The 56,227-nt window shown below is 66.9% G+C and carries 56 protein-coding genes and 3 tRNA genes (2 of these 59 running past the window's edge); 21 read left to right on the top strand and 38 right to left on the bottom strand.

Features of this window, described 5'->3' with window-relative positions; genetic code table 11:
• Positions 1–402 carry the beginning of an SHOCT domain-containing protein gene (locus tag AC1DY7_RS01680; protein ID WP_477491902.1) on the bottom strand. It extends 429 nt beyond the left edge of the window, so 402 of the gene's 831 nt are visible here — the first part of the coding sequence; the start codon lies at positions 400–402; its stop codon lies off the left edge, out of view.
• A 213-nt stretch (positions 403–615) separates the two neighbouring features.
• Here AC1DY7_RS01680 and AC1DY7_RS01675 point away from each other — a divergent pair, with 213 nt between their 5' ends.
• Positions 616–2,853: a sensor histidine kinase gene (locus AC1DY7_RS01675; protein WP_477491901.1), complete on the top strand. Its 2,238-nt coding sequence runs from the start codon at positions 616–618 to the stop codon at positions 2,851–2,853.
• Positions 2,854–2,997: 144 nt separating this feature from the next.
• Entirely contained in the window at positions 2,998–3,552 is a 555-nt protein-coding gene (locus tag AC1DY7_RS01670) for a response regulator (protein ID WP_477491900.1), read from the top strand.
• Between the two features lie 30 nt (positions 3,553–3,582).
• Here AC1DY7_RS01670 and tuf read toward each other — a convergent pair whose 3' ends face one another.
• The 7 genes from tuf to AC1DY7_RS01635 form a co-directional block, all read right to left on the bottom strand.
• Positions 3,583–4,773 (bottom strand): elongation factor Tu, encoded by a 1,191-nt coding sequence (tuf, locus tag AC1DY7_RS01665; protein WP_477491899.1) that lies wholly within the window; start codon positions 4,771–4,773, stop codon positions 3,583–3,585.
• A gap of 97 nt (positions 4,774–4,870) precedes the next feature.
• Positions 4,871–6,973: an elongation factor G gene (gene fusA / locus AC1DY7_RS01660; RefSeq protein WP_477491898.1), complete on the bottom strand. Its 2,103-nt coding sequence runs from the start codon at positions 6,971–6,973 to the stop codon at positions 4,871–4,873.
• 82 nt (positions 6,974–7,055) lie between these two features.
• On the bottom strand, positions 7,056–7,526 hold the full coding sequence (gene rpsG, locus AC1DY7_RS01655) for a 30S ribosomal protein S7 (RefSeq protein ID WP_477491897.1): 471 nt from the start codon (positions 7,524–7,526) through the stop codon (positions 7,056–7,058).
• Entirely contained in the window at positions 7,526–7,900 is a 375-nt protein-coding gene (gene rpsL, locus AC1DY7_RS01650; RefSeq protein ID WP_066901499.1) for a 30S ribosomal protein S12, read from the bottom strand. The genes rpsG and rpsL overlap by 1 nt, the downstream gene beginning before the upstream one ends.
• Before the next feature lie 318 nt (positions 7,901–8,218).
• Positions 8,219–8,785, bottom strand: a complete 567-nt coding sequence (locus AC1DY7_RS01645; protein ID WP_477491896.1) for a TetR/AcrR family transcriptional regulator — start codon at positions 8,783–8,785, stop codon at positions 8,219–8,221.
• Between the two features lie 64 nt (positions 8,786–8,849).
• Positions 8,850–9,374 carry a DUF3558 domain-containing protein gene (locus AC1DY7_RS01640; RefSeq protein ID WP_477491895.1) on the bottom strand — a complete coding sequence of 175 codons (525 nt, stop codon included), beginning with the start codon at positions 9,372–9,374 and terminating at the stop codon, positions 8,850–8,852.
• Position 9,375: 1 nt separating this feature from the next.
• Entirely contained in the window at positions 9,376–9,909 is a 534-nt protein-coding gene (locus AC1DY7_RS01635; protein ID WP_477491894.1) for a DUF3558 domain-containing protein, read from the bottom strand.
• 146 nt (positions 9,910–10,055) lie between these two features.
• Here AC1DY7_RS01635 and AC1DY7_RS01630 point away from each other — a divergent pair, with 146 nt between their 5' ends.
• From AC1DY7_RS01630 to AC1DY7_RS01620, 3 genes are read left to right on the top strand one after another with little or no spacing between them, the layout of a single operon-like run.
• Positions 10,056–10,403, top strand: coding sequence for a DUF3060 domain-containing protein (locus AC1DY7_RS01630; protein WP_477491957.1), 348 nt, complete (start codon positions 10,056–10,058; stop codon positions 10,401–10,403).
• Positions 10,404–10,407: 4 nt separating this feature from the next.
• Positions 10,408–11,076: a M15 family metallopeptidase gene (locus AC1DY7_RS01625; protein ID WP_477491893.1), complete on the top strand. Its 669-nt coding sequence runs from the start codon at positions 10,408–10,410 to the stop codon at positions 11,074–11,076.
• A gap of 31 nt (positions 11,077–11,107) precedes the next feature.
• Complete coding sequence (locus AC1DY7_RS01620) at positions 11,108–11,509, top strand: DUF3060 domain-containing protein (protein WP_477491892.1); 402 nt, start codon at positions 11,108–11,110, stop codon at positions 11,507–11,509.
• On the opposite strand, the gene AC1DY7_RS01615 is transcribed toward AC1DY7_RS01620, so the two are convergent.
• The 4 genes from AC1DY7_RS01615 to AC1DY7_RS01600 are packed head-to-tail and all read right to left on the bottom strand — an operon-like array spanning position 11,506 to position 15,533.
• Positions 11,506–12,282, bottom strand: coding sequence for a crotonase/enoyl-CoA hydratase family protein (locus tag AC1DY7_RS01615; RefSeq protein ID WP_477491891.1), 777 nt, complete (start codon positions 12,280–12,282; stop codon positions 11,506–11,508). The two genes, AC1DY7_RS01620 and AC1DY7_RS01615, sit on opposite strands and share 4 nt — an antisense overlap.
• Entirely contained in the window at positions 12,279–13,031 is a 753-nt protein-coding gene (locus AC1DY7_RS01610; protein ID WP_477491956.1) for a PaaX family transcriptional regulator C-terminal domain-containing protein, read from the bottom strand. The genes AC1DY7_RS01615 and AC1DY7_RS01610 overlap by 4 nt, the downstream gene beginning before the upstream one ends.
• Positions 12,988–13,914, bottom strand: coding sequence for a crotonase/enoyl-CoA hydratase family protein (locus tag AC1DY7_RS01605; RefSeq protein WP_477491890.1), 927 nt, complete (start codon positions 13,912–13,914; stop codon positions 12,988–12,990). Before AC1DY7_RS01605 ends, AC1DY7_RS01610 begins: the two co-directional genes overlap by 44 nt.
• On the bottom strand, positions 13,911–15,533 hold the full coding sequence (locus tag AC1DY7_RS01600) for an acyl-CoA dehydrogenase family protein (protein ID WP_477491889.1): 1,623 nt from the start codon (positions 15,531–15,533) through the stop codon (positions 13,911–13,913). Before AC1DY7_RS01600 ends, AC1DY7_RS01605 begins: the two co-directional genes overlap by 4 nt.
• Positions 15,534–15,578: 45 nt before the next feature.
• On the opposite strand from AC1DY7_RS01600, the gene AC1DY7_RS01595 reads away from it, so the two are divergent.
• Entirely contained in the window at positions 15,579–15,908 is a 330-nt protein-coding gene (locus AC1DY7_RS01595; RefSeq protein WP_477491888.1) for a cupin domain-containing protein, read from the top strand.
• Here the strand turns inward: AC1DY7_RS01595 and AC1DY7_RS01590 are convergent.
• The 7 genes from AC1DY7_RS01590 to AC1DY7_RS01560 all read right to left on the bottom strand — a co-directional run bounded on the left by AC1DY7_RS01590 (position 15,905) and on the right by AC1DY7_RS01560 (position 27,730).
• Positions 15,905–16,654, bottom strand: a complete 750-nt coding sequence (locus AC1DY7_RS01590; protein WP_477491887.1) for a deoxyribonuclease IV — start codon at positions 16,652–16,654, stop codon at positions 15,905–15,907. The two genes, AC1DY7_RS01595 and AC1DY7_RS01590, sit on opposite strands and share 4 nt — an antisense overlap.
• Before the next feature lie 156 nt (positions 16,655–16,810).
• Positions 16,811–20,773, bottom strand: a complete 3,963-nt coding sequence (locus AC1DY7_RS01585) for a DNA-directed RNA polymerase subunit beta' (RefSeq protein WP_477491886.1) — start codon at positions 20,771–20,773, stop codon at positions 16,811–16,813.
• 82 nt (positions 20,774–20,855) lie between these two features.
• Positions 20,856–24,356 (bottom strand): DNA-directed RNA polymerase subunit beta, encoded by a 3,501-nt coding sequence (rpoB, locus tag AC1DY7_RS01580; protein WP_477491885.1) that lies wholly within the window; start codon positions 24,354–24,356, stop codon positions 20,856–20,858.
• Between the two features lie 514 nt (positions 24,357–24,870).
• Positions 24,871–25,947 carry an ABC transporter ATP-binding protein gene (locus AC1DY7_RS01575; protein ID WP_477491884.1) on the bottom strand — a complete coding sequence of 359 codons (1,077 nt, stop codon included), beginning with the start codon at positions 25,945–25,947 and terminating at the stop codon, positions 24,871–24,873.
• Positions 25,948–26,116: 169 nt separating this feature from the next.
• On the bottom strand, positions 26,117–26,503 hold the full coding sequence (gene rplL / locus AC1DY7_RS01570; RefSeq protein WP_477491883.1) for a 50S ribosomal protein L7/L12: 387 nt from the start codon (positions 26,501–26,503) through the stop codon (positions 26,117–26,119).
• A gap of 38 nt (positions 26,504–26,541) precedes the next feature.
• Positions 26,542–27,081, bottom strand: coding sequence for a 50S ribosomal protein L10 (rplJ, locus tag AC1DY7_RS01565; RefSeq protein ID WP_477491882.1), 540 nt, complete (start codon positions 27,079–27,081; stop codon positions 26,542–26,544).
• A gap of 214 nt (positions 27,082–27,295) precedes the next feature.
• Positions 27,296–27,730: an anthrone oxygenase family protein gene (locus AC1DY7_RS01560; RefSeq protein ID WP_477491881.1), complete on the bottom strand. Its 435-nt coding sequence runs from the start codon at positions 27,728–27,730 to the stop codon at positions 27,296–27,298.
• 79 nt (positions 27,731–27,809) lie between these two features.
• Between AC1DY7_RS01560 and AC1DY7_RS01555 the strand changes: the two genes are divergently transcribed.
• Positions 27,810–28,220, top strand: a complete 411-nt coding sequence (locus AC1DY7_RS01555; protein ID WP_477491880.1) for a winged helix-turn-helix transcriptional regulator — start codon at positions 27,810–27,812, stop codon at positions 28,218–28,220.
• Here AC1DY7_RS01555 and AC1DY7_RS01550 read toward each other — a convergent pair.
• The 4 genes from AC1DY7_RS01550 to AC1DY7_RS01535 are packed head-to-tail and all read right to left on the bottom strand — an operon-like array spanning position 28,118 to position 34,652.
• Positions 28,118–29,023 (bottom strand): ROK family protein, encoded by a 906-nt coding sequence (locus AC1DY7_RS01550; RefSeq protein WP_477491879.1) that lies wholly within the window; start codon positions 29,021–29,023, stop codon positions 28,118–28,120. The genes AC1DY7_RS01555 and AC1DY7_RS01550 overlap by 103 nt on opposite strands.
• Positions 29,023–29,589 carry a DUF7158 domain-containing protein gene (locus AC1DY7_RS01545; RefSeq protein WP_477491878.1) on the bottom strand — a complete coding sequence of 189 codons (567 nt, stop codon included), beginning with the start codon at positions 29,587–29,589 and terminating at the stop codon, positions 29,023–29,025. The genes AC1DY7_RS01550 and AC1DY7_RS01545 overlap by 1 nt, the downstream gene beginning before the upstream one ends.
• Positions 29,586–33,692 (bottom strand): glycoside hydrolase family 38 N-terminal domain-containing protein, encoded by a 4,107-nt coding sequence (locus AC1DY7_RS01540; protein WP_477491877.1) that lies wholly within the window; start codon positions 33,690–33,692, stop codon positions 29,586–29,588. The genes AC1DY7_RS01545 and AC1DY7_RS01540 overlap by 4 nt, the downstream gene beginning before the upstream one ends.
• A gap of 9 nt (positions 33,693–33,701) precedes the next feature.
• Complete coding sequence (locus AC1DY7_RS01535) at positions 33,702–34,652, bottom strand: helix-turn-helix transcriptional regulator (RefSeq protein ID WP_477491876.1); 951 nt, start codon at positions 34,650–34,652, stop codon at positions 33,702–33,704.
• Positions 34,653–34,714: 62 nt separating this feature from the next.
• On the opposite strand from AC1DY7_RS01535, the gene AC1DY7_RS01530 reads away from it, so the two are divergent.
• The gene (locus tag AC1DY7_RS01530) at positions 34,715–35,230 is read left to right on the top strand and encodes a DinB family protein (RefSeq protein WP_477491875.1); all 516 of its coding nucleotides are present in this window, start codon (positions 34,715–34,717) and stop codon (positions 35,228–35,230) included.
• 1 nt (position 35,231) lies between these two features.
• Positions 35,232–35,825, top strand: a complete 594-nt coding sequence (locus AC1DY7_RS01525) for a DinB family protein (RefSeq protein WP_477491874.1) — start codon at positions 35,232–35,234, stop codon at positions 35,823–35,825.
• Between the two features lie 19 nt (positions 35,826–35,844).
• Here the strand turns inward: AC1DY7_RS01525 and AC1DY7_RS01520 are convergent, their stop codons facing one another.
• On the bottom strand, positions 35,845–36,420 hold the full coding sequence (locus AC1DY7_RS01520) for a TetR/AcrR family transcriptional regulator (protein WP_477491873.1): 576 nt from the start codon (positions 36,418–36,420) through the stop codon (positions 35,845–35,847).
• Between the two features lie 76 nt (positions 36,421–36,496).
• On the opposite strand from AC1DY7_RS01520, the gene AC1DY7_RS01515 reads away from it, so the two are divergent.
• From AC1DY7_RS01515 to AC1DY7_RS01485, 7 genes are all read left to right on the top strand, one after another.
• Positions 36,497–37,486: an oxygenase MpaB family protein gene (locus AC1DY7_RS01515; RefSeq protein ID WP_477491955.1), complete on the top strand. Its 990-nt coding sequence runs from the start codon at positions 36,497–36,499 to the stop codon at positions 37,484–37,486.
• Positions 37,487–37,538: 52 nt separating this feature from the next.
• Complete coding sequence (locus AC1DY7_RS01510) at positions 37,539–38,903, top strand: ABC1 kinase family protein (RefSeq protein ID WP_477491872.1); 1,365 nt, start codon at positions 37,539–37,541, stop codon at positions 38,901–38,903.
• Positions 38,900–39,796 (top strand): alpha/beta fold hydrolase, encoded by an 897-nt coding sequence (locus tag AC1DY7_RS01505; RefSeq protein ID WP_477491871.1) that lies wholly within the window; start codon positions 38,900–38,902, stop codon positions 39,794–39,796. Before AC1DY7_RS01510 ends, AC1DY7_RS01505 begins: the two co-directional genes overlap by 4 nt.
• A gap of 82 nt (positions 39,797–39,878) precedes the next feature.
• Positions 39,879–40,574: a YciI family protein gene (locus AC1DY7_RS01500; protein ID WP_477491870.1), complete on the top strand. Its 696-nt coding sequence runs from the start codon at positions 39,879–39,881 to the stop codon at positions 40,572–40,574.
• An 11-nt stretch (positions 40,575–40,585) separates the two neighbouring features.
• Complete coding sequence (locus AC1DY7_RS01495) at positions 40,586–41,785, top strand: RNA polymerase sigma factor (RefSeq protein ID WP_477491869.1); 1,200 nt, start codon at positions 40,586–40,588, stop codon at positions 41,783–41,785.
• 56 nt (positions 41,786–41,841) lie between these two features.
• Entirely contained in the window at positions 41,842–42,783 is a 942-nt protein-coding gene (locus AC1DY7_RS01490) for an endonuclease/exonuclease/phosphatase family protein (RefSeq protein ID WP_477491868.1), read from the top strand.
• Positions 42,784–43,055: 272 nt separating this feature from the next.
• Positions 43,056–44,204 (top strand): acyltransferase family protein, encoded by a 1,149-nt coding sequence (locus tag AC1DY7_RS01485; RefSeq protein ID WP_477491867.1) that lies wholly within the window; start codon positions 43,056–43,058, stop codon positions 44,202–44,204.
• Positions 44,205–44,217: 13 nt separating this feature from the next.
• Here the strand turns inward: AC1DY7_RS01485 and AC1DY7_RS01480 are convergent, their stop codons facing one another.
• A complete protein-coding gene (locus AC1DY7_RS01480) occupies positions 44,218–44,871 on the bottom strand; it encodes an SGNH/GDSL hydrolase family protein (RefSeq protein ID WP_477491866.1) in 654 nt (217 codons plus the stop codon).
• Positions 44,872–44,969: 98 nt separating this feature from the next.
• Here AC1DY7_RS01480 and AC1DY7_RS01475 point away from each other — a divergent pair, with 98 nt between their 5' ends.
• The gene (locus AC1DY7_RS01475; protein WP_477491865.1) at positions 44,970–45,956 is read left to right on the top strand and encodes an SGNH hydrolase domain-containing protein; all 987 of its coding nucleotides are present in this window, start codon (positions 44,970–44,972) and stop codon (positions 45,954–45,956) included.
• A 76-nt stretch (positions 45,957–46,032) separates the two neighbouring features.
• Here the strand turns inward: AC1DY7_RS01475 and rplA are convergent, their stop codons facing one another.
• The 13 genes from rplA to AC1DY7_RS01410 all read right to left on the bottom strand — a co-directional run bounded on the left by rplA (position 46,033) and on the right by AC1DY7_RS01410 (position 52,449).
• Entirely contained in the window at positions 46,033–46,746 is a 714-nt protein-coding gene (gene rplA, locus AC1DY7_RS01470) for a 50S ribosomal protein L1 (protein ID WP_477491864.1), read from the bottom strand.
• Between the two features lie 66 nt (positions 46,747–46,812).
• Positions 46,813–47,241 carry a 50S ribosomal protein L11 gene (rplK, locus tag AC1DY7_RS01465; RefSeq protein ID WP_083031865.1) on the bottom strand — a complete coding sequence of 143 codons (429 nt, stop codon included), beginning with the start codon at positions 47,239–47,241 and terminating at the stop codon, positions 46,813–46,815.
• Positions 47,242–47,310: 69 nt separating this feature from the next.
• Positions 47,311–48,150, bottom strand: coding sequence for a transcription termination/antitermination protein NusG (gene nusG, locus AC1DY7_RS01460; RefSeq protein WP_477491863.1), 840 nt, complete (start codon positions 48,148–48,150; stop codon positions 47,311–47,313).
• Positions 48,151–48,179: 29 nt separating this feature from the next.
• Entirely contained in the window at positions 48,180–48,632 is a 453-nt protein-coding gene (secE, locus tag AC1DY7_RS01455; protein WP_477491862.1) for a preprotein translocase subunit SecE, read from the bottom strand.
• A 67-nt stretch (positions 48,633–48,699) separates the two neighbouring features.
• A tRNA-Trp gene (locus AC1DY7_RS01450) sits at positions 48,700–48,772 on the bottom strand.
• Between the two features lie 121 nt (positions 48,773–48,893).
• Entirely contained in the window at positions 48,894–49,406 is a 513-nt protein-coding gene (gene hadC, locus AC1DY7_RS01445) for a (3R)-hydroxyacyl-ACP dehydratase subunit HadC (RefSeq protein WP_477491861.1), read from the bottom strand.
• 3 nt (positions 49,407–49,409) lie between these two features.
• Positions 49,410–49,838, bottom strand: coding sequence for a (3R)-hydroxyacyl-ACP dehydratase subunit HadB (gene hadB / locus AC1DY7_RS01440; protein ID WP_477491860.1), 429 nt, complete (start codon positions 49,836–49,838; stop codon positions 49,410–49,412).
• The gene (gene hadA, locus AC1DY7_RS01435; protein WP_477491859.1) at positions 49,825–50,301 is read right to left on the bottom strand and encodes a (3R)-hydroxyacyl-ACP dehydratase subunit HadA; all 477 of its coding nucleotides are present in this window, start codon (positions 50,299–50,301) and stop codon (positions 49,825–49,827) included. Before hadA ends, hadB begins: the two co-directional genes overlap by 14 nt.
• A 9-nt stretch (positions 50,302–50,310) precedes the next feature.
• Positions 50,311–50,478 (bottom strand): 50S ribosomal protein L33, encoded by a 168-nt coding sequence (rpmG, locus tag AC1DY7_RS01430; RefSeq protein ID WP_003881823.1) that lies wholly within the window; start codon positions 50,476–50,478, stop codon positions 50,311–50,313.
• Positions 50,479–50,502: 24 nt separating this feature from the next.
• Positions 50,503–50,576 (bottom strand) — tRNA-Met (locus AC1DY7_RS01425).
• Between the two features lie 39 nt (positions 50,577–50,615).
• Positions 50,616–50,688: transfer RNA gene (locus tag AC1DY7_RS01420), tRNA-Thr, on the bottom strand.
• 130 nt (positions 50,689–50,818) lie between these two features.
• Complete coding sequence (locus tag AC1DY7_RS01415) at positions 50,819–52,003, bottom strand: globin domain-containing protein (RefSeq protein ID WP_477491858.1); 1,185 nt, start codon at positions 52,001–52,003, stop codon at positions 50,819–50,821.
• Positions 52,000–52,449 carry an RrF2 family transcriptional regulator gene (locus AC1DY7_RS01410; RefSeq protein ID WP_477491857.1) on the bottom strand — a complete coding sequence of 150 codons (450 nt, stop codon included), beginning with the start codon at positions 52,447–52,449 and terminating at the stop codon, positions 52,000–52,002. Before AC1DY7_RS01410 ends, AC1DY7_RS01415 begins: the two co-directional genes overlap by 4 nt.
• A 127-nt stretch (positions 52,450–52,576) precedes the next feature.
• Here AC1DY7_RS01410 and AC1DY7_RS01405 point away from each other — a divergent pair, with 127 nt between their 5' ends.
• From AC1DY7_RS01405 to AC1DY7_RS01390, 4 genes are all read left to right on the top strand, one after another.
• On the top strand, positions 52,577–53,290 hold the full coding sequence (locus AC1DY7_RS01405) for an MBL fold metallo-hydrolase (protein ID WP_477491856.1): 714 nt from the start codon (positions 52,577–52,579) through the stop codon (positions 53,288–53,290).
• 103 nt (positions 53,291–53,393) lie between these two features.
• On the top strand, positions 53,394–54,491 hold the full coding sequence (locus tag AC1DY7_RS01400) for a DUF4352 domain-containing protein (protein ID WP_477491855.1): 1,098 nt from the start codon (positions 53,394–53,396) through the stop codon (positions 54,489–54,491).
• A gap of 220 nt (positions 54,492–54,711) precedes the next feature.
• A complete protein-coding gene (locus AC1DY7_RS01395; protein ID WP_477491854.1) occupies positions 54,712–55,587 on the top strand; it encodes a phospholipase effector Tle1 domain-containing protein in 876 nt (291 codons plus the stop codon).
• Positions 55,588–55,669: 82 nt separating this feature from the next.
• Positions 55,670–56,227 carry the 5' portion of a hypothetical protein gene (locus AC1DY7_RS01390; RefSeq protein WP_477491853.1) on the top strand. The gene runs 285 nt beyond the window's last position, so only the first 558 of its 843 coding nucleotides appear in the window; it begins with the start codon at positions 55,670–55,672; the stop codon falls past the right edge of the window.

Raw genomic sequence — 56,227 nt, 5'->3', positions numbered from 1 at the left:
GACCGCCTTGCGGGAGGTGAGCGTCCCCAGCCGCGTCACGCCGGCGATGACGCGGTCCTCGGCGGTGAACGGTGTGATGCCGGGTCCCGAGACGTGCAGGTTCAGTTTGACCAACGGTTGGTCGTTGATCCGGGTCCCGGTCTCGGACATCCCGGTGATCTGCGCCAGCGCGAGGACACCGGTGGCTTCCAGGGCCTGGGTGCGGGCCGCGGACTTCGCACCGAAGCTCGCCAGGGCCAACGCGATCAACACATCGGCGGCGGTCACCAGTAGACCTACCCAGAACATCCATTTCAGCAAAGAACTCTGGCCGGTGGCGAAGTACACCGCCAGGAAGATCGGTCCGACCAAACCTCCGCACAGCAGCACCATCAGCTGCGCCTTCACGTATCGCCACACCATGTGCCACGCTCCGTTCGACGTCGACTCGGTCAGACTAACGCCAACCAGCGCATTTCGGCGGCGTGCTCATCCATCTGGGCACTTCCGATCGACACAGTTATTTGCGCCTGCAACTAAATGTGTCCATGTCCGCCAATTGACCGATACTGCCATCGCGATTCGTGCCTAGAATTGCGTGTGCTTGAGCGCGACAAGGACATCCGGAGTGTCCATGTGTCAGAGCGACAGGTGATCCGCCGTGGCCAGGAACTGGCCACCATTCTGCTCAATACGGTCACCCTTGTCGCGGTTTCGAGCGCGCTTCTACTGCCCGGCACGCCCGAGCGCGCGGCCGGCACGATACTGCTCGCCGCACTGGGATGCTGGTCGATATTCCGGCTGTGCACCCGGTCCCGCGCGCTGCCCTACCAACTGGCCGATTTCTGTTGGGTCCTGATCGTCTGCGCGGCGACGCCGTGGTTCGACCCGAACCCCGCAAGCCTCTATATCTACTCGGTGCCGCAGGCGATCGCCGGCACCGCCGTCATCGCCTTCACCATGGCCCAGCCCCCGAAATTCAGCTTTCCCGCCGCCGCACTGATCACGTTCGCCTACGCAGCAGGCTGCGCACAGGTGGTCGGCTGGCGCGAGGCCGCCCAGGTGCCGATGTTGTTCTACATGCTGGGCATCGAATGGGCCATCGCCGCCGCACTGCTGGCGGCCGGGTTGGCCGTGGCCAGACAGGTGGACCAGGCTCGCACCGAGAACCACGATGCCGCGTTGCGCGACGCGATCGGCGCCGCGGTACGCAACTACGAACTCGAGCACCTGGCACTGGTGCACGACACCGCCGCATCCACGTTGTACCTGGTCGGCGAGGGCGCCGACATCTCATCGGATCGCGTTGCCGCACAGGCCCGTCGAGATCTGGAGCTGCTCACCGGTGGCCCCGCGGCGCTCGAACCGCTGCCGGACACCGATATCGTCGCCGCCCTGCGCCAGGAGATTGCGCACTTCCCGGTCGCGGTCACGCTGTCCGGACTGCCCGCCCTCGTCCTCACCGGGCACCGTGCGCGCACCGTGCTGGCCGCGGTCCGCGAAGCGCTCAACAACGCCGAACGGCACGCCGACGCGTCGCTCATCGAGATCACGGTGGAGCCCACCTCGATCACCGTCATCGACGACGGAAGCGGATTCGACGTGACCACCACGACCCTCGGCCACGGTGTCGCCGAGTCGATCGTCGCCCGGATGCGTCGCGCCGGTGGCAGCGCCACCGTGTTCTCGGCACCGGGCAGCGGCACCGAGGTCACGCTCTCGTGGGACCCGTCGGCCGGCGTCGTGCCGCCGAACCCGGTCGTCGAGGACATCGACCAGCTGACTGAGCGCGTGCTGGTCCAGTTCGGTCTCGGCATCATCGTCTTCGGCCTGGTCCAGCTCTTGGTATCGGTGCCGTACGCAGCCGCCCGCACCGACGTCCCGCTCGTTGCGCTCGGGCTCGGCACCATTGCCGCGCTGGTCATCATCGCCGGCATCCCCCGTGTGCTCGATCGCGGCCCCGACCTCACGGTGCCCGCGCTGGTGACGATGGCGGCCGTCATCGTCACCCAGATCCTGCTGCTGCCCACCGACATGGTGGGCGGACCTGCTCAGTGGACACTCACGGCGACGGGACTGTGCGTGCTGCCATTCGTGCTGCGCCGCCGGGTTCGCCACGCCGCCGCGGTGATGATCGCGTTCTGGCTCGGCGTTGCGATCGTCACCTTCGCCCGGCAACCCCACATGGCCATGGCGTTCGACCTGGCCCTCTACACCGCAGGCATCGCCATGGTGCAGATGTTCGCATTGGCCTTCCCGGAATTGCTGCGCAACGCCACCGTCGACGCGGCGACCGAGGCCAGGGAACGGTGGGCCATGGCCGACCGGCACCGCATCGCCGAGGCACTGCACGACGACTACGTCCGCCGCACCTCGAAGCTGATCCGGGGCGTGTTCCCGCTGCTGCAGACGTTGAGCACCGGCGTCATCGACGCCGAGACCCGGGAACGGTCCCGACTGGAATCACGCAGGTTGCGCCTATACATCTTCCAGTCCCGGACGTTCAGCCACCCACTGGTCGCCGAACTGCGTGCGGCCGTCGACCAGGCCGATCGCCGCGGGGTGATCGTCACCATCAACACCGACAACGACCTGCCCCCGCTCGACGAGCCCACCCGCCGTGAGGTCCTCGCGCCGCTGTTGGAGGCGCTGGCGCATGCTCACGACCAGGCCCGGATCGGATTGACGGTGGCGGGCGGCGAACTGATCGCCAGCATCGTCTGCGATGTCGCCGGAGTCGCCCGGATGCAGGCCTACAGCGCCCACCCGCAGGTCGAGGTCACTGTCCTGGGCGAGAAGGTATGGGTCAGCGTGCATCACCGACTGGGATCCGGGCCGGCGGCGGCAGGCACCCACCGGCACAGCATCGCGTGACCCGGGATACTATCTGCCCATACGTCAATATGGTTAGCCGACTTTCGTATTTCGGACAGCGCGGGCGTTGCCAAAGAGTAAAGTTCGTGACCGAAGAACTGTGAGGGCCCACATCGGTGATCTCATCTACCTCAGGCGAACTGCATGAATAAGGGCAAAGATCGGGGCTCGCAGAAACTCGGGGCCGCCATCCCTGTCGCGCTAATTGACGACCACGACGTTATTCACGCCGGAGTAAAGGCGTGGTTTGCCGAAGCCCAGCCGTCGATCGACCTCGTCGCCGATTACCCCGACCCGTCGTCCTTCCTGGCCGAGCACCCCCGCGGGAACGATTCGATCGAGGTCGTGCTCTTCGATCTGCAGTACGAGCGCTACCGCCCCGAGTTCGAGAGCCTCAACGAGGTGTGCGCGGCAGGGCATCGGGTCATCGTCTATTCGCACATGTCCACCGACGAGGTCATCCTCAGCAGCCTGGACGCCGGCGCAATGACCTTCCTGGCCAAGGGCGAGGACAAACAGCACCTCTTCGACGCGATCTACGCGGCCCACTCGAACACTCCGTATGTCGGGCCGCGGATGGCGAAGGCGCTGTTCAACGACCGCACCGTCGGGCGACCGGGACTGAGCACCCGGGAACGCGAGGTGCTGATCGCCTGGTTCCAGACGGAGAACAAGGAGTCGGCGCTCACCCGAAGGTGAGCGCCGCTGTTTTGGTGCTGAGGTGCTAGATCACTTGATGATCTTGGTGACACGGCCGGCGCCGACGGTACGTCCACCCTCACGGATGGCGAACCGCAGACCGTCGTCCATGGCGACCGGCTGGATCAGCTTGACGGAGATGTCGGTGTTGTCACCGGGCATCACCATCTCGGTGCCTTCGGGCAGGGTCACCACGCCGGTCACGTCCGTGGTACGGAAGTAGAACTGCGGGCGGTAGTTGTTGAAGAACGGCGTGTGGCGGCCGCCTTCGTCCTTGGACAGGATGTAGACGCTGCCCTCGAACTCCGTGTGCGGGGTCGTGGTGCCCGGCTTCACGATGACCTGGCCGCGCTCGACGTCCTCGCGCTTGATGCCACGAACCAGCAGACCGACGTTGTCGCCGGCCTGGCCCTGGTCCAGCAGCTTGCGGAACATCTCGACACCGGTGACCGTGGTCTTGGTGGTGCCGGGACGGATGCCGACGATCTCGACCTCTTCGTTGACGTTGATCACGCCACGCTCCACGCGACCGGTGACAACGGTGCCACGGCCGGTGATGGTGAAGACGTCCTCGACGGGCATCAGGAACGGCTTGTCGGTCTCACGAACCGGGTCCGGGATGGACTCGTCGACGGCCTCCATGAGCTTCTCGACGGACTCGACCCACTTCGGGTCACCCTCGAGGGCCTTGAGCGCGGACACCTGGATCACCGGGGCGTCCTCGTCGAAGTCCTGGGCGGCCAGCAGTTCGCGGACCTCGAGCTCGACGAGCTCCAGGAGCTCCTCGTCGTCGACCATGTCGGACTTGTTCAGCGCGACCAGGATGTAAGGCACACCAACCTGGCGGGCCAGCAGCACGTGCTCGCGGGTCTGCGGCATCGGGCCGTCGGTGGCGGCAACCACCAGGATGGCGCCGTCCATCTGCGCCGCACCGGTGATCATGTTCTTGATGTAGTCCGCGTGACCGGGGGCATCCACGTGGGCGTAGTGGCGCTTCTCGGTCTGGTACTCCACGTGGGAGATGTTGATCGTGATGCCACGAGCACGCTCTTCGGGCGCATTGTCGATCTGGTCGAATGCGCGCGACTCGTTCAAATCGGGGTACTTGTCATGCAGAACCTTGGTGATTGCTGCAGTCAGCGTGGTCTTGCCGTGGTCAACGTGACCAATGGTCCCGATGTTGACGTGCGGCTTCGTCCGCTCGAACTTCGCCTTCGCCACTGTGGTGTCCTCCTGGACTTATTGGTGCTTTTATGTAAAGCAGGTTTGTGTTGATCTGTTCAGTTGTGAGGTCCGCCGGGGCGGATCGAGCCAGTACTTACTGACCCGTCGCCTTCGCGATGATTTCCTTCGACACGTTCGCCGGAACCTCAGCGTACGAATCGAACACCATGGAGTAGTTGGCCCGGCCCTGGGTCTTCGACCGAAGGTCGCCGACATAGCCGAACATCTCCGACAGCGGAACCTGCGCCTTGACGACGCGCGCACCGCTGCGCTCCTCCATGGCCTGGATCTGACCACGGCGGGAGTTCAGGTCGCCGATCACATCGCCCATGTAGTCCTCGGGCGTGGTGACCTCGACGGCCATCACCGGTTCCAGGATGACGGGCTGCGCTTGCGCGGCAGCCTTCTTCAGGGCCTGGGAGCCGGCGATCTTGAAGGCCATTTCCGACGAGTCGACGTCGTGGTAGGCGCCGTCGAGCAGGATGAGCTTCAAGTTCACCAGCGGGTAGCCGGCCAGCACGCCGTACTGCATGGCGTCCTGCGCACCGGCATCCACCGACGGGATGTACTCACGCGGGATACGGCCACCGGTGACCTTGTTCTCGAACTCGTAGGTCGCGCCGTCCTCGCCGACGAACGGCTCGATCGCGACGAGAACCTTCGCGAACTGGCCGGAGCCACCGGTCTGCTTCTTGTGCGTGAACTCGACCTTGTCCACAGCGCGCTTGATGGTCTCCTTGTAGGCCACCTGCGGCTTGCCGACGTTGGCCTCGACCTTGAACTCGCGCTTCATCCGGTCGACCAGGATGTCGAGGTGCAGCTCGCCCATACCACCGATGATGGTCTGGCCGGTCTCGTGGTCCTGGTTGACCTTGAACGTCGGGTCTTCCTCGGCCAGCTTCTGAATGGCCAGGGACAGCTTCTCCTGGTCACTCTTGGTCTTGGGCTCGATGGCGACCTGGATGACCGGGTCCGGGAAGGTCATCGACTCCAGCACGATCTGGTTGTTCGGATCACTCAGGGTGTCACCGGTGGTGGTGTCCTTGAGGCCGATGACCGCGTAGATGTGCCCGGCGGATGCCGTCTCGACCGGGTTCTCCTTGTTGGAGTGCATCTGGAACAGCTTGCCCAGACGCTCCTTCTTGCCCTTGGTCGAGTTGATGACCTGTGCGCCGGAGTCGACCTTGCCCGAGTACACCCGGACGTAGGTCAGCTTGCCGAAGAACGGGTGCGTGGCGACCTTGAACGCCAAACCGGAGAACGGCTCATCCGCCGACGGCTTGCGCGAGATGATCTCGTCTTCCTTGCCCGGAGCGTGGCCCTCGGCGGCCGCGACGTCCAGCGGCGTCGGCAGGTAGTCGATCACGGCGTCGAGCATGGGCTGCACGCCCTTGTTCTTGAACGCGCTGCCGCACAGCACGGGGTAGCCCGCGCTGGTCACGGTCAGCTTGCGCAGACCGCGCTTGATCTCCTCGACCGACAGCTCTTCGCCGCCCAGGTACTTCTCCATGAGTTCGTCGTCGGTCTCGGCGACCGCCTCGATCATGGCGGTGCGGTACTCCTCGGCCTTCGCCTGCAGGTCGGCCGGGATGTCGACGACGTCGTACTTCTCGCCGAGCTTGGTCTCGCCGCGCCAGACCTTGGCCTTCATCTCGACCAGGTCGACGACGCCCTCGAAGTCACCTTCGGAGCCGATCGGCAGCTGGATCGGGACGACGTTCGCGCCCAGGCGATCCTTCATGGTCTGCACCGAGAAGTAGAAGTCGGCGCCCAGCTTGTCCATCTTGTTGACGAAACAGATGCGGGGGACGTCGTACTTGTCGGCCTGCCGCCAGACCTGCTCGGACTGCGGCTCGACACCTTCCTTGCCGTCGAAGACGGCAACGGCACCGTCGAGCACGCGAAGCGAGCGCTCCACCTCGACGGTGAAGTCGACGTGGCCGGGAGTGTCGATGATGTTGATCTGGTTGTCGTTCCAGAAACAGGTGGTGGCAGCGGAGGTGATGGTGATACCCCGCTCCTGCTCCTGCTCCATCCAGTCCATCGTGGCGGCGCCGTCGTGCACCTCACCGATCTTGTACGAGATACCGGTGTAGAAGAGGATGCGCTCGGTCGTCGTCGTCTTGCCGGCGTCGATGTGCGCCATGATGCCGATATTGCGGACCTTCGTGAGGTCGGTGAGCACGTCCTGTGCCACGGCTAGATTCCCACTCTTTCGCTTGCTTGGATGCTATTGGTATTGACACCGGCGCCGACGCAGCTCTGCGAAGGCGTCGAGGTCACCAGCGGTAGTGCGCGAAGGCCCGGTTCGCTTCGGCCATCTTGTGAGTGTCCTCGCGTCGCTTGACGGCGGCACCCAAGCCATTGCTGGCATCCAGAATCTCGTTGGCGAGACGCTCGATCATGGTCTTCTCGCGGCGAGCCTTCGAGAAGCTCACCAGCCAGCGCAGGGCCAGCGTGGTGGACCGCTCGGCGCGCACCTCGACGGGCACCTGGTAGGTGGCGCCACCGACGCGGCGGCTGCGCACCTCGAGGGAGGGCTTCACGTTGTCCATGGCGCGCTTGAGCGTCACGACCGGATCGGTGCCGGTCTTGTCGCGAGCCTGCTCGAGGGCACCGTAGACGATGCGCTCGGCCAGCGACTTCTTACCGTCGAGCAGCACCTTGTTGACCAGCTGGGTGACCAGCTGCGACCCGTAGACGGGATCGTTGACCAACGGACGCTTCGGCGCGGGGCCCTTGCGTGGCATTAGCTCTTCTCCTTCTTGGCGCCGTAACGGCTGCGTGCCTGCTTGCGGTTCTTGACACCCTGGGTGTCCAGCGAGCCGCGGATGATCTTGTAACGCACACCGGGGAGGTCCTTCACACGACCACCGCGCACCAGCACCATCGAGTGCTCCTGCAGGTTGTGGCCTTCACCCGGGATGTACGCGGTGACCTCGACCGCGCTGGTCAGCTTCACGCGAGCGACCTTGCGAAGTGCCGAGTTCGGCTTCTTCGGAGTGGTGGTGTACACGCGAGTGCACACGCCACGGCGCTGCGGGCTGCCCTTGAGGGCCGCGGTCTTGACCTTCGCGACCTTGTCGCGGCGACCCTTGCGGACCAGCTGGTTGATGGTTGGCATGTACCGGCTTTCTGTGTTTCTTCTATCTCGTTAAGTCTCTGTACTGCAGTTTTCGCCCTACCGCTTACCCCGCGATCGGGTGTGTCGCACCCACCAGAAACGCATCCGATCGATAGCATTCCGATGTCTGCACACATACGAATCCGCCCGGCGCACAGGCACGCCACCCGATTTGCGGCAGCATGCGGCCCTGTCGACCAGGCACGGGGATCCACAATACCAGGGGTCCCCGTGCGCAACCAAACCCGTGCTCGACGGCCTTATCGCAGGTCAGACGCCACGTTCACGGAAGGCGCCGATCGGGGGCCTGCGCGGGCGCTAGCGCTTCTGCATCCCCGCTGCCAGCCGGAGCACCATATCGGTGAACACCGCGTCGGTGTCGACATCGTCCATGACCCCGGTCATCTCCAGGAGGACGAAGCCGTGCAGGGCCGACCAGAACTCCAGCGCCGCATAGAACGCGTTCTCACCGTCGAGTCCGTAGGACGCGAGAGCGGCCAGCACGGGCTCCGCCGCGGCCCTGGTGGCCGCCGTGTATTCGGGGTCGTCGCCGCCCAACGGCATCCGCGTGAACGCCGAGTACCGACCGGGATGATGGTGGGCGTAGCTGCGGTAGGCACTGGCCATGGTGACCACCGCGTCCTCCCGGGTGCGGCCCTGCCCGACGTTGTTGAGCATCCCGATGATGTCGTCGATCACCCGCATCCGTACCGTCCGGCGCAGGTCATCGAGGCTTTGCACGTGGTTGTACAGCGACGGGCCCTTGGTGCCGAGCTGGGTGGCCAGCGCGTTGATGGTCAGCGCGTCCCAGCCGTCACGGTCCAGGAACACCAGCGCAGAGTTCACGATGGCATCGCGACTGAGTTTGGTCGCCCGCGCTGCCATGTTCGCTCGATCCCTCGTCACGTCGTGCTGCTGAACTCCCCGGCCGTCGGGGTAACGAAGGACTCTAGTTCACGCGGTCCTGACTGAGCTGCGCAAGCCGCTCGGTGATGCTGCACAGATCGGGCAGCATCGCCGGATTCATCGTCTGGATCGACCAGGTGATGACGTCGTCGCCCTTGGCGACGTAGATGCTGCAGGCGTTGGCGTCGAAGGCCTTGAACCCCCGGTTGCCGTCCACCGACAGTTCGGTCAGGGTGCGTCCGGCGTTCTGCTCCAGAGCGCGCTCGGTGTCCATGTCGCTGCCCCGGTACCACCAGGTCGAGATGCCCATGCCCGCACCGATCGTGCCGATCAGCGTGTTCTCCTGCCAGAAGCAGCCGGCGTCGCTCACCACCGCCTCACCGAACATGGCCTTGCCCGCGGCCGCGCTGATGTCCGCCTCCGTGATGCCGTTGCAGTCGGTGCCGCGGAAACCGGGGTGCACGCCGGCCGGCGGGGCCTGTGGGGTCTGCGCCGCCTGCTCCCCCGCTGCGCCGCACCCGGCGAGCAGCGCCACCCCCGCGCACGCCGCCAGCAGTGCCGCCCGCACGTCAGAGGTCCGATTTCAGGGTCGCCGACAGCAGGCTCTCCGCGTCCGGGCACGGATCCCCGCTGGTCTGATGCCGGTACTGCACCCACCAGCTCAGCACCCCACCGCCGCCCGCCGCGATCGCCGAGCAGGCCACCCCGACGCCGTCGCGCCGGGCCAGGAAGGCGTCGTGCCGTTCCACCACGGTGTCGGTGATCTGGGCGCCGCGTTCGGCAGCGAGTGCGCGCTCCCGGTCGAGGCTGCCTGCGTCGAACCAGGCGAACACCACGTCGACCACCGCACTTTTCCGATCCAGGACGTATTGGCAGACCGCGCCGCTGTAGGGGCGCACCACGTCGTCGGCATCGAGCGTCTGGGCGACCGTGCTGTCCTGCAACAGACCGCACCGGTTGTCGGCGTAGCCATAGCTGCGGTCGTCGGCCGGGCCGCCGGGGGTGGCCGACTGCGGGGCGCCGTCGACCGTCTGGGTGCATCCGGCCAGGAGGAGGGCTGCGGCGACCGCCGTCGTCACCGCTCGTGCGCCTGGTCCTCCCATCGAGCTCACGCTACCGAGCGGCATCGCCCGCGGCGACCCGTCCGGCCGAAGCGGGCAACCGGCTCTGCCAGAGCTCCGGGCAACGTAGTCTGCTAATCCAACGGAAGGTGGCGAACGTGACCCTGCAGCGAAGCCGACGGACTGCCATGGCATGCGCCCTGGTGGTTCCCGCAGTTCTTGCCCTGTGCGCTCCGCCCGCCGAGGCCAAGAATGGCGACACCCACATCACCGGCCAGGGCGTCGTGCAGACCCTGGACTGCAACAACGCGACACTCATCGTCAACGGCACCGGAAACACCATCAACGCCAAGGGCGCCTGCTGGGCTGTGACGTTGCAGGGATCCTCGAACATCGTCATCGCCGACAACGTCATCAACGACATCACCGTGTACGGCTACGACCAGACGGTGATCTACCACGACGGCGCCCCGGCCGTCATCGACCGCGGCCGCGAGCTCGGGATGGCCAACCGCATCAACCGCGCCCCCGCCTGATCTTGTGCGGCGGCTGCTCGGTCTGCTCGCGGTCTGCTGCGCGGCGGCGTGCGCTCCAGCCCCGCTGGAGGTGAGGCCGGTGTCCACGACCGCCGCGGTACCCCCGGTGTCGGACGCGGCCCGGGCGGTGGGATTCATCGACGTCCGGACAGTGGTCCCCGATGCCGTGATCGACCTGCGCTACGCGGGAGCGGACAACTTCGTCGGGGTGCCGCTGTATCCGGCCGGCGCACGCTGCCTGGTACACCAGTCACTGGCCGACGGCCTGGCCACCGCCGCGGCCCAGCTGCGCGCCGACGGACTGGTGCTGGTGTTCTGGGACTGCTACCGGCCCCACGATGTGCAGGTCCGCATGTTCGACGTCGTGTCCAACCCGGCGTGGGTGGCCCAACCGGGCCCGTACTCGAAGAGTCACGAGTCCGGCCGGTCGGTGGATGTGACGACCGCGGGTGCGGCCGGATTGACCGATATGGGAACGGGTTTCGACGACTTCAACGCCGTCGCACACGCCTACGCCACCGACGGCGTCAGCGCGGCCGCCCAGCAGAACCGGGCCCAGTTGCGCGCGGCGATGGTGGCGGGCGGCTTCGCCCCCTACGCGGGGGAATGGTGGCATTTCGACGCTGCCGGCGCGGGCGAGCGACGACCCATCATCAACGTGCCCGTCACCTAGTCTTGGTGGACCACCGATGGATCGAGGAGTCATGCGTCTACACATCATCGCGCCGCTGGTCGCGGTGACCTTCGCCGTCGGCGCGGTCGGCTGCGGCGCCGAGGACGGCGGCGGCAAGGCGCCCACAGCGACGGCGGGCACCTCCGGCGCCCAGGTGCAGATCGGCAACACCATCAACTACGGGTCGTTCGGCACCACCGCCGAAATCGACTGTGCCGACGGCAAAGCCCTCAACATCGGGGGTTCCAACAACACGTTGACCGTGAAGGGCACCTGTTCCAGTGTGAATGTCGGTGGCGCGGACAACAAGCTGACCTTCGACCACGTCGACAAATCGATCAGCGTGGTCGGCCTGAACAACACCGTCGTCTACAAAGACGGCGACCCCAAGGTCGACGATCTCGGCTCCGGCAACAAGGTCAGCAAGAGCTAATCGGCGCGGGCGCCGTGGCGCCCGGCGCCGTCGGCGAAACGCTGCGCCCCGGCCACCGACTCGGCCGCCACCTTCTGCAGGCTGCCGAACTCGAAATTGATTGCGGCCTGCTCTGATTCACCCCATTGGTGCAATGCGGACAGCCGGTCCGCACGCAGGCACAGCTGCGGAAGCGCCGCGAGCTCGGCGGCCAGTTCCTCGGCCGCCCGGCGGGCATCGCCCACCGGCACCACCCGATTCGCCAGGCCGATCGCCAGCGCCTCGGTGGCGTCGACGGACCTGCCGGTGAGGATGAGGTCCATGGCACGGCTCTGCCCGATCAACCGGGGCAACCGCACCGTGCCACCGTCGATCAGCGGAACGCCCCAGCGCCGGCAGAACACCCCGAACACGGCGTCCTGTTCGACGACGCGGAGGTCGGCCCACAACGCCAGTTCCAGCCCACCGGCCACGGCGTACCCACTGATCGCCGCGATCACGGGTTTGGACAGCACCATGCGGGTCGGGCCCATCGGCCCCGGCCCGGTCCGGTGCGTCTGATTCATCTCGGGTGTGCCGAACGCCTTGAGATCTGCTCCGGCGCAGAAGGTTCCGTTGTCACCGCAGAGCACCGCGACGGACGCCGAGTCGTCGCGGTCGAATTCGTCGAACGCCGCGTACAACTGCGCGGCGGTCGGGCCGTCGACGGCATTGCGCGCCTGCGGCCGGTTCATGATGACCGTCGTGACCGGCCCGTTGCGCTCGACCCGTACGCCGTCCTGCGGATCGGTCATGTCGCCTCCACCCTTTCGCGCATCGCCGCCAATTCGGCAGCGAAATCCTGATATGCCCGGCGCAACGCGTCCCCCGGCCAGTCGGCGGGAACCAGTTCCGCGGGCAGCACCGGGTCGGTGACCAGGTGCCGGACGATCCCCGCCGCGACCACGAACCGGGCCGGCACGTCATCGGCCGCCGCCATCTCGGCGAGCAGTGCGCGCCCGGTCTGCGCCCACGCCGGGAGATCCCAGAGCAGCGCGGCCAGACCGGCGGGATCGTCGTCCCGCGAACGCAGCACCCGCACCCGTTGCGCGGCGGGCACCGGCTGGGCCAGATTGTCCGGCCGCAACCACAGACCTTCGCGCAGTTCACCGAACCTGCTCTGCATCAAGGTGTTCCGCAGTTCCGCCCGGCTTCGCGCGTCGGCACCCACGGCGGTGATGACGAGGGTGATCCACTGCCCTTTCCACTTCCGCGCCTGGGGGGCCAGCGCATCGTCCTGCCGTCGTTGCCGGGCCAGCAGCCGTTCCGAGAGCCGGTACCCGTCGTCGGAGCGGACCAGATCCCCCGCGCCGACCATCCTGGTCAGGGCGACCCGCAGGGTGGGCTCCCGGATGTCGAAATCCGAAGTCAGATGGATCAATTCGGCGGCCGAGGCCCACGCGGGATGCGCACCCAGCAGCACGCTGAGCACCACCGATCGCGCGGTCAGGCGCAGCACCTCAGACCCCGGACGTCCGGCGGCCGTAGTCCCCCAGGGGCTCATCACGGTGACGCACCGCCTCACGGAATCCGTGCGCGGTCGCGTCAGCGACGAACGCATGGCCCTCCGGGGTGTGGCGGGCGATCCCATCGAACACCGTGCTGACCATCTGGCTGGTGGCCACCCCCTGCTGCAGCAGGGCGGTGTTGCAGGCCAGCTTCGCCATGATGAGCTGGTTCACCGGCATCGCCGCGATGCGCGCCACCAGGCGCTCGGTCCGCTCGTCGAGGTCCTCGGGCGCCGGGGCCTCGACCGCCAGGCCCCACTCGGCGGCCTGCGCACCGGTGAGGCAATCCCCGGTGAACAGAAGCCTTTTCGCGCGCTGGTCACCGAGGCGGTGCGCCCACAGACCCGCGGCGGGCACGCCCCAGACACGCATCGGCGGATAGCCGATCTTGGCGTCGGAGGCGGCGATCACCTGGTCGGCGTGCAGCGCGATATCGGTGCCCCCGGCAACGCAGTATCCGTGAATCTTCACGACCGTCGGCTTGTCGGCCCGCATGAGGCTGGAGAACCCGCGGACGAATCGGCTCATCATCTGATAGTCGATCATCGGGTCCCACGGCCGGTCCGGCAGATGGTTGACGGCCTGGGTCCGGCCGTCCAGCGTCGTCCCGTCATAGCGACCGGAGCCGCCCGCCGAGGAGGTGCCGTCGGCGTAGGCGGACAGGTCGAACCCGGCGCAGAACCCTTCGCCCCGACCGGACACCAGGATGACGTGCACGGCCGGGTCGAGGTCGGCCTGTTCGACGCACGCCGCGAGCTCCAGCGGGGTGTCCGCGACGATCGAGTTGCCCTTGTCCGGGCGGTTGAAGGTGATTCGGGCGACCCGGCCGGTGACCTCGTAGGTCATCGTTTTCAAGGACGTGGTGTTCAGATTGGTCACCCCTTCACCAGGGCCCGCTCGATGATCGGCGCCAGATCGAGGCCCGCGGGCAGGGTGCCGAACGCGCCGCCCCACTGCCGTTCCAGCCGGGTGGCCAGGAACGCCTCCGCGACCGCCGGGTGACCGTGGCGGACCAGCAGCGCACCCTGCAGCGCCAGGCTGATGTCCTCGGCGATCTTGCGGGCCCGGTATTCGATGTTCTCGAAATCGCCGAGCTGCGCCTTGAGACGGGCTACATGCGCGTCCAGCCGTGGCTCGGAACTCGTGGCCAGTTCGTCGAACAGCACCTCGACGCACTCGGGCCGGGTGGCCATGGCGCGCAACGTGTCCAGCGCGCTCACATTGCCCGAGCCCTCCCAGATGCCCATCAGCGGCGCCTCGCGGTACAGCCGTGGCATGCCGGACTCCTCGGCGTAGCCGTTGCCGCCGAAGCACTCCATGGCCTCGGCGGCGTGCGGCGTCGCACGCTTGCACACCCAGTACTTGCCTGCGGCCAAACCGATACGACGCAGAAGCGCTTCGCGCTCGTCGCCGCGCACCGCTTTGTCGGTGGCACCGGCCATCCGCATCGCCAGCATGGTGGCGGCCTCCGCCTCCACCGCCAGGTCGGCGAGCACGTTGCGCATCAGTGGCTGGTCGAGCAGGTACGCGCCGAACGCCTTTCGGTGCTGGGCGTGGTGCACGGCACGGGTCAGTCCCACGCGCATGCTGGTGGCGCTGCCCAGCGTGCAGTCCAGTCGGGTGAGGTTGACCATCTCGATGATCGTCTTGACGCCGCGGCCTTCCTCGCCGACGAGCCAGGCGGTGGCGTCGTCGTACTCGATCTCGCTGGAGGCGTTGGCGTGATTGCCGAGCTTGTCCTTGAGCCGCTGGATGTGCATCCGATTGCGGGTGCCGTCAGGGAGCACCCGGGGCAGGAAGAAACAGCTGAGCCCTGTTGGAGCCTGTGCCAGCACCAGGAACACGTCGCCCATCGGGGCCGAAGTGAACCACTTGTGGCCACGCAATGTGTAGCTGCCGTCGGCGTTCGGCGTGGCCTGCGTGGTGCCGGCGCGCACGTCGGAACCGCCCTGCTTCTCGGTCATCGACATACCGGCGGTCAGGCCGGCCTTGGTGGCGGGCACGCTCAGCTCGGGGTCGTACACCCGGCTGGCGAGCAGCGGCTCGTAGACCGCGGCGAGTTCGGGGTTGAACCGCAGCGCGGGGACCACGGCATACGTCATCGAGATGGGGCAGACGTGGCCGGGCTCGGGCGTCCACACCGACATCTTGGCCGCGCGTACCACGTGTGCACCGGGCCGGTCGTCGGCCCACGGGGCGCCGTGCAGGCCGTGCGTCACGGCGGCATTCATCAGTTCGTGGTAGGCCGGGTCGTATTCGACCTCGTCGATGCGGTGGCCGTAGCGGTCGTGGGTGTGCAGGATCGGCACGTTGCGGTCGGCCAGGTCGCCCCAGCGCTGGGCCTGGTGGCTGCCTCCGAGCGCACCCACCTCGTGTACTTCGTCGAGGCCCCACTCGCCGCCCTCGCGGATCAGCGCCTCGGCCAGGGCGGGGAAGGTGGCGGCGTTGTAGTTCTCCAGCGGCGGAACCTGGTTGGTCACGACATGGGTATCTCGCATGTTTCCACTGTTACATTTTTCCGACAACCGCACAAGATATGTAATATGGCTTTCGTGCAGCCCAATACCGTCGTCCGCGCCGCCGAACTGGAACTCACGCTGGAACCGACCGACGGATCTGCGCGCGCCGGAACCCGCCCCCTGATGGAGTTCGGTGGGCTTGAGGTCGGCATCTGGGAGATGACGCCGGGAGAGATGACCGACGTCGAGGCCGATGAGGTGTTCGTGGTGCTATCCGGTGCTGCGACAGTCGAATTCGCCGACGGCGCGACACCCCTGACCCTCGGCCCCGGCGATGTCGTCCGGTTGGCGGCGGGCACCGAGACGGTGTGGACCGTCACCGAGACCCTGCGCAAGGTCTATCTGGCGGGTTAGACGTTCTCGCGCAGGAAGGCGATGTCGTCCTTGCGACCCTCTTCGGAGGTCTCGCAGATGACGGGGGCGCCGGCCGCCTTCACGACGGCGGCCAGCAGTTGCGGATCGATCTGTCCGAGTCCGAAATTCGCGTGCCGGTCGGCACCCGAACCGGCCGCGTCACGCGAGTCGTTGCAGTGCACCAGGTCGATCCGTCCGGTGATGGACTGGATGCGCTCCACGGCGTCGACCAGGGCCTCCCCTGCCGCCCACGCGTGACACGTATCCAGGCAGAAGCCGATTCCCTTGTCGCCGATGTGATCCCACAACCGGGCGATGGTGTCGAAGTGACGGGCCATGGCATGGTCGCCGCCCGCGGTGTTCTCCAGGTACACCGGCACGTCGGTCTTGAGCGCGTCCAGCGCCTTGACCCAGCGCTCGAACCCGGCCTCCATGTCGTTGTCGTCGGCGTGCCCGCCGTGCACGATGACGGCGGTGGCGCCGATGGCCGAGGCGGCATCGCAGGTGTCCTGCAGGATCTTGCGCGACGGGATGCGCACCTTGTTGTTCGCCGAGGCGACGTTGATCAGGTACGGCGCGTGCACGTAGAGCGGCACCGCGGAGGCGCGCAGCGTCTCGGCGTCCTCCCGCGGCGCGGGTTTCTTCCAGCTCTGCGGATTGCCGAGGAAGAACTGCACCACGTCGGCGCCGTCAGCGGTCGCGGCGGCCAGGGGATCAACATTGTCGACATGGGAACCGATCAGCACGCCCGCCAGTCTAGGTGCAGGATCTGACACCGCCGGGCCGTGGTGGTTCGCCGGGTGGGAATCTGACGACGTTCCTGCGTAAATTCCGTCGCCAGATTCACACTCGGACAACGAAAAAGGCCCCCGCGCTGAGCGCGGGGGCCTTCTCGTCACGAACTAGCGGTAATCCGAGTATCCGTAATCGTCCAGCGGCACGGCAGCGCCGGTCGCCTGGCCGAAGTCCGGGCTGTAGTACTGATCCTCGTAGGACGGGATCGTGTACGCAGCAGCGCGGGCTTCTTCGGTCGGCTGAACCTGGATGTCACGGTAACGGGCAATACCCGTACCGGCCGGGATCAACTTACCGATGATCACGTTCTCCTTCAGACCCTGCAGCTTGTCGCTGCGGCAGTTGATCGCCGCATCGGTCAGCACGCGAGTGGTCTCCTGGAACGACGCCGCCGACAGCCACGAATCGGTGGCCAGCGACGCCTTGGTGATACCCATCAGCACCGGACGTCCGGCCGCGGGCTCGTTGCCCTCGGCGACGACCCGACGGTTCTCGACCTCGAACTCGGCACGCTCGGTCAGCGAGCCGGGCAGGAACTCCGTCGCACCCGAATCGATGATCGTCACGCGACGCAGCATCTGCCGGACGATGACCTCGATGTGCTTGTCGTGGATCGACACGCCCTGGGCCCGGTAGACCTCCTGGACTTCCTTGACCAGGTGGATCTGCACCTCGCGCGGGCCCTGCACACGCAGCACCTCGTGCGGATCGGCAGCACCCTCCATGAGCTGCTGGCCCACGGTGACATGGTCACCGTCGGTGAGCAGACGCTCGGAGCCGTCCTCGTGCTTGAACACCTTCAGGCGCTGGCGGCGGGTGAGCTTGTCGTAGACAACCTCTTCGCTGCCATCGTCGGGAACGATGGTGATCTTGTAGAACTTGTCGGTCTCTTCGAGACGGATGCGTCCGGCCACGTCCGCGATCGGGGCCTTGTTCTTCGGCACGCGGGCCTCGAACAGTTCCTGAACACGGGGCAGACCACCGACGATGTCGGCGCCACCGGTAACACCACCCTGGTGGAAGGTACGCATGGTCAGCTGAGTACCGGGCTCACCGATGGACTGCGCGGCGACGATACCGACGGCCTCGCCGATGTCGACGAGCTTGCCGGTGGCCATCGAGCGGCCGTAGCACATGGCACACACGCCGGTACCGGTGGTGCAGGTCAGCACGGAGCGGACCTTCACATCGGTGATGCCGGCAGCCAGCAGGGCGTCGATCGCCGGATCACCGAGGTCATGACCGCGGGCGACGACGACGTTGCCGTCGGCATCCACCGCGTCCGTGGCCAGGGTGCGGGCGTACGCAGACGTCTCGATGTGCTGATCGCGCACCATCGAACCGTCGGCCTGCTTCTCGGCGAGAGTGACGTTGATACCGCGTTCGGTCTCACAGTCGGTCTCACGCACGATGACGTCCTGTGACACGTCCACCAGACGACGGGTCAGGTAACCCGAGTCGGCGGTACGCAGCGCGGTGTCGGCCAGACCCTTACGGGCACCGTGGGTGTTGATGAAGTACTCCAGCACGGTCAGGCCCTCGCGGAACGAGGACTTGATCGGACGCGGGATGTACTCACCCTTCGGGTTGGTCACCAGACCCTTCATGCCCGCGAGCGTGCGGGTCTGGGTCAGGTTGCCCGTGGCACCGGACTTCACGATCGTGATGATCGGGTTGTCCTCGGGGTAGTACGCCTCCAGCGCCTTACCCACCTCTTCGGTGGCCTGCTGCCAGATCTTCACCAGCTCGCCGTTGCGCTCGTCGTGGTTGAGCTTGCCGCGCTGGTACTGCTTCTCGATCGAGTCGGCCTCGCCCTCGTAGCGCTCCAGGATCTCCTGCTTCTGCGGCGGAACCAGAACGTCGGCCATCGAGACGGTGACGCCCGAGCGGGTCGCCCAGTGGAAACCGGCGTCCTTGAGCTTGTCCACGGTCTGTGCGACGACGATCATCGGGTACCGCTCGGCGAGATCGTTGATGATCGACGCCTGCGCCTTCTTGAACATCTGCGCGTTGACGAAGGGATAGCCCTTCGGCAGCAGCTCGTTGAACAGCACGCGGCCCAGCGTGGTCTCGGCGGTCCAGGCATCGCCCGGCTTCCAGCCGCCCTCGACGGAGCCGAAAAGTTCGGCCTCGACGGCGGCCGGCGGACGCTGCTGCGTCAGCCGGATCTTGACCTTGGCCCGCACCGACAGCGCACCGCGGTCCAGGGCCATGATGGCCTCGGCCGGCGAGCTGTACACACCGGACTCCGGCTGATCCTTGGCGGCAGCGACGTATTCGCCGGTGTCGCCCGGGATCTCGGTGGTCAGGAAGAACAGACCGGTCACCATGTCCAGACGCGGCATGGCCAGCGGGCGGCCCGACGCCGGCGACAGGATGTTGTTCGAGGACAGCATCAAGATGCGGGCCTCGGCCTGCGCCTCCGCGGACAGCGGAAGGTGCACGGCCATCTGGTCACCGTCGAAGTCGGCGTTGAACGCCTCACAGACCAGCGGGTGCAACTGGATGGCCTTGCCTTCGACCAGCTGCGGCTCGAAGGCCTGGATACCGAGGCGGTGCAGGGTGGGTGCACGGTTCAGCAGCACCGGGTGCTCGGCGATGACCTCTTCGAGGACATCCCACACCTGGGGACGCTGACGCTCGACCATGCGCTTGGCGCTCTTGATGTTCTGCGCGTGGTTCAGGTCGACCAGGCGCTTCATCACGAACGGCTTGAACAGTTCGAGTGCCATCAGCTTGGGCAGACCACACTGGTGCAGCTTGAGCTGCGGGCCGACGACGATGACCGAACGGCCCGAGTAGTCGACGCGCTTACCGAGCAGGTTCTGACGGAACCGGCCCTGCTTGCCCTTGAGCAGATCGGACAGCGACTTGAGCGGGCGGTTGCCCGGCCCGGTCACCGGACGTCCACGACGGCCGTTGTCGAACAGCGCGTCCACCGACTCCTGAAGCATGCGCTTCTCGTTGTTGACGATGATCTCGGGCGCACCGAGGTCGATCAGTCGCTTGAGCCGGTTGTTGCGGTTGATCACGCGGCGGTACAGGTCGTTGAGGTCGGAGGTCGCGAAGCGGCCACCGTCGAGCTGAACCATCGGGCGCAGCTCCGGCGGGATCACCGGAACGGCGTCGAGCACCATGCCCATGGGCGAGTTGCGGTTCATCTGGAACGCCGCGACGACCTTCAGACGCTTCAGGGCGCGAAGCTTCTTCTGGCCCTTGCCGTTCTTGATGGTGTCGCGCAGCGACTCCGCCTCGGCGTCGATGTCGAAGGTCTCGATGAGCTTCTTGATCGACTCGGCACCCATGGCGCCGTTGAAGTACTCGCCGTAGCGATCCTGCAGCTCGCGGTAGAGCACCTCGTCGACGATGAGCTGCTTGGGAGCCAGCTTGGTGAAGGTGGTCCAGATCTCGTCGAGCCGGTCCAGCTCACGCTGGGTCCGGTCGCGGAGCTGGCGCATCTCCCGCTCGCCACCGTCGCGCACCTTGCGGCGCACGTCGGACTTGGCACCCTCGGCCTCGAGCTCGGCCAGATCGGCTTCGAGCTTCTGGGCCCGGGCCTCCAGGTCGGCGTCGCGCTGATCCTCGACGGACTTCTTCTCGACGACCATCTCGGCTTCGAGCGTGGACAGCTCGTTGTGCCGCATCTCGGTGTCCACCGCGGTGATCACGTAGGCCGCGAAGTAGATGATCTTCTCGAGATCCTTCGGGGCCAGGTCGAGCAGGTAGCCCAACCGGCTGGGCACACCCTTGAAGTACCAGATGTGCGTGACGGGCGCGGCCAGCTCGATGTGGCCCATCCGCTCACGACGCACCTTGGCACGGGTCACCTCGACGCCGCAGCGCTCACAGATGATGCCCTTGAAGCGCACACGCTTGTACTTGCCGCAGTAGCACTCCCAGTCGCGAGTCGGTCCGAAGATCTTCTCGCAGAACAGGCCGTCCTTCTCGGGCTTGAGCGTGCGGTAGTTGATGGTCTCCGGCTTCTTGACCTCACCGAAGGACCAGTTGCGGATGTCGTCCGCGGTCGCGAGACCGATGCGGAGTTCATCGAAGAAGTTGACGTCTAGCACGTAACTCCCTTTCCCCTTTCGGGACTAGAAAAAATATCGATCACAAGGCGGAGGGTTTGACGCCCCGCGGCAGAGCCGCGTGTCAGGCCAAGTCCTCAACGGAAGCAGATTCGTTGCGGGACAGGTTGATTCCGAGGTTGGCAGCAGCGCGCTCCAGGTCCTCGTCATCGCCGTCGCGCATCTCGATCGCGGCACCGTCCGAAGACAGCACCTCGACGTTGAGGCACAGCGACTGCAGTTCCTTGAGAAGCACCTTGAACGACTCCGGGATACCGGGTTCGGGGATGTTCTCGCCCTTGACGATCGCCTCGTAGACCTTGACGCGACCCACCGTGTCATCGGACTTGATGGTGAGCAGCTCCTGCAGCGTGTACGCCGCACCGTAGGCCTGCATGGCCCAGCACTCCATCTCGCCGAACCGCTGACCACCGAACTGCGCCTTACCACCGAGCGGCTGCTGGGTGATCATCGAGTACGGACCGGTGGAGCGGGCGTGGATCTTGTCGTCCACCAAGTGGTGCAGCTTCAGGATGTACATGTAGCCGACCGTCACCGGGTACGGGAACGGCTCGCCGGAACGCCCGTCGAACAGACGCGCCTTGCCGTCGGCATTGACCATGACCTCGCCGTCGCGGTTGGGCAACGTCGAACCCAACAGGCCGGTGAGCTCGTTCTCGCGGGCACCGTCGAACACCGGGGTGGACACGATGCTGTCCGGCGGGACACTGAGCAGGTTCTCGGGCAGATTGCCCGCCCACTCAGGCAGTTCGTCGGTGCCGTCGACGGTCGAGATGTTCCAGCCGGCCTTGGCCACCCACCCGAGGTGCGTTTCCAAGATCTGGCCGATGTTCATACGACGCGGCACACCGTGGGTGTTCAGGATGATGTCCACCGGGGTGCCATCAGGCATGAACGGCATGTCCTCGACCGGCAGGATCTTGCCGATGACGCCCTTGTTGCCGTGGCGTCCGGCGAGCTTGTCGCCGTCGGAGATCTTGCGCTTCTGGGCCACGTAGACGCGGACCAGCTCGTTGACGCCGGCGGGCAGCTCGTCGTCGTCCTCGCGCGAGAACACGCGGATACCGATGACCTTGCCGGACTCACCGTGGGGCACCTTGAGCGACGTGTCGCGGACCTCGCGGGCCTTCTCGCCGAAGATGGCACGCAGCAGGCGCTCCTCCGGAGTCAGCTCGGTCTCGCCCTTCGGGGTGACCTTGCCGACCAGGATGTCGCCGTCGCGGACCTCGGCACCGATGCGGATGATGCCGCGCTCGTCGAGATCGGCCAGCACCTCATCGGAGACGTTCGGGATGTCCCGGGTGATCTCCTCGGCGCCCAGCTTGGTGTCGCGGGCATCGATCTCGTGCTCTTCGATGTGAATCGAGGTGAGCACGTCCTCTTCAACCAGACGGTTGGAGAGGATGATCGCGTCCTCGTAGTTGTGACCCTCCCACGGCATGATCGCCACGAGCAGGTTCTTGCCCAGGGCCATCTCACCGTTCTCGGTGCAGGGACCGTCGGCGAGCACCTGGCCCACCTCGACCCGCTGTCCGTGATCCACGATCGGGCGCTGGTTGGCGCACGTGCCGTGGTTGGAACGGTTGAACTTACGCAGCACGTAGCTCCGGCGGGTGCCGTCGTCGGCCATCACGGTGATGTAGTCGGCGGAGACCTCCTCGACCACACCTGCCTTCTCGGTGACGACGACGTCGCCGGCATCGATGGCCGCACGCAGCTCCATACCGGTACCGACCAACGGGGCCTCGCTGCGGACCAGCGGAACCGCCTGGCGCTGCATGTTGGCACCCATCAGGGCACGGTTGGCGTCGTCGTGCTCGAGGAACGGGATCATGGCCGTCGCGACCGACACCATCTGGCGCGGCGAGACGTCCATGTAGTCGACCTCGTTCGCCGAGATGACCTCGACCTCGCCGCCCTTACGACGGACGAGGATGCGCTCTTCGATGAAGCGGTTGTCGTCGTCGATCGGCGAGTTGGCCTGCGCCACGACGTGGCGGTCCTCCTCGTCGGCGGTGAGGTAGTCGATCTGATCGGTGACGACACCATCGGTGACCTTGCGGTACGGCGTCTCGATGAAACCGAACGGGTTGACCCGCGCGTACACCGACAGCGATCCGATCAGGCCGATGTTCGGGCCTTCCGGGGTCTCGATCGGGCACATCCGGCCGTAGTGGCTGGAGTGCACGTCGCGGACCTCAAGGCCGGCACGCTCACGGGACAGACCACCGGGGCCCAGCGCCGACAGGCGGCGCTTGTGGGTCAGACCCGACAGCGGGTTGTTCTGATCCATGAACTGCGACAGCTGGCTGGTGCCGAAGAACTCCTTGATGGCCGCCACGACGGGACGGATGTTGATCAGGGTCTGCGGCGTGATCGCCTCGACGTCCTGAGTCGTCATCCGCTCGCGGACCACGCGCTCCATGCGGGACAGGCCCACCCGGATCTGGTTCTGGATCAGCTCGCCGACGGTACGCAGGCGACGGTTGCCGAAGTGGTCGATGTCATCGACCTCGACCGGGACCTCGACACCATCGGGCGCGGTCATCGAGTTCTGGCCCTCGTGCAGACGCACCAGGTACTCGATGGTGGCGGCGATGTCCTCGGGGGTCAGCGTCGAATTGGTGATCGGCTGCCCGGCGTTGAGGCCGAGCTTCTTGTTGACCTTGTAGCGGCCGACGCGGGCCAGGTCGTAGCGCTTCTCCTTGAAGAACAGGTTCTCCAGCAGGGTCTGCGCGGACTCCTTGGTGGGCGGCTCGCCCGGGCGCAGCTTCCGGTAGATGTCCAGCAGCGCCTCATCGGTGCCGGCGGTGTTGTCCTTCTCCAGCGTGCCCATCATGATCTCGGAGAAGCCGAAGCGCTCCACGATCTGCTCGTTGGTCCACCCCAGCGCCTTGAGCAGCACGGTGACGGGCTGACGGCGCTTGCGGTCGATGCGCACACCGACGGTGTCGCGCTTGTCGACGTCGAACTCCAGCCACGCGCCACGGCCCGGGATGACCTTCACGCTGTGCAGGTCCTTCTCGGTGGCCTTGTCGATCGAGGAGTCGAAGTAGACGCCCGGCGAACGGACCAGCTGCGACACCACGACACGCTCGGTGCCGTTGATGATGAAGGTGCCCTTGTCGGTCATCATCGGGAAATCACCCATGAAGACCGTCTGGCTCTTGATCTCACCGGTGTTGTTGTTGATGAACTCGGCCGTGACGAACAGCGGGGCCGCGTACGTCATGTCCTTGTCTTTGCACTCGTCGACCGGCGCCTTGACTTCGTCGAAGCGCGGGTCGGAGAAGCTCAGCGACATGGAGCCGGAGAAATCTTCGATCGGTGAGAGCTCGGCGAGTACCTCTTCGAGGCCACCTACCGGGTTCGCAAGGTCACCGCGGGCGGTGGCCTTCGTGCGCCACTGCTCGGATCCGACCAACCATTCGAAAGAATCGATCTGAACGTCGAGCAGCCCCGGAACCTCGAGAGGTTCACGGAGCTTCGCGAATGAAATTCGGTTAGGCGCTCCCGGTACGGAGTTAGAAGAAATATCGGACTTGCTCTGGCGAGAGACTGCCAAGATGCACCCTTCCAGCACCTCATGCGACATTCGGTACCGGAAACCCGGACCGTGGCCGCTGTATTCTGCGTTCGGTTCGGCTGGCGTTCTCACAGTCCGAACCTCGGAACACACGGCACGCGTCTAGGTCACTGAGCAGGGCTCAGGCTAGAACGACGATGTCAGGTGCGGATGAGGGTGGGCAGGATGCAGCCAGCGCAACGTCCAACGATAGCGCACGTCCGCGTCATATTCAACGAGCATCCTTCAACCACCGCGTGTGATGTCGGCGAGGCGCTGGCTGGCGTCCTCGATCCGTGCACACATGCTGCCCAACAGAGTGGCCCGTCCGGGCCTTTCCGTCAAGACTTCACACGCGTTTTGCTGTGCACTTTTGGATAGTAGCGGGCCGCACCGACACCAGCGCGTCAGAGGGCACCGTGAGGAAGATCACATCCATGGAGAGTGTGCAGGGGTTGCGAAACAGCAGCGGCCGGCGGGACCGCTAGCAGTCCCGCCGGCCGATGTGTAAGGCCTACTGTTCGGTTGCCCGCGGAATCGAGGCCGTCGGGAACTCTTCGTCGTGGCTCCCGTGCCGGGGCTCGTCGGAGAACTCGTGCACCTTGTACTTGTGGGTGCCGTCGAGATCGTCCAGGATCGCGGCCTGGGCGGCCGGCGGCAGCGTGTGCAGGATCTCGCGCACCCGGGCCTGACGACGAGCCACACCCTGGCGCTCGGGCATACCCGGCGTCGCGATGAGCTGCGGCGGCACGCCCTCGATCTCCTCGACGCCACCGTCGCTCTGACCGGCATCCATCATGGCCTGCTCGGCCGCGGCGGTCGCCTCGTCCTTCTCCTCCGACATACCGATCGGACCGATACGACGTCCGTTGAGGAACTGCTTGACGACGGGCTCTTCACTGGTCAAGAGCACCTCGCGCGGGCCGAACATGACCAGCTTCTTGCGGAACAGCATGCCGATGTTGTCCGGCACCGTCCGGGCGATGTTGATGTTGTGCGTCACGATCAGCACGGTCGCATCGATCTGCGCGTTGATGTCGATGAGCAGCTGGGACAGGTACGCGGTACGGACCGGGTCCAGACCGGAGTCCGGCTCGTCGCACAGGATGATCTGCGGATCCAGCACCAACGCGCGGGCCAGGCCGGCGCGCTTGCGCATACCGCCGGAGATCTCACCGGGGAACTTGTGCCCGTCATTGGGCATACCCACCAGTTCGAGCTTCTCCATCACGATCTTGCGGATGTCGGACTCGGACTTCTTCGTGTGCTCACGCAACGGGAAGGCCGTGTTGTCGTAGATGTTCATCGAGCCGAACAGCGCGCCGTCCTGGAACAGCACACCGAACAGGGTGCGGATCTCGTAGAGCTCCTTGGCCGAGCACTCCAGGATGTTGGTGCCGTCGATGTAGATGGCACCCTTCTCCGGGCGCAGCAGGCCGATCAGAGACTTCAGGAACACCGATTTACCGGTACCGGAGGGGCCCAGCAACACGCTGACCTCGCCCTCGGGAACCGTCAGCGTGACGTCCTCCCAAATCTTCGACGAACCAAAAGACTTACTCAGTCCAGTTACGTCGATTGCGACGCCCATACGATTTCCTTCCGCCTACGGCCCACCGCGCCACCTGCGGTACCCCGCCTGTGGCTTGAGTCACTGTAGCGCACGCAGGATTTCAGCAACACAGAAGTCAACGGCAATCGAATCCGCTGCACGACAAAGGGCCGGGTCGTTTCCGACCCGGCCCTTCGAAGAGCTGAAACTACTTGACGGTGACCGATGCGCCGGCGGCCTCGAGCTTGGCCTTGGCGTCCTCGGCGGCGTCCTTGTTGACCTTCTCCAGCAGCGGCTTGGGCGCTGCGTCGACCAGGTCCTTGGCTTCCTTCAGACCCAGGCCGGAAACGATCTCGCGGACGACCTTGATGACGCCGATCTTCTTCTCGCCGGCACCCTCGAGGATGACGTCGAACTCGGTCTGCTCCTCGGCGGCCTCAGCGGCGGCCGGGGCTGCGCCGGCGGCGGCGACGGCAACCGGAGCGGCGGCGGTGACGTCGAAGGTCTCTTCGAACTGCTTCACGAACTCAGAGAGCTCGAGCAGGGTCAGTTCCTTGAACGCGTCGAGCAGTTCTTCGGTGGACAGCTTTGCCATGGTGATTCCTTATCTCTGTAACTATGTGGTGGTTTGTCTTAAGCAGCGGGTTCTGCTGAACCTTCTGCGGCCTTCTTCTCTTGCAGAGCTGCGGCCAGGCGCGCGACCTGGGACGCGGGCGCCACGAACAGCGCCGCGGCCTGGGACTGCTTCGCCTTCAGGGCGCCGGCGACGCGCGCCAGCAACACCTCGCGCGACTCCAGGTCGGCGATGCGCTCGACCTCGGACACGGACAGCGCGCGGCCGTCCATGTAGCCGCCCTTGATGACGAGCGCCTTGTTGTCCTTGGCGAACTTCTTGATCGCCTTCGCGGCGTCAACGGGCTCACCGTTGATGAACGCGATGGCGGTCGGGCCGGCGAACAGATCGTCGAGACCTTCGATGCCGGCCTCGGACGCCGCACGCTTCACCAAGGTGTTCTTGGCGACGGTGTAGGTCGTCGCTTTGCCCAGCGACCTGCGCAGCTCGGCAAGGTTGGTGACCGTCAGGCCGCGGTACTCGGTGACGACGGTGGCCGTCGCCTCCTTGAACTTCTCGGCGATGTCGGCGACCGCGGTGGCCTTGTCAGCGTTGGCCATGCTTGCCTCCTCGTGATGGTTGGGATGTCCACCAACCGACGGGCGCAAGGGCCGGAAATCACAAACGCCCCGACACAGACAGGTCGGGGCGCACAGAAATACTGCTACCTCGTCCTCCTGCGTGGGTCGCCGGGAAATCCCGGACCTTCAACCGATTTCTCGGTAACCGACGGTCTTCGGTGGAACCCGGCAAGAATAGCGGACTCCGGGCCCATCAGCCAAAACGGGCCACCACCACCAACACGAACGCGGCGAACAGCAGCCCGACCCGGACCCAGTGCACGCGGTCCCAGCGGGAGGCCAGTTCGCGGGAGACGTCGCCCTCGGTGGCCCACGCCCCCACCCGATTGTTGATGGGGACCAGCACCGCGAAGGTCAGGGCCATCAGCGCGACCATCATCACCAGAGCCGCCACCACCAGCGGATCGGTGGGCGTCACGACCAGCGCGGCCACCACCGCGAGCACCGCGGCTGCGTACCAGAACGGCATCACCCTGCCGAGCACTCTGCTGCTGTGGCTGCGGGTCTGGCGATAGCCGTCGCCGGACAGCCTGCCCAATAGCGGATGGGTGAAGGCGGTGACCCCGAATTCGACACCGACCAGTGGACCGAGGATCAGAATTGCCACCACGCCCGCGATGTCCGTCATACCATCGAGCCTGGTGGTTACGCGTACCAGAAACAAGGTACTGACAAATCTGTCAGTGCATGCCCATCGAGGAGGCGTGATGGCGGTATCGAAGAAGGGCATCAACGAATGCCCGATAGACACCGCGCTGACCGTCATCGACGGTCGCTGGAAGGGCACCATCATGTGGCGCCTGCAGGACGGGCCGATGCGTACCGCCGAACTGCGTCGCAGCATCCCCGACATCACCGAACGCATGCTGATCCGGCACCTGCGCGACATGGTCGACGCCGGCATCCTCGACCGGCACGACGCCCAGACCGTGCCGCCGTGCGTGCACTACTCCATCTCCGAGTACGGCAGGACCCTCGGCCCGGTGCTCCAATTGCTCTGCGATTGGGGGCGCACTCACATGGTGCGCGCCAGCGCCGCCGCACCCACCAGTCCCGCATCCCCACCGAGCGCGGCGGGCACCACCCGCAGGTCCCTGATGAAGGACAGCCCGGCATAGTCGCGCAGCGCGGCCCGGAGCGGGCCGAACAGCAGTGCCCCCGACTTCGCCACCCCGCCGCCGATCACGACGAGGTCCAGGTCGCAGGTCGCCGCCACGCCGGCGATCATCATCGCCACCGCGGCCGCACCGCGGCGAAAGGCCTTCAGTGCGACCTCGTCGCCCGCGGCGGCCGCCTCGGCCAGCTGCTTGGCATCGGCGTCGGGTGGTGCCGCCCAACCGTTTTCCCGCGCCCAGCGCACCAGATGCGGTCCCGCCGCCACGGTCTCGACGCAGCCCCGGCCGCCGCACGTACACGGCAGCCCGTCGGGCTCGACGATCACGTGACCGACATGCCCGGCATTGCCGGTGCGCCCGTCATAGGGCACACCATCGAGGACCAGTCCCCCGCCGATCCCCGTCGAGACCACCATTCCCAGCAGGAAGTCCGCACCCGCCCCGGCCCCGCGCCACTGCTCGCCGAGCGCCATGCACAGCCCGTCACCGCCCAGGCGCACCGGACCGCCGGTGAGCTGCCGGGCCCGCTCGACGATCGGAAAGTCGCGCCAGGTGGCGATATTGATGGGGCTGACAGTGCCGGCGCGCAGGTCGACCGGACCGGCCGAGCTGATACCCGTCCCGATCACGGGTCCGCCTGCGCGGTGCAATGCGTCGCGGATCAGGTCGGCGGCCACCGACCACACCGCGTCCGCGTCTCCGTGCGGTGTCGGCAGCTGGTCTCGGTGCGTCAGTGTGCCCTCGCCGTCGACGAGGCCGACGGCGATCTTGGTGCCGCCGACGTCGAGCGCGAGGGTGAGTTCCATCAGTGCCGGTGGGTGTTGTCGGGCTGGCGGGGGTCGCCAGGGTGTTCATAGCCGGGCGCCAGGCGCACCACGTCGGCGCAGCGGCTGTCCAGCCAGCGCCGGAAGGTCCGGCGGCGAGCAGCGGCGGTCAGGTGCGCGGTGATCGCGGGGCGTGCCTGGGTCAGCGAGATGGCCGTGCGTCGAGGACCGAACCGGGTCGGATTGCGCGCGTGGTAGGCCGCGACTTGGTCCTCGGTGCTGGTGACCGCGGCGGTGACGCGGGCGAACACCGCACGGGCATGGTCGGATTCGAGCACCGCGGCGGCGATGCTGCCGATCTCCAATCGGGCTGCGGCGTCGGGTAATACGTCGGTGAGCGGGGGTGGATCCGCATCGGCCGGTTCGCGCGCGACCACGCGTTCGGCGACGAGCAACTGGGTCAGCCAGCGGCGCAGCTGCCTGCCCTCACTGGTGTCCGGGCGCGGCAGCGCGGACGCCAGCGTGCCCGCCCGCACACGCCGTTCCCGTTCGTCGACCTCGGCCTCCGACACCGGCCGGCCGGCCACCCAGGCCACCGTCGCCGTCACGCTGTCACCTCCACCGCGACGGCGGGCGAATACACCAGCCGGCCCGCGCAGGCCACCCGGATCAGCGCCCACCACCGGCCCGGCTGCACCCACGGCGGTGGGGTCACGTCGAAACTCAGCTGCAGCGTCCCGCGGGCCGGTATCTCCGCGCCGGTGGCGGCGGGCCCCAGCCACTCCCAGGTTCCCCACGGACTGATCAGGTGGGCTTCGACGGCCAGGCCGGCCCCCGCGTCGGTGCCGACCGTGACCGTCAGCCGCGCGTTCTCGCCTGCCCGCACGCTCACGGGTTCCGGTCCGGAGATCAGCCGCAGCACGTCGGCGTCGGGCGGCGCGTCGACCGAGATCATGCACACGTCCTCGACGACCTGGTGCCACACAGCGGGCAACCCGCGGCCACCGGCCGCGAGCTCGGCGCGGACGGGGTACCGGCCGGGCACGATGTCCGGCGGCAGCGTCACCTCGACGTCGGCGTCCAGGTACTCCCCCGGCGGCAGGACGAAGGACAACTCGGCCGGATCGGCCGCCCAGGCCGGCGGCACGACCAGTCGGACCCGGCCGTGCAGCGCGCTGTCCGTGCAGTCGCTGGCCACGGTGAGACGAAGGCGCACAACAGACTTCGGCGTGGCCGCGAGTTGGCTGGGATGCAGGTGCGCCACCAGCGGCAGTCCACCCAACGGGGCGGGACCCCGGTTGTGCAGCCAGTACCGGGCGTACAGCGGTTGGGCGTCCTCGGAGTCCGGGGCCAGCCGCTGCTGGTCGGCGTTGGCTATCCGGATGCCGCCCAGCCTGCCACGCAGGGTGGCGATCTGATAGCCGTGCATGTCCGTGGTCGCCGGCCCGGCGGGACGCTCCAGCAGGTCCGCCTCGACCAGCGGGGAGATGCTGCACAGGCCCGATCGGACCACGAATTCCGCACTGCGGCCGTGTGTTTCGACCAACCTGAACGTGACCGAAGACGGGTCGACCGGCTCGGTCGACCCGGTCGCGAACGGGTTGCCTGCCGCCTTGAGCGCTCCGAGGGTGACCCGGCCACCCGTGGAGTCGACGTCGAGCAGGGCCCCGTGGGCGGGCAATCCCTCGGCACCGGCCCGCCGGTTGCGCACCGCGATCAGCGGATGGGAGAACTCCGCACTCCGGATCGGGATGTCGGCGTCGCGCCAGTCCCCCTCGCCGGCGATCAGCGCGTAGTCGAAGGTGTGGGACCAGTGCTGCAGTTGAAAGTTCGATCCGTCGGGGGCGGTACGCCGCGGCGGGTCGATCCATGTTCCCGACGGCCATCCGGTGCAGGACCGCATCAACGAGGTGTGCAGGGTGCCATCGGGTTCGACGGCGAAACCCGGTACGCCCCGGTTGCAGAGCGCGACGGTCACCGACTCGAAGGGTGTCAGTTCGGCCGGTGCATCCTGTGGTACGGAGATCTCCGCATCGGCGAGATCCTCGACCAGCGAGCCGATATCGCCGACGACGATCAGCACCGGCAGGCTACGCAGGCCACGCAGGTCGGCGCTGGGCACCCAGGAGTCGACAAGGGCCGAGCCGGCGGGCACCCACACCCGGGCGGTGCCGCCCGCACTCAATTGCCGATCGAGTTCCGTCCGGTGTTCGGGTGAGGTGGCCAGAACCGCGGCGGTGAAGGCGTTCTGGTCCGGGCCGCCAAGGGCGATCCGCGCGTCGGGCAGGTTCGAGTCCACGGACAGGTCGCCGTAGCGCGGTTTACCTGCCGCGCTGCAGGTGGCGGTGACGCCGGCCCGCACGAGGGCGACCATCAGCTCGCGGGTGTCGAATTGCGCGTCGGGCGTGACGACTTCGGCCACCGATACCGCCCGGACGCCGGCACCGACACGCACCCGCAGCATCGAGGACAGCCCGAACCAGCCGTACGCCGGGTTGTCCAACGTGGACGGGTGCTGCGCCGCATCCACCGCGTGGGTGGTGCCGTGGTGGTGCAGCAGGCCGAAGCCGCGACCGATGACGGCGTCGCCCACCTCGCTGGCCGGCATCGCACCGGGCACCGGGCACGGCCAGCGCAGCCGCAGCAGCTTGTCGGCGCCGGTGAATTCGTCGACGGTGGTGCGGCATTCGATGCGCGAGATCCCGTGCCACAGGGTGATCGTCTGGGTGTAGCTCAGGATGTCGCCGATGCGGCCGCGGATGATCAACCGTTCTCCGAGCGGGCTGCGCGACGCCTGGACGACGGCCGGATACGCCGAGGAGCACACCACCGGCCCGCTGGGCAGCAGATGCCACGGCCCTTCGCCGGCCTTCGGATGCGCCGGATGTTCGTCATAGACGGCGAGTTCGTTTCCCACCGCGCCGTCGGCGATCATCTCCCGCCCGCCGGCGAGCACCGAGCTCACCGCGCCACCGCGCTCCGGATCCGCCCTCACCCGATAGTGGTCATTGCCGATCTCCTTGCCCTCCAAGGGCTCCCAACTCGCCCCTGGGTTGGTGTCGTCCAGCCAGTACGCCTGCCAGCCCAGCGATCCGACGTCGTCGGCCAGCCAGCTGACGGTGTGCCCGTCGGATACCGACGGCACGGTGTCCCCGTGCTGGTCGCGCACCACACCGGCGAAGGGGCGGTCCAACTGAGCGGTGACCACGTCAGTCCGGTGGTGTGCCAACGGATTCCACACGACCACCGGGGCGTCCACCGCGCCGCTGAGCAGAGCCAGCGCGTTGTCGCGGGCCGCCCGGCCCAGCTCCCACGCATCGCGCCAGCCGGTCAGCAGATCGAGGTAGACCTGATCGGATTCCGAGCCGGTGATCGCGTCGTGGTGCGCACCGTAGGCCAGCTGAACCCACGCCTTCTCCAGCGCGGCCTGTGGATAGGTGGCCCCGCAGAGCAATCCGGCGAACACCGCGAAGCGTTCCGCCTCCAGCACCACGTTCTCGGCGGCACGGTTGGCCTGTTTGGTGTCGATGTAGGAGACGTCCTTGCCGGTGTAGATCGGGTTCATGTCCCGCGTCTGCACGGACGGTGCCCCACCTTGCTCGTCGAGTTCGGCACGCACGGCGGCGAAGAATTCCTTGGGCAGCGCGCACACGAATCGGGGCCAGGTGTAGCGCGCGTTCCAGTCCCGGTGGATCTCGGTGACCCACTTGTTCGGTGGCGTGTAATCGGTACCGACGGGCAACAGCACATTGCGGGTGAGCGCCACCTTCTTCAGGTTGGCGAACAACTCGAAGGTCTGCTGCTGCGCCTCGGCCAGCGTCGCCGACGAGTCCATCCACCAGCCCGCCGCGTAATGCGCAGGCATGTAGTGGGTCAGCAGCCCGCGTCCGGACGGTGCGGTCCACTCGAACTCGCTCGCGAACTGCATGCGTTCGGGATCACCGTCATCGGCCATCGGGCCCCACTGATGATGCGGTCCGCGGGCCCACGAACTCGACGTCAGCCCGGCATCGGCGGCCATCCCGGGGAACTGCGGATCGTGGCCGAACACGTCGAGCTGCCATGCCGTCGCCGGGTCGGCGCCCAGCACGTCGCGCTGAAAACCGATACCCGCCACGAAGTTCCGGATCGCCGTCTCCGGGCTGGTGAGGTTGGTGTTGGGTTCGTTATAGGTGCCGCCCATGATCTCGATACGGCCCTCGGCGATCAAACGACGTACATCGGCGCGTTCCTCGGGGTGGGTGTCCCAGAACGGCTTGAGATAGTCGACCTCGGCGAGCACGAACTTGTACTCCGGCTCGCGGCGGGCCATCTCCAGATGTGCCGTCACCAATTCGAATCCGTTGGTCTGCCGGCACGCGCCCGGCGGATCCTCGGTCCACACGCTGGTGTAGGCGGCCTGGGTGTTCCACCACACCGGGTCGTAGTGGAAGTGGCTGATCATGTGCATCGTCCAGCCGGGTTCGGCGACGACGAAGGTGAACGGCACCTCCCCGGCGTGTGCCGGTAGTTGCGCGCCAGGTACCGGATCGTCGACGTGCACCGGGATCTCGCAGATGCCGTCGATCGCAGGACCTTCACCGTGCAGGCCGTCTCCCGCGATGCGGATCACCTCGCCGGCCGCGTCCGCGCAGGTGACACGCACGATCTGCAGCGGCGCGTCCGCAGGCCCGGCGAACAGTTCGGTCGACTCCGGTGCGGTCAGACGCATGACCGCACCTTACGTTCGCGCGGCCGCCCGCTGCAGGCGTTCGGCTGCGGCGCGCACCGCGTCGGCCACCTCCGGTGGGTCCAGCACCTCGAACTCGCAACCGGGCATGGCCAGATACAGCGCCATCCGGTCGGGATCGTCGGCGCCGGTGGTGACGATGCACGCATCGGGACCGTCGGGTTCAATCTGTACCGAGGCCGCGGAAAAGGTCTGGGAGACAACGTCTTGGGTGGCGTGATAGCGCACCCGGGCGATGTACCGGTACGGCGAGGAGGTGATGGCACGTCGCACATAGGCGGCCGCATCGGGTGCCTGCCGCGGGATGAAGGTGCTCCCGGCCGCGCAGACGCCGGACATCCGGTCCAGGCGCAGGGTACGCCAGTCGGCGCGGTCGCGGTCATAGCCAAACAGGTACCAGCGCCGTCCGGTGGTCACCAGTTGGTAGGGCTCCAGGCGGCGCGTGGTGGCAGTGCCGCGGATGTCGACGTAGCCGCAGCCGATGTGTTCGTGGTCGCGGCTGGCCCGGGCCAGGGTCATCAGGATGTCCGGGTCGACCGGGTCCTCGGCGGCGGAGGTGAGGGTGACGGTGGCGTCGTGCACGGCGGCCACCTGGGAGCGCAGTCGAGACGGCATCACCTGATCGAGTTTGGACAGCGCGCGCAACGCAGATTCGCCGACGCCGGCCACACTGCCGCCGGCGGCCAGGCGCAGACAGACGGCCATGGCGACAGCCTCATCCGGATCGAGCAGCAGCGGCGGCAGAGCGGCGCCCGCGCCCAGTTGGTATCCGCCGCCGTGCCCCTTGCTCGCGTGCACCGGATAGCCGAGATCGCGCAGCCGCTCGACATCGCGACGCACGCTGCGGGTGGTGACCTCGAGACGGTCGGCCAGTTCCTCGGAGGTCCAGACCCGGCGTGATTGCAGCAGGCCGAGAAGCTGCAGAACCCTGGCGGTGCTCATGTTCACCATCTTGACGCATTTATAGGACCGATTCTGTCCTATATAGATGTCAAGGTGGGTTCATGTACACCGACCTCCTGGCCGACCAGCTGGACTTCCACTGGACCCACCAGCTGCGGCCACGCCTGTCCGGCCTCACCGATGACGAGTACTTCTGGGAGCCGGTACCGGGCTGCTGGACTCTGCATCGGGATGGCGCCATCGATTTCGCCTATCCCCCACCGCAACCCGAACCGTTCACCACCATCGCGTGGCGGCTGGCCCACGTCATCGTCGGCGTACTGGCCATGCGCAACCACTCCCATTTCGGCGGCCCGCCTGCCGACTACGAATCGTGGGCGTATGCCACCTCGGCGGGTACGGCGCTGCGTCAGCTCGATGAGGCGTACGCGCGCTGGATCACCGGCGTGCGGGCCCTCTCCGACGACGACCTGACCCAGCCCTGCGGTCCCGCCGAGGGCCCGTACGCGGACGAGTCCATGGCCGTGCTCGTTCTACACATCAACCGCGAGATGATCCACCACGGCGCCGAAATCGCCTGCATCCGTGACCTTTACATCCACTCGAAGGAGAACTGACATGCCCGGTATGCCCGCCCCCGCCACCGACGAGCGCCAGACCCTGATCAACTTCCTGGCCTTCCAACAGAACGCGTTCCTCGCCGTGGCCTACGGCCTCACCGACGAGCAGGCCCGCGCCACCCCGTCGGCCAGCGCGCTGTCCATCGGCGGCCTGATCAAACACGTGACCAACTGCCAGCACGGCTGGACCGAACGCGCCGCCCAGGCTCCGGCCATCCCCACGCCTGACGCCCGGCCGATGGAGGAACTGATGGCCGAGTATCAGGACCAGTACGTGATGCGCGACGACGAGACGCTGAGCGAGCTGCTGGCGGCACTGGAAGCGCAGAACGCCGCCACCCTGCGAGTGTTCGCCGAGGCGGACTTCGACACCCCGGTGCCGGTACCCCACGAAGTGCCGTGGTTCCCGCAGGACATCGACCACTGGTCGGTGCGGTGGGTGCTGCTGCACCTGGTCGAGGAGCTGTCCCGGCACGCCGGCCACGCCGACATCATCCGCGAAACCGTCGACGGCGCAACGATGTACGAACTCCTCGCCGCGGCCGAGGAATGGCCGGAGACCGACTGGATCAAGCGCTGGAAGGCCAACTAGGCCCGCACCGCGAGCCGGTTCAGCGACCGAGGACCAACACCAACGCCGTATCCACCACCACGTCCAGGTCCGAGCCCAGCCCGCCGGCGAGCCACTGCTGGGCCAGCTCGGCCATCGCGCCGGTGTACATCGCCGCCCCGACGCGCGCCGGGACCGGATCCGAGCCGACCTCGGCGAGTACGGCGGCCAACAGCAGATCCTGGGTGGCGGCCCGGCGCGCGGTCAGCACCGGGTTGGCGCGCGCGTCGGTGAACAGCACCCGGCCGCGGCGCGGGTCGGCCGAGGCGAAGCCCAGCACCGCGGCCATCCCGGCCCTGGTGCGCGCCCGCACCGAGTCCGGCGCGGCCGACATCGCCGCCTCCACCTCCTCCGCGAGCTCGGTGCCCACCTTGTCGTACACCGCGCCGAGCAGCTCGTCGGTGTCGGCGAAGCTCTCGTAGAAGTAGCGGGTGTTCAGCTCGCAGGCTCGGCACACCGACCGCACCGACAGCGCCGCCTCGCCATCGTCACCGAACAGCCCGTAGGCGGCGTCGATCAACAACCCGCGCCGCTCTGTGCGCCGGTCGGTCAGCGCGACACCCGCCCACCGAGTCATCGGTCCAGGTTAGATCTGGCTACGGATGTAACCAAACGCTATTCTGGTCACAATCGTGACCAGAAGGGATGTGGGGATGGCCCTGCCGCACCAGATCGTCGAGCAGAAGTTGCAGGATCACTTCGATCGCAACGTCCGCAAGCACTACTTCCGCGGGCTGGAATTCGCCGAACCCGCGGGTGACCCGGGCTGGTTCGGCCCGGGCAGCGCCGTCTGGCACGTGCATTCACACACCGAGGCGCTGATCTTCGGTCTGCAGTGCGCGGCCTACATCGAACGCCTCGACCCCTCCATCTACTGGATGGGCATGCACCACTCGCGTCTGGTCAAACGCGACGACGACGGCACCGCGATCCCGGTGGTGGACCCCAAGGGCGCCGCCGTCCGCCTCGGGCACTCGATCGCGTTCTTCATCGGCACCGCCTACGGCAACACCGAGTCCGCCGAACGGGTCGCCCGCACCGTGCGCGCCATGCACCACACCATCAAGGGCACCCGCCCCGACGGGGCCGTCTACGACGCCGACGACCCGGACTGGTTGCGCTGGAACTACGCGACCGTCGTCTGGGGTATCGCCTCCGCGCACGAGCTGTATCACCCGAACCCGTTGCGCGGGAAGAAGCTCGATCGCTACTACGGCGAGTTCATCCGGGTCGGGCACGCCCTGGGCGGTACCGACCTGCCCAGCACCAAGGCCGAGACGTTGGAGTGCCTGCACTCCTACCTGCCGCGGCTGGCGCTGACCCACGGCGCGGCGATGGCCACCGGCCCCAACCTGCCGATGCCGCAGAGCGCCATCGACTGGGCGATCCGCGACACCATGCCGAAATGGGCCAAGCAGCTGATCGGGCACACCGACCCCAACGCGATCGAGCGGGCCGGGCGGCGCGCCATCGTCTGGTGTGCCATCAACGGCCTGCACACCGCCGCCGGACCCACCCGGGAATTCCGCGAAGCCCAGGCGCGGGTCGAGGGCGGCACCGCTGTCCCCCACACCGTGCCGTCCTACGTCCTGGGCACCGATCCGGAGCGCACCCGCAGCGACGTCGAGCTCAACCTGGTGTGACACAGACCACCCGAGTTTTTGGCGTTACCGGCGGTTTTGAGACACTGCAAGGATGAGCACTCAGCCTTCGAAGCCCAAGCACCGTGAGGTAGCCAGGCTCGATCGGGTGCCGCTGCCGGTCGAGGCGGCCCGGATCGGGGCCACCGGATGGCAGGTCACCCGCGCCGGCGCCCGCGTCGTCGCGAACTTCCTGGGCAAAGGCAGCCTGCAGCAGAAGATCATGAAGCAGGTTCCGCAGGCCTTCGCCGACCTCGGTCCCACCTACGTCAAGTTCGGCCAGATCATCGCGTCCAGCCCGGGTGCGTTCGGCGAGCCGTTGTCGCGGGAGTTCCGTGGCCTGCTCGACCGCGTCCCGCCCGCCGACCAGAACGCCGTGCACAAGCTGCTCGCCGAAGAACTCGGCGGCGAACCGAAGGACCTGTTCAAGTCCTTCGACGAGGCGCCCTTCGCGTCCGCCTCGATCGCGCAGGTGCACTACGCGACGCTGCATTCCGGCGAAGAGGTCGTCGTGAAGATCCAGCGCCCCGGCATCCGCCGCCGGGTGGCCGCGGACCTGCAGATCCTCAAGCGCGGGGCCCAGGTCGTCGAACTCGCGAAGCTGGGCCGCCGGCTGTCCGCCCAGGACGTCGTCGCCGACTTCTCCGACAACCTCGCCGAGGAACTCGACTTCCGCTTGGAGGCGCAGTCCATGGACGCCTGGGTGGCGCACATGCACGCCTCCCCGCTGGGCGAGGACATCCGGGTGGCGCAGGTCTACTGGGATCTGACCAGCGAGCGCGTGCTCACCATGGAGCGCATCCAGGGCACCCGGATCGACGACGTCGCCGCGATCCGCAAGAAGGGCTTCGACGGCGAGGCCCTGGTGAAGGCGTTGTTGTTCAGCGTGTTCGAGGGCGGGCTGCGTCACGGCCTGTTCCACGGCGACCTGCACGCCGGCAATCTCTACGTCGACGACGACGGCAAGATCGTCTTCTTCGACTTCGGCATCATGGGCCGCATCGACCCGCGCACCCGGTGGCTGCTGCGCGAACTCGTCTACGCGCTGCTGGTGAAGAAGGACCACGCCGCGGCGGGCAAGATCGTCGTGCTGATGGGCGCCGTCGGCACCGTCAAGCCCGAGGCCCAGGCGGCCAAGGATCTGGAGAAGTTCACCGCGCCACTGACCATGTCCTCGCTCGGCGACATGAGTTACGCCGAGATCGGTAAACAACTTTCGACGCTGGCCGACGCCTATGACGTCAAGCTGCCGCGCGAGCTCGTGCTGATCGGCAAGCAGTTCCTCTACGTCGAGCGCTACATGAAGCTGCTGGCGCCGCGGTGGCAGATGATGAGCGACCCGCAGTTCACCGGGTACTTCGCGAACTTCATGGTGGAGATCAGCCGCGACCACAAGAACCAAGACGAAGGACAGCAATGATCGCCCGCACCGGAACCGCCACCCACGGCGATATCGAGATCGCCTACGAGGACATGGGCAATCCCGACGATCCCGCGGTCCTGCTCATCATGGGACTCGGCGCGCAACTCCTGCTGTGGCGCAAGGGTTTCTGCGAGAAGCTCGTCGATCAGGGCTTGCGGGTCATCCGGTACGACAACCGCGACATCGGGTTGTCCTCCAAGCTGCCCGGTGCCCGCAGCGGCGCGCCGCTACCCACCCGGATGGCGCGGTCCTTCCTGGGACTCAAGAGCCCGGCCGGCTACACGCTCGAAGACATGGCCGACGACGCCGGCGCCCTGCTGGATCACCTCGGGATCGACCGGGCGCATGTGGTCGGCGCGTCGATGGGCGGCATGATCGCCCAGGTCTTCGCCGCCCGGCACACCCACCGGACGCGCAGCCTCGGGGTGATCTTCTCCAGCAACAACCAGGCCATGTTGCCGCCGCCCGGCCCCAAACAGCTTCTGGCCCTGCTCACCAAGCCCAAGGACTCCTCGCGCGACGGCATCATCGACAACTCGGTGCGATTGCTGAGCATCATCGGCAGCCCGGGATACCCGACCCCCGAGGAGCAGTCCCGCGCCGACGCCGCCGAAGGTTATGACCGTTCGTACTATCCGGCCGGCGTCGGCAGGCAGTTCGCCGCCATCATGGGCAGCGGCAGCCTGCGGCATTACGACCGGCAGATCACCGTGCCGACCGTCGTCATCCACGGCAAGGCGGACAAGCTGATGCGGCCGTCCGGCGGGCGGGCGATCGCCCGCGCCATCCCCGGGGCGCGGCTGGTGTTGTTCGACGGGATGGCCCACGACCTGCCCGAAGCGTTGTGGGACGACATCGTCGGCGAATTGAAGTCGAACTTCGTGGGCTGAGTCTGTCGGATTGCGTCGTAGCCGTTCGTCGTACAGGTAGAGAGTGGGACGCTAGGGTCCCGCCCCTACCGGAGGATTCGCCATGTACTACTTCGCACTGCTGCTGAGCCCCGAACGCGAACTGACCCCCGCCGAGGGCGGCGCCGAGATGGCCGCCTATCAGGAATTCCATGCCAACGCCGGGGCCGCCATCCGCGCCGGGGACGCACTGGGCCCCGCCCGGGACGGCACACTGATCAGCGGCTGGCCGGGTCAGCCGGTGGTGACCGACGGCCCGTATACCGAGGGCGCCGAGGTCGCGGGCGGCTACTACGTGTTCGAGGCCGACAACCTCGACGATGCGCTGGGGATCGCGGGCCAGATCCCGGCGGCACAGTACGGCGCCGTCGAGGTGTGGCCGATGGTGCACTGGAATGCCCCCACGGAGCCCGTCGGATCGAATTGGCTTGCCCTGCTGCTGGAATCGCCGGATGAGGTCAACACACCCGGTTCACCCGAATTCGAGGCACGGGTCGCCGATCATGTCGAAGCCCACAAGACCATCGGCGACCACATCCTCGGCGGCGCACCGCTGCACCCGCCGGCCACCGCCACGACGGTTCGGGTGCGCGACGGCAAGACACTGCTGACCGACGGCCCCTACGCGGAGGGCGCCGAGGTGGCCAATGGGTTCTATCTGCTGCGCGCCGGCGACCGGGACGAGGCAGTCAAACTCGCGTCGATGATTCCCGCGGGATCGGTCGCGGTGCGCCAACTCGCCGGGATCTCCGGCCTGTAACAGTTTCGCCGATGACGAACCTGGACGGCGTCTTCCGCCGCGAATGGGGACCGACGGTGGCCGCACTGGCCCGCTGGTGCGGCGACCTCACCATCGCCGAGGACGCCGTCCAGGACGCGTTCACCGAAGCATTGCATGCCTGGGCCGACGGGCCCCCGGCCAACCCCGGCGGCTGGCTGATGACCGTCGCACGCAATCGTGCCCTGGACCGGTTCCGGCGCGAATCCGCCCGCCCCGGAAAGGAACTCGCCGGGATGCCCACACCGACCGACGCACCGGTGCACCCCGTCCGCGATGACGAACTGCGGATGATGTTCACCTGCGCACACCCCGCCCTGGACCCACCGTCGCAGCTGGCCCTGACCTTGCGGCTGATCTCCGGGCTGACGGTGCCCGAGATCGCCCGGGCGCTCATGCAGTCCGAAGCCGCTGTCGGACAACGGATCACCCGCGCCAAGAACAAGATCCGGCACGCCAACATCCCGTTGCGGGTGCCACCGGCTGAACTGCTCGGCGAACGGACACCGCACGTGCTGGCCTGCGTGTACTCGGTGTTCACCGAGGGGTACTGGTCCACCGGCGGACCGTCGGCCATCCGGGATGACCTGTGCGACGAGGGTGTGCGCCTGGCCGGCGAACTGTGCGCATTGATGCCGACGGCACGCGACGCACACGCCCTGGCCGCGCTGACCCTGCTGCACGACTCCCGGCGCGACACCAGGGTCGACGCCGACGCCGTCCTGACACCCCTGGAGGAACAGGACCGCAGCCGGTGGGACCGCACCCGGATCGCCCGCGGGCTGGACCGGCTGACCCTGGCGGCCGGCGCGCAAGGACCGTATCTGCCACAGGCGGTGATCGCGGCCGTCCACGCCACGGCCCCGCATTGGGCGGCCACGGATTGGTCGACCATCTGCTCGGCCTACGACCGGCTCGTCGCGCTCACCGATTCGCCGATGGCCCGCGCCAACCGGGCGCTGGCGCTGGGTTTCCGCGACGGCTTCGACGCCGGTCTCGCCGCGCTCGACGAGGTGGCCGATGATCCCCGCCTTGCGCGGTCCAGCGTGTACGCCTCGATCCGGGCCGACCTGCTGCGCCGGTCCGGCCGGCTGCCCGAGGCGGCGCATTGGTATCGAGTCGCCTTGGACCGCAACGCCTCCGACCCGGCCCGTCAATTTCTCCACCGGCGGCTGAGCGAGTGCGGGCACTGACAGGCATCCTCGGTCGGCACGAGCCGACCGGACCATCGTAAGATCGAGCCATCGACATGTCCGGCTGGGGCCGAGCTCTGACCCGCTCAGCCGGGCTGGCCGCCTTCATGATCGCCGCCGGCGCGTTGGCCGCACGCTTCTTTCCCATCGTCAACCACGTCGTACTGGGCCTTGCGGTGCTGGCCCCCTACCTGATGTGCGGCGCGTTGCTCGCCGCGGCGCTGGCGGTCTGGGCGCGTGCGTGGAAGCTGACGGCGGTCTCGCTGGTGCTGACCGTTGCCGTCATCGCCGTCCAGCTGCCGTGGTACCGAGCCGACCCGAGGCCCGAAGGGGTCACGGTGCGCATCGTCACGGCCAACGTGAAGTACAGCCACGTCCCGCCGTCCGACATGGTCCGGCTTGCCGAAGATCACGCCGATATCGTTATGGTGCAAGAACTTACACCGGGACTGGCAGAGGCGATGTCCGCCGGGCTGGCCCGCGATTTTCCGTATCGCGCCGTGCGGGCCAGGGAGGGCGCGGCCGGAGTCGGCCTGTGGAGCCGCTACCCGATCACCGGTTGGACGACCGACGAGGCCTTCACCCAGGGCTTCGTCGCCGCGCACGTGCAACTTCCGAGCGGTCGGCCGTTGGTCGCCGTCTCAGCCCACCTGTTGGCACCGTGGCCCGAACCCTCCTCGGATTGGCGCGGTGACATGGCCCGCCTGAACGAGGCGTTGCAACAGCTTCCTGCCGACAAGCCGGTGATTCTCGGCGGCGACCTCAACGCGACGCCCGATCTACGGGAATTCCGCGCATTGCTGCACAACGGGTTTCACGACGGGGCCGCCCAAGCCGGGGCCGGGATCACCCGCACGTATCCCGCCGACAGCACCGTCCCGCCGCTCATCGCCATCGATCACGTTCTCACCCGGGGTGCGACGGTGACGGCCATGACGACACTGAGCCTGCCCGGGTCCGACCATCGGGCCCTGGCCGCCACCGTCGTCCTGTCCTAGACGCCGGCCAGCAAATTTAGCAAACTTTCTCCTCCGTCACTCACACAGCGCGTCGAACCCACAGCTGTTACGGTGGCCACACTCAGATCTGCGTCTAATTCGCAGCTTGCAGGTTCACGGGGGTGGACATGGAGAGTGCACGATCGGGTGGCCACGTAGACGCGATTGGACCCGAACATGTTGCGTTAGGAAATTTTCCCCCTCCCGCCGGCGCGGCTCCGCCCCCCGTCGCCGAGCCGCGTAGAACCGCGTTTCGGCCCGACATCGAAGGCATGCGAGCCATCGCAGTGGGGCTGGTTCTGCTCTTCCACGCCTACGGTCATCCGTTCACCGGCGGATACATCGGAGTGGACGTCTTCTTCGTCATCTCCGGCTTTCTGATCACCGGACTGCTGCTCAACGAACAGACCCGAGACGGTCGCGTATCGATCGGCAAGTTCTATGCGCGACGCGTCCGGCGCATCCTGCCCGCGTCGACGCTGGTGGTRCTGGCGACCGTGTTCGCCACCTACCTGTGGCTCGGCTTCATCACCGGCAATGCGGCCGCCAACGACGCCAAATGGACGGCGGTATTCGCCGCCAACTTCCGGTTCGCGGTGCTCGGCACCGATTACCTCGGCTCCCAACTGCCGCCGTCACCTCTGCAGCACATGTGGTCACTGGGTGTCGAAGAGCAGTTCTACGTGGTGTGGCCGGGCCTGTTCCTGTTGCTGGCACTGATGTTTCGCGGATCGCGGCATCGCACGGCACTGGCCTGTGCACTGCTGGTGATCATCGCCGCGTCGTTCACCTGGTCCGTCGTGCAGACATCGGACAACCAGACCTGGGCCTATTTCTCACCGTTCACCCGGGCATGGGAGTTGGGCCTGGGCGCACTGCTGGCGGTGCTGACGCCGGCCATCGCCCGACTGCGCCCCGGCTGGCTGCCGCAGCTGGCCGCGCTCGCCGGGCTGGGCGGCATCGTTGCCAGCGCCCTGATCCTGACCACTGCGACACACTTCCCGGGTTGGGCCGTGGCGTTCCCCGTCCTGAGCACCGGTCTTCTCATCGCGGCGGGCTGCGCGACCCACCACACCCTGGTCGGTCGCATCCTGGCGGTTCGGCCGATGCAGTGGCTCGGCGCACGGTCCTATTCGCTGTACCTATGGCACTGGCCGCTGCTGGTCATTCCGGCGCAGTACGTCGCGCACGATCTGAGTGCGTGGGAGGCCACCGGCTGGTTGGCAATCGCGGTGGTGGCTTCGGCGCTGTCCTATCGGTTCGTCGAGAACCCCATTCGACGGTCGCGTTTCCTGGCGCCGAGAAACGGTCTCACCCTGCTGTTCGGCGCAGCCATGATCGTCACCACCATCGTGGTCGCCTGGTACCAGATCGGCACACACTACGGCTCATGGAACGTCCTGGAATTCGGGTCGTTTTGACAGTCCAGCAAACTCACGCACCGGACAGCGCCGAGACGACGCGGTCCGCGATGGCGCTGTGCCCGGCGTCGTTGACGTGCAACCCGTCGGCGTCGAACTCGTCGGGCCGCAACACGTACGTCGGCGAGATGAGCGAGACGTATTCGGCGCCGATTTCGTCGGCCGCGTCTCGGACCGCGCCATCGAGGGCAACCAGGTCCGGGGTGATCTGGTCGAGAAAAGTGGGCCCGACGGCGACGATCCGGGCCTGCGGCAGATCCTCGCGGAGCCGGCGGTAGGTCTGATGAACCGCGTCCACGACGGCTTCCCTGTCCGCGGCGATGTCGCGGCGATCGTTGACGCCCCCCGCTACCACGACGACATCGGGTGCGGCAGCGGTGATTTCATCGATCCGGTAGCGGTAGGCCTTCCCCTTGTCCGAATACGTGAAGTAACCCGTACCGCCCACCCCGAAATTCTTCTCCACCCAGCCCATCCGCTCCGCGACCTGCGTCGACCACCGTCGGCCGCGGTCTGGGATGCCCCATCCCCAGGTGTACGAGTCCCCGAGGAACGCCGCCACCGGCTGTCCCGCGTTCGCGGATCCAACCACCGGCGCGGGACCCGGCGCGGGCGCGCACGCGGCCGATACCACGACGGCCGCCAAGACCGCGAACACACGTCTCATGCCACCAGTGTGCTCGCTGAAGCCCGCACGGGCCAATCGAGCAAACACTCGATGTTTCGAAGCAACCGTTCCAGAATGCCTACCGAGGGGAGTTCGAGGTGAAGCGTCTCATTCCGATGTTCGTGATGGTCATGGTCGTCCTCACGTCGTGTGCGCTGCCGAACAGCAGCGCTCCGGAAACGACATCCGCTGATGCATCTGGTGCCGAGTCGGCGCCCCCGCCACCACCCGTCCCCCTGGACAAGGTGCTGGCCGCCGTCGACGCTGCCCAGTCGGCTACCCAGCTGCCGGCCAGTGTGACCCCGGCGGTGCTGAGCAAGGTACAGCGCTCCGACATCGGCCTGTGGGGAATGCCGGACTGCAACCCGGAATACGGGACGATATCCCTCGACGATCTCGAGCCCTGCACGGTCGGAGATGCCGAGGGCGCAAAGACTTTGGTGGTGATCGGCGATTCGCAGGCCCTGCAGTGGTCCGGGAGTCTGGACTGGGTGGGCAAGCGCAACGGCTGGAAGGTCGTCGTCCTCGGCAAGGACAACTGCGGGCCGGCGACGCTGACCTACTACCAGTACCAACTGAAGCGTGACTTCACCGAGTGTGACGAGTGGCAGAAATGGCGGATGGACCAGATCGGCGAACTCAAGCCGGCCGCCGTGCTGATGATCGGCTGGTACGGCGGCAACACCGGACCCGACCGCCCTTTCGGCCCGGATATCTGGCGTGATGCCCTGGTCGCCACTGTCAAGCAGCTGCCACCGGGCGTGAAAGCGGCGATGCTGACCAATCAGCCGCACATCACGCTGAATCCGGGTGACTGCCTGGCCCGGAACACCAAGGACATCCAGAAGTGCAACGAGCCTGCCGCGGCAGTCGTCGACGCGGAGGGCACCGGCGCGTTCCGGGCCGCCGCAGAGGCCACCCAAGCCACGCTGATCGACGTCACCCCGTGGTTCTGCGGTGCGCAATCATGTCCCGTGGTGGTCGATCCCAACGTCGTCTACTCGGGCAAGTACCACATCACCCACGACTACGGCCACTTCCTGTCCGGCGTCGTCAGCGATGCGCTGCAACCGGTGATGGGATAGCGACCCGCAGCCCGAAATGCCGAATGGCCGGCCATCTTTCGATGACCGGCCATTCGGAACAGCGTGTGGCGCAGGCTCAGACCTGCTCCTCCGTGAAGTTGCGGGTCACGGCCGGGTCCACGGGGATGCCGGGGCCGGTGGTGGTGGAGACGGTGATCTTCTTCAGGTAGCGGCCCTTGGAGGAGGACGGCTTGGCGCGAAGGATCTCGTCGAGCGCGGCCCCGTAGTTCTCGGCCAGCTTGGTGTCGTCGAAGGACGCCTTGCCGATGACGAAGTGCAGGTTGGCCTGCTTGTCGACGCGGAAGTTGATCTTGCCGCCCTTGATGTCGTTGACGGCCTTGGTGACGTCAGCGGTCACGGTGCCCGTCTTGGGGTTCGGCATCAGGCCACGCGGGCCCAGCACGCGGGCGATACGACCGACCTTGGCCATCTGGTCGGGCGTGGCGATCGCGGCGTCGAAGTCCAGGAACCCACCCTGGATCTTCTCGATCAGGTCGTCGCTACCAACCACGTCCGCTCCGGCGGCCAGGGCCTGCTCGGCCTTCTCACCCACGGCGAACACCGCGACACGGGCCGTCTTACCGGTGCCGTGCGGAAGGTTCACGGTGCCACGGACCATCTGGTCGGCCTTGCGGGGATCCACGCCCAGCCGGATGGCGACCTCGACGGTCGCATCCTGCTTCTTGGACGAGGTCTCCCGGGCCAGGCGTGCGGCCTGCAGCGGGGAGTAGAGGTTGTTGCGATCCACCTTCTCGGCGGCTTCGCGATATGCCTTGCTGTTCTTGCTCATTGTGATTCCAATCGTGTTACTGGACGGTGGTTGGCGAGCCGAGCCGGCTCTCCCACCCGTTCTGAATTATTCGACCGTTATACCCATGGAACGGGCAGTCCCGGCGATGATCTTCGCGGCTGCGTCGATGTCGTTGGCGTTGAGATCTTCCTTCTTGGTCTCGGCGATCTCACGCACCTGATCCCAGCTGACCTTGGCGACCTTGGTCTTGTGCGGCTCGCCGGAACCCTTCTGCACACCGGCAGCCTTGAGCAGCAGCCGTGCGGCGGGCGGGGTCTTCAGAGCGAAGGTGAAGCTGCGGTCCTCGTAGACGGTGATCTCCACGGGGATGACGTTGCCGCGCTGCGACTCGGTCGCGGCGTTGTACGCCTTGCAGAACTCCATGATGTTGACGCCGTGCTGACCGAGCGCCGGACCCACCGGCGGAGCAGGGTTGGCCTGCCCGGCCTGGATCTGAAGCTTGATGAGCCCGGTGACCTTTTTCTTCGGGGCCATGTTGTTCGGTGTTCCTTACTTTTCTTCCTGGAAGGGCGTGGGTTGCCCGTGTTGTTGAAAACTGAGTCGCTAGATCTTCGCGACCTGGGTGAAGGTCAATTCGACAGGCGTCTCGCGACCGAAGATCGACACCAGCACCTTGAGCTTCTGCTGCTCGGCGTTGACCTCGCTGATCGAGGCCGGCAGCGTGGCGAACGGCCCGTCCATGACGGTGACGGACTCGCCGACCTCGAAGTCGACGAGGATCTCGGGGCGTTCGAGGGTGGCCTCAGAAGACGCAGCGGACGCGGCCGACGCGGCCTTGCCTGCGGCGGCCTTTTTCGCGGCGCCCTGCGGCAGCAGGAACTTGACCACGTCGTCGAGCGACAGCGGCGACGGACGCGAGGTCGCGCCGACGAAACCCGTCACGCCGGGGGTGTTGCGCACCGCGCCCCACGACTCGTCGTTGAGTTCCATGCGCACCAGGATGTAACCCGGCAGCACCTTCCGGTTGACCTGCTTGCGCTGGCCGTTCTTGATCTCGGTGACCTCTTCGGTGGGCACCTCGACCTGGAAGATGTAGTCGCCGACGTCCAGGTTCTGCACGCGGGTCTCGAGGTTGGCCTTCACCTTGTTCTCGTAACCGGCGTAGCTGTGGATGACGTACCAGTCGCCCGGCTTGAGGCGCAGCTCCTTCTTGAGCGCGGTCGCCGGATCGACGTCCTCTTCCTCGGCGGCAGGAGCCTCGGCGGCTGGAGCCTCTGCGGCAGCCTCGACCTCGGTCTCAGCCGCGACGGGCTCGTCGACAGCGGGGGCGGCGGTGTCGTCCGCAGCCTCCAGCGTCTCGTCGAGCACGTCGACGGCCTCGCCCGAAGGCGTCTCGGCGTCGAGCTGGTCATCTGAACCAGATACGCCGTCGAAGCTAGTCACGGTTGTCAGTCCTCTCTCAGTACTTCTGGTCAGCCGAACACGAGCGACACGAGCTTGGCCAGCCCGAGGTCGACCCCGCCGATCAGCGCGACCATGAAGGCCAGGAACACCAGGACCACCGTGGTGTAGCTGACCATCTGCTTGCGGTTCGGCCAGATGACCTTGCGCAGCTCCGCGACGACCTGCTTCAGGTAGTTCCACACGAAGGTGAACGGGTTGACCCGCTTGGAGTCGGTCTTCTTCTTCGGTTTCGCGGCCTTGGTCTTCGTGCTCTTGGCAGCCGGTTCGGCATCCTGCGCGTCATCGACGGACTCGCTGTCCGCATCCGACGCCTCGTCGTCGACCGGGGCCGTCGCGGCACGCCGCGTCCGCTTGCCGGTCGGGCGCAGCGGGCGGGTCACGACAGCCGTATGGCCGGCCGCGTCCTCGATGCCCGTTGCTTCGGTGCCTTCGGAGCCAGCACTGTCGCGCTCGTCGCTCACCGCACGCCTTTCATCTGGTTCGGGTGGTCACCTACCAGTGTCCACACTCGTCGAGTATTCAGTTGAGCAGGGGCGACAGGACTTGAACCTGCAACCTGCGGTTTTGGAGACCGCTGCTCTGCCAGTTGAGCTACGCCCCTTTGGTCGCGGCCCTCACACAGTTCGCGCGCTCTCCGACCGGCCGATTTCCGAACCGACGGACAGCGCGCTGATGTGGGAAAACCCCGAGGACCGAGTGTACATCGGCCCAAGTCTTAGTTACTAATCCCCGACAGCCGCCGAACGTCGCACCTGACCGGTCTCCCGGTCGTACTGCATCGCCACCGAGTTGTCGCCTTCGTGGCCCATCAGCGTGGTGAACGCCTCCATGATGGTCACGCCGTCGTCGTCCGCGAGGATGTTGCGGGTTACGACGATGTCGGCACCGAACCGCTCGTCGATGGACTTGATTTCCAGGTGCGCGTGCAACCGGTCACCCACCCGGATCGGCCGGTGGTACACGAACCGCTGGTCCACCTGGATGATCTGCATGGTCTCGACGCCGACGTCGACATTGCGGAAGAAATCCTGCTGCACCAGCAGGGCGAGGATCGACGGGAACGTCGGGCCCGCCACCAGGGTGTCGTGACCGAGTTCCGCGGCGGCGGCTTCGCTCTGCGAGGCGGGATCATCGGACTTCACCGCGCGCGCGTACTGCTTGACCTGCTCACGGCCGACGACGAAGACCTCGGGGTACTTGTAGACCAGCCCCAGGATGTCAGGGTTGATGGCCATCGATCACGCCAGCTTTGCAATGGCGATGGCCCGGCCGAAGATCTTCTTGCCACCGGTGGTCGCGGAGAGGGCGATGGTCACCGACTTCGATTCCGGTTCGACGGACTTCACCCGGCCGTTGAAGACGATCTCGGCGCCCACACCGTCGTTGGGAACGGGGACGACGGCGGTGAAGCGGACGTTGTACTCGGTCACGGCGGCGGGATCGCCGACCCACGCGGTGACAAAGCCGCCACCCAGGCCCATGGTGAGCATGCCGTGCGCGATGGCGGTGTCGAGGCCGACCTGCTTGGCGATCTCGTCGTCCCAGTGGATGGGGTTGAGGTCACCGGACACGCCGGCGTAGTTGACCAGGTCCTGACGGGTCAGTGGAATGACGCGCTCGGGCAACACGTCGCCGACGGTGACCGAACTGAACTCACGCAGTGCCATCAGAAAAACCCTCTTCTCCGTCTCCCGCACGACCGGCGAGGGTCGTGTAGGCCTCCTGGACTACGTCACCATGCTCGTTGCTGATGACGTTCTTGGTGACGATGATGTCGGTGCCGTGGGCCTGTCGCACCGAGTCGACGTACACATCGCAGTAGAGCCGGTCGCCGGCTTTGATCGGCCTGACGAACTTCAGGGCCTGGTCCACCTGGACGATCTGGGCATCCTGAAGGCCGATGTTGGCATGGTCGAAGAACGCGACCTGCGCCACATACCCGAAGATGGAGATGAAGGTCAGCGGCGCCGGCAGTGAGTCATACCCGAGCTCGGCGGCGACGGCGTCATCGTGGAAGTACGCGTCGTCGTTCTTGACCGCGAGGGCGTGCTCGCGGATCTTCTCCCGGCCGACCTCGTACGCATCGGGATACCGATAGTGCATCCCGACGATGTTCGACGACAGAGCCACGACGAGAAGTTAGCGCGACTCTTTATGCGGCTGGTGGGTTCCGCAGTTGGGGCAGAACTTCTTGATCTCAAGACGGTCCGGGTCGTTGCGCCGGTTCTTCTTGGTGATGTAGTTGCGGTGCTTGCACACCTCGCAGGCCAAAGTGATCTTGGGCCGTACGTCGGTACTCGACGCCACGTTGTTGCCTCTCGTAGTTCCTTGTAGCGGTGGGGAGGCTCGATCTCCCGACCTCACGATTATGAGTCGTGCGCTCTAACCAGCTGAGCTACACCGCCCCGAATAGACGAAGGCGGCGATCCGCCTGGCGTCCACCGAGCCCCCTAACGGAATCGAACCGTTGACCTTTTCCTTACCATGGAAACGCTCTACCGACTGAGCTAAGGGGGCGTTGCACATCTTCGGCACTGCATCAGCCCTAGGGCCTTAAAGAGGGTACATTCCCGCGGATTGCGTTGCCAAAACGGCAGCGTAACCGGCTTCTCCGAGCTGGTCTGGAGCCCTCGCAGCGCCTCCGCGCCTAGGACAGCAGCCAGTCGTTAGGACTGAACAGCTCGCAGTGCACCCGCTGGACTCCCCGCGAGATCAGCTGATCGCGGACGGCCCGGACGAACCCGTCGGCACCGCACAGGTACACCTCGGCGCCGGCGGGCAGGTCGACCTCGTCGAGTCGCAGGAACCCGACATGCTCCCCTGCCGATCCCTGTGCGCCCTCCTCGTACCAGACGTCGAGGGTGGCGTCGGGCAGCGCGGCCACCAGTTCGCGCTGACGGTCCCGCAGCGGGTGCGTCTGCCCGCTGCGGTCGGCGTGCAGCACGACGACGCGGGTCGCCGGTTCCACCGCCTCCAGGATGCCGATCATGGGGGTGATGCCGACGCCCGCCGAGATGAGCACCAGCGGCGCCCCGGGCGTCGGGGTGGGCAGGTCGCCGAACGGCACGGTCACGTCGAGCAGATCACCGACCCGCAGGTTGTCCCGGATCCAGGTCGACACCTCGCCGGCCGGCTTGACCGCGAAGGTCAGTTCACCGCTACTGCTGCTGACGTTGATCAGGCTGTACTGGCGCAACTGGCGGGCCCCGTCCGGCAGGGTCACGCCGACGGATACGTACTGGCCCGGAGCGAACGACAAGGTGCCGGCGGCGAGCGGGGCCACGGTCACCTCGACGGCGCCGGACGGATCGTCCACCCGGGACAGCACCTGGGCCCGCCGGTAGACGTCACCGTCTCGGACGCCGGCACCGGCGTACAGCGCGCGCTCCAGATCGATCAGCGCCCCGGCCATGATCCAGAAGACCTGATCCCACGCGGCCGCCACCTCGGCCGTCACGGTGTCGGCGCCGAGCACCTCGACGATGGCCGCGAACAGGTTGTCGTGCACCACCGGGTACTGCTCGGCGACGATGCCCAGCGACGCGTGCTTGTGCCCGATCCGGGACAGCAGTTCCACCGGGTGGGGCAGCGCGGGGTCGACGAGGTGGGTGGCGAACGTCGCGATCGAGGCCGCCAGCGCGCGCTGCTGCGCGCCCTGGGCCTGATTACCGCGGTTGAACAGGTTGCGCAGCAGTTGCGGGTGATTCTCGAACAGCCGCCGGTAGAACGCCGTCGTGATGGCGTCGATGTTCGCGCCGATCAGCGGCAACGTCGCGGTGACGATCTCGGCGTTGGCCGGGTCCAGCTCCGCGGTCTCGGTGGTGGTGGTCATCGGGGATTCCTTTCCAGGGGAAGAGATATGACGGGCAGCAGGACGCTGCCCGACAGGTCGTCGATGGTGTAGCCGTCGAGTTGGCGGTAGAACGCGTCTTTGGCCTCGGCCAGGACGCGGCGCAGCCGGCAGGCGGGGATCAGCGGACAGGGATGCGCGCCGCCGGCGCAGTCGATGACTTCGGCGTCGCCCTCGAGGCGGCGCACCAGCCACCCCAGTGACGCGTGCCGGCCGTCGTCGGTGAGTTCGAGCCCCCCGACCCGGCCGCGCCGGGCATTGACCATCCCGAGTTCGACGAGCCGGGCGACGGCTTTGGCGATGTGGTTCTCCGACGCGTCGGCGCTCGTCGCGATGTTGCGGGTGGTGATCCGCCGGCCGTCCGTGTCGGCGGCGGCGAGCAGCATCATCGTCCGCAGTCCGAGATCGGTGAACCGGGTGAGGTGCATACCGCTGACGCTAGTAATTCCGCATCTGCGATGCAGCTTTTGTCGGTGTGCCGTTAAACACCTATTGACATGCGGTTTTTAGACCTGCGGTTATCTGCGTCACGCAGTCGCGCCCTAGTCTGTTCCCATGCCTGAAGACCGCCTGTACTTCCGTCAGCTGTTGTCCGGCCGCGACTTCGCCGCGGGCGACCCCATCGCCGAGCAGATGCGCAACTTCGCCTACCTCATCGGCGACCGCGAAACAGGTGACGCCGTCGTGGTCGACCCCGCGTACGCCGCCGGCGACCTGGTGGACGCGCTGGAGGCCGACGGCATGCACCTGTCGGGTGTGTTGGTGTCCCATCACCACCCCGACCACGTCGGCGGCTCGATGATGGGGTTCGAACTGAAGGGCCTGGCCGAACTGCTGGAGCGGGTGAGCGTGCCGGTTCACGTCAATGCCCATGAGGCGGACTGGGTTTCACGTATCACCGGCATCGCCCTGAGCGAACTGACCCAGCACCAGCACGGTGACAAGGTGGCCGTCGGCGATATCGAGATCGAGTTGCTGCACACCCCGGGCCATACGCCGGGCAGTCAGTGCTTCCTGCTCGACGGGCGGCTGGTGGCCGGCGACACCCTGTTCCTGGAGGGGTGCGGGCGCACCGATTTCCCGGGCGGCGACGTCGATGAGATGTTCCGCAGCCTGCAGGCGCTGGCCGCGCTGTCCGGCGATCCGACGGTGTTCCCCGGGCACTGGTATTCGGCCGACCCGAGCGCCCCCCTGTCGTCGGTCAAGAAGTCGAACTACGTCTACCGGGCGGGCAATCTCGACCAGTGGCGCATGCTCATGGGCGGCTGAGCACGGCCGACGCGGCCGGCCAAAGTCTCGCGGCGTTATCCGGGCTCGGCTATCGTGCGGGGTCACAGCGTCCCTGCGGCGCGTGACAGGGAGGAAGCCCTGCATGACGACACCGCCGACCCCGGCCGGCTGGTACCCCGACCCCGACGGAACGGGTGGTCAACGGTATTGGGATGGCGCGGGGTGGACCGAGCACCAAACCCCACCCGCCGCCCCACCCGCCGCTCCCGCGCCGGAGGAACCGCGCTCGTGGCCCTCTGAGCTGCCGCCGTGGCCGTCGGACATGGAGATGCCCTCCTGGGAGAAGGCCGCCAGCGAGCAGCCGACGTCCGTCGTCAGGATCTCGCAGCCCGAGTCCCAGGATCCGGAGCCGGAGACCGTCACTCCGCAACCGGTGGACGAGGTCGCGGAACCGGTGACCGAGACCCCGGAGCCGGATGAGCCGCCGGCGGCTCCAGAGCCCGAGACCACCGTCGTCAAGCCGCCCGAACCGCCCACCACCCCCTACCCCACCTACACCCCGCCACCCGGCTTCGGCGAACCGCAGGCGTCCCCGTATGCCGAGCCGGCGGCTTTCCAGCCCGCCGCCGCACCGGCAGGGAACGGGAACCTGGTCAAGGGTTACCTCGGCGGCGTCGGCGTCCTGCTCATCGCGCTGATCGCGACGCTGGTGTACGCCCTGGTCATCCACAAGCCCGACACCAACAACCTGAGCCTGCCGGGGATTTCGTCGAACGAGGACAGCTCGTCGTCGGCGGAGACGTCCGCGAAGAAGTCGAGTTCGCCGGAAACCGAGTCGCCGACCGAGACCGCCGCGCCGTCGGCAGGCGAGGCCGTCGACGGGGACGTCACGTTCACCCAGAACGGCATCGAGGTCGGGCCGACGATCACCGCGGCCGACAACGACCTGCTGTCCAAGACTGCGACCGGCGAGTTCGTCGTGGTGCACCTGACGCTGCTCAACAACGGTGAGTCGCCCGCCACCTTCATCGCCGAGCAGCAGATCCTCACCGCGGACGGCCAGACCTACACCCCGGATACCGAGGCGACGTTCTACCTCGGCGGTACGACCTCCGTGGTGTACCCCGGCGAGCCGGTCGAGGTCGCCATCGCGTACGACGTCCCACCCGGGAGCGTGCCCGAATCACTACAGGTGCACGGCGACATCTCCAGCGCCGGCGCCGTACTGAGCCTGAGTTAGCCGAACACCCCGCATCGCGTCAGCGGAGATTCGCCGCCAGCATTTCGGTGTCCGCCAAACGGTGGACAGACGACTGATTTCGTAGCGCGCTAGCTTTGATTTGGCCGAAATTCGTCGAGGCAGGCATGTTTTTCGGCTGATTCACGGACTGGCACCCGCCGGGCCGCGTAGGCAGAGTAATTCGCTGGTTTCGCTTGTGCTGCATCCGTCGGGGGTTGCTGTGACAAACATCGTGCTGTGCTTCGGCCAAGACGGACATTCCAATGCCGCCGAACTGTTCGACCTTCTCGACGACACCCAGCTCACCTGGTCCTACGCCGTTCCGCAGCGCCGCCGCGGCGCCGCGGACGAGGCGCGCGGTGCCATCACGGCGGGCTATCGCCATCTCATGACGCACTGGCGTCCGGGTGACGACATATTCGTCTTCGGCGCCGGTCGGGGCGGGTCGTGCGCGCAGGCCATCAGCCGACTTCTCGGCACCATCGGCGTACTCGACGGCGAACTCATCGACTACATGCTCGCCACCTACGCCGTGCCCCGGACACCGCGCTCCGGTCAGGACTGGCAGGACATCGGCGCGGTCGCCGCCGGCCTGACCGCGTATGCCGATGTCGCGATACCCGTACGGTTCCTGGGCTTGTGGGACGCCGCCAGGACGGCCGGTACCGCCGGATCCGTCGAGGTCCTGGCCGGCCGCCACGCAATGGCCATCGATGGCGGGCCGCGGTTCCAGCGGGTGGACGGCGTCGAGGAAGTCTGGTTCCGCGGCACGCATCGCAGCGTCATCAGCGACGCCCTCACGCTGGAATGGGTCCTCGACGGGGCCACCCGGGCCGGCTTGCGGGTCCGCACCGAACCGGCGGCGCCTTCGACGCTGCGCCGCGAACCTCTCGTCCGCGGTACGCGGCGGATACCGGACGCCGCGGCGGTACACGCCAGCGTCGAGATGCACGTGCGTGCTCACCCCCACTACTGGCGCAGATTGCCCGCCGAAGTGGTGTGGACCGACACCGACTGGCTGGCCCGCGCCGAACGGCTGGTGCAGGCCGAACCGCAGCGTCCGCTCGCGTCCCCGGCGCTGGCCACCGCCAGCTAGCAATGCCGAGTGTTGCGGTTTACGCAACACTTAGCGAAGCGCTACTGTCCAGAGCGCAATCGGACGAACGGGTGGGGGCGCTGTGCAGTGGATTCGTGAGCGATGGACCGATCTGGTGGGTCTCGGGTCGGGCGCCTGGCTCACCATCGCCGCGTGGGCGGGGCTGCTGCTCGCCGTCATCGCACTCATCTTCGTCGCGCGGGTGATCAAACGGAATCGCCAGCTCAAGCACGATGAGCTGAGGCCCCACGTGGTGATGTACATGGAGCCGAATGCCGGCGACTGGCACGTCATCGAGCTCGTGGTCCGCAATTTCGGCAAGTCGGCGGCGCACGATGTCGAGTTCCACTTCCCCGGTCAGCTGACCGTCGGCCGGTACGAGGACGCCTACGACGACGGGCCACCCGAGGTCGCCGTTCTGCCGCTCCCCAGCGAACTCAAGCAACTCGCACCCGGGCAGGAATGGCGAACTGTCTGGGACTCGGCCATCAGCCGCGAACAACTGGGCGGTGAGATCGCCTCCCGGTTCGACGGCACCCTGACCTACCGTGATCGGCCCAGCGGCGAGAAGGGCAAGCGCCGCGGATACGACGCCGAGGTGGTGCTCGACTGGGCAACCCTGCAGCCGGTTCAGCGACTC

The sequence above is a fragment of the Mycobacterium sp. P2_H7 genome, assembly GCF_056403275.1.
Note: the sequence above shows the minus strand (reverse complement) of the source record. Positions and strands in the feature narration are given on the sequence as shown.

Excerpts from the sequence above, each read along its gene's own strand:
- AC1DY7_RS01670 (WP_477491900.1), top strand. The coding sequence starts at position 2,998 with ATGAATAAGGGCAAAGATCGGGGCTCGCAGAAACTCGGGGCCGCCATC.
- rpsG (WP_477491897.1), bottom strand. The coding sequence starts at position 7,526 with ATGCCACGCAAGGGCCCCGCGCCGAAGCGTCCGTTGGTCAACGATCCC.
- rpsL (WP_066901499.1), bottom strand. The coding sequence starts at position 7,900 with ATGCCAACCATCAACCAGCTGGTCCGCAAGGGTCGCCGCGACAAGGTC.
- AC1DY7_RS01645 (WP_477491896.1), bottom strand. The coding sequence starts at position 8,785 with ATGGCAGCGCGGGCGACCAAACTCAGTCGCGATGCCATCGTGAACTCT.
- AC1DY7_RS01635 (WP_477491894.1), bottom strand. The coding sequence starts at position 9,909 with ATGGGAGGACCAGGCGCACGAGCGGTGACGACGGCGGTCGCCGCAGCC.
- AC1DY7_RS01630 (WP_477491957.1), top strand. The coding sequence starts at position 10,056 with ATGGCATGCGCCCTGGTGGTTCCCGCAGTTCTTGCCCTGTGCGCTCCG.
- AC1DY7_RS01620 (WP_477491892.1), top strand. The coding sequence starts at position 11,108 with ATGCGTCTACACATCATCGCGCCGCTGGTCGCGGTGACCTTCGCCGTC.
- AC1DY7_RS01615 (WP_477491891.1), bottom strand. The coding sequence starts at position 12,282 with ATGACCGATCCGCAGGACGGCGTACGGGTCGAGCGCAACGGGCCGGTC.
- AC1DY7_RS01610 (WP_477491956.1), bottom strand. The coding sequence starts at position 13,031 with ATGAGCCCCTGGGGGACTACGGCCGCCGGACGTCCGGGGTCTGAGGTG.
- AC1DY7_RS01600 (WP_477491889.1), bottom strand. The coding sequence starts at position 15,533 with ATGCGAGATACCCATGTCGTGACCAACCAGGTTCCGCCGCTGGAGAAC.
- AC1DY7_RS01595 (WP_477491888.1), top strand. The coding sequence starts at position 15,579 with ATGGCTTTCGTGCAGCCCAATACCGTCGTCCGCGCCGCCGAACTGGAA.
- AC1DY7_RS01575 (WP_477491884.1), bottom strand. The coding sequence starts at position 25,947 with ATGGGCGTCGCAATCGACGTAACTGGACTGAGTAAGTCTTTTGGTTCG.
- rplL (WP_477491883.1), bottom strand. The coding sequence starts at position 26,503 with ATGGCAAAGCTGTCCACCGAAGAACTGCTCGACGCGTTCAAGGAACTG.
- rplJ (WP_477491882.1), bottom strand. The coding sequence starts at position 27,081 with ATGGCCAACGCTGACAAGGCCACCGCGGTCGCCGACATCGCCGAGAAG.
- AC1DY7_RS01560 (WP_477491881.1), bottom strand. The coding sequence starts at position 27,730 with ATGACGGACATCGCGGGCGTGGTGGCAATTCTGATCCTCGGTCCACTG.
- AC1DY7_RS01555 (WP_477491880.1), top strand. The coding sequence starts at position 27,810 with ATGGCGGTATCGAAGAAGGGCATCAACGAATGCCCGATAGACACCGCG.
- AC1DY7_RS01550 (WP_477491879.1), bottom strand. The coding sequence starts at position 29,023 with ATGGAACTCACCCTCGCGCTCGACGTCGGCGGCACCAAGATCGCCGTC.
- AC1DY7_RS01540 (WP_477491877.1), bottom strand. The coding sequence starts at position 33,692 with ATGCGTCTGACCGCACCGGAGTCGACCGAACTGTTCGCCGGGCCTGCG.
- AC1DY7_RS01535 (WP_477491876.1), bottom strand. The coding sequence starts at position 34,652 with ATGAGCACCGCCAGGGTTCTGCAGCTTCTCGGCCTGCTGCAATCACGC.
- AC1DY7_RS01530 (WP_477491875.1), top strand. The coding sequence starts at position 34,715 with ATGTACACCGACCTCCTGGCCGACCAGCTGGACTTCCACTGGACCCAC.
- AC1DY7_RS01525 (WP_477491874.1), top strand. The coding sequence starts at position 35,232 with ATGCCCGGTATGCCCGCCCCCGCCACCGACGAGCGCCAGACCCTGATC.
- AC1DY7_RS01520 (WP_477491873.1), bottom strand. The coding sequence starts at position 36,420 with ATGACTCGGTGGGCGGGTGTCGCGCTGACCGACCGGCGCACAGAGCGG.
- AC1DY7_RS01515 (WP_477491955.1), top strand. The coding sequence starts at position 36,497 with ATGGCCCTGCCGCACCAGATCGTCGAGCAGAAGTTGCAGGATCACTTC.
- AC1DY7_RS01510 (WP_477491872.1), top strand. The coding sequence starts at position 37,539 with ATGAGCACTCAGCCTTCGAAGCCCAAGCACCGTGAGGTAGCCAGGCTC.
- AC1DY7_RS01505 (WP_477491871.1), top strand. The coding sequence starts at position 38,900 with ATGATCGCCCGCACCGGAACCGCCACCCACGGCGATATCGAGATCGCC.
- AC1DY7_RS01500 (WP_477491870.1), top strand. The coding sequence starts at position 39,879 with ATGTACTACTTCGCACTGCTGCTGAGCCCCGAACGCGAACTGACCCCC.
- AC1DY7_RS01495 (WP_477491869.1), top strand. The coding sequence starts at position 40,586 with ATGACGAACCTGGACGGCGTCTTCCGCCGCGAATGGGGACCGACGGTG.
- AC1DY7_RS01490 (WP_477491868.1), top strand. The coding sequence starts at position 41,842 with ATGTCCGGCTGGGGCCGAGCTCTGACCCGCTCAGCCGGGCTGGCCGCC.
- AC1DY7_RS01480 (WP_477491866.1), bottom strand. The coding sequence starts at position 44,871 with ATGAGACGTGTGTTCGCGGTCTTGGCGGCCGTCGTGGTATCGGCCGCG.
- rplA (WP_477491864.1), bottom strand. The coding sequence starts at position 46,746 with ATGAGCAAGAACAGCAAGGCATATCGCGAAGCCGCCGAGAAGGTGGAT.
- rplK (WP_083031865.1), bottom strand. The coding sequence starts at position 47,241 with ATGGCCCCGAAGAAAAAGGTCACCGGGCTCATCAAGCTTCAGATCCAG.
- hadC (WP_477491861.1), bottom strand. The coding sequence starts at position 49,406 with ATGGCCATCAACCCTGACATCCTGGGGCTGGTCTACAAGTACCCCGAG.
- hadB (WP_477491860.1), bottom strand. The coding sequence starts at position 49,838 with ATGGCACTGCGTGAGTTCAGTTCGGTCACCGTCGGCGACGTGTTGCCC.
- AC1DY7_RS01415 (WP_477491858.1), bottom strand. The coding sequence starts at position 52,003 with ATGACCACCACCACCGAGACCGCGGAGCTGGACCCGGCCAACGCCGAG.
- AC1DY7_RS01410 (WP_477491857.1), bottom strand. The coding sequence starts at position 52,449 with ATGCACCTCACCCGGTTCACCGATCTCGGACTGCGGACGATGATGCTG.
- AC1DY7_RS01405 (WP_477491856.1), top strand. The coding sequence starts at position 52,577 with ATGCCTGAAGACCGCCTGTACTTCCGTCAGCTGTTGTCCGGCCGCGAC.
- AC1DY7_RS01400 (WP_477491855.1), top strand. The coding sequence starts at position 53,394 with ATGACGACACCGCCGACCCCGGCCGGCTGGTACCCCGACCCCGACGGA.